Here is a 55645-nt window from a genome sequence, read left to right as displayed (position 1 = left end):
GGTCGTTGAAACCAGCTGCGCTGCGACCTGGCCGCATTGGCAGGTGCCGGCCCACGCAGGTGCAAACAAGCGCCGGCATGCTAAGCTTTCACGCGGCATCGGACGGGAGCCGATCAGACAGGGGAGAAAATCGATGAAGCGACCGCTCGAACCATCCCAGTCCGGGCTCCACCGAGTCGTCGGGCTGACTGACGGCGTCTTCGCCATCGCGCTGACCCTGATCGTTCTGGAGATTCGTGTACCGACGCACGAGGCGATCCATTCCGAAGGCGATCTCATCGACGCCGTCCTGGCGTTGGCGCCGCGCTTCCTGACCTATGCGCTTTCCTTCCTGACCCTGACCATCTTCTGGTTCGGCCAGCAGGCGCAGCATGGGTTGATCACCAGATCCGACAGGCGGCTGGCGACGCTCAATTTGTGCTTTCTCGCCTTTATCGCCCTGTTGCCGTTCTCGACCGATCTCCTGGCCGACTTCCTCGAATTCAGAACCGCGGTCGTCGTCTACTGGCTCAATCTGCTGATGCTCGGCGTCACCCTGATCGCCAGCTGGCGCTATGCGGAGAAAAAGGGCTTTCTGGCGGATGACGTCGACGCCGAAACGAAACGCACGGTCCACTTGCGCATCGTCAAGGCGCAGCTTCTGTGGGCGGTCGGCGCCCTGCTCTGTCTGGTTACCCCGCTGCTCAGCGTCGGCTTCATTCTCGTGGTGCAGCTGATTTATGCCGCGACACCGAGTGCGAAATGGTTGCGCAGGATAATCGGGTAGAGCAATTCCAGGAAAAACGTGGCGGTTTCCCGGCAAAAGCGCACCGCGCTGGAGCGGCTCGGCAGTCTATCGAACGCTAAACCGCTCTAACCGGCGACGAACGCCGCATCGTCTCAGTCGACGAACTCCACCGTCACGCCGGGCGAAACCAGCTTGGCCAGTTCGCGGGCATCCCAATTGGTCAGTCGCACGCAACCATGGCTTTCGGTCTTGCCGATCTTCGAGGGGTCCGGCGTGCCATGGATGCCGTAAGTCGGCTTGTCCAAGGCGATCCACACCGAGCCGACAGGGCCGTTCGGACCGGGCGGAATGGTCAGGACCTTATTGTTCTCGCCCTGTTTGAAATTGATGTTGGGATTGTAGGTGTAGTTCGGATCGAGCGCGACACGGGACACGGCATGAATGCCGGACGGCGACGGCGTGTCGGACGAGCCGATGGTGGCGGGATAGGCCGCGACCAGCTTACCCGCCGCATCATAGGCAAAGACCTCTTTCTTGCCCTTGTCGGCGACGATGCGAGCCACCGGCGTCGACACCAGCCTGCCAAAATTGGCGACCTTGATGATCGTTCCGGGACGGTTGAAATTGGCTTCCGGGTTGAGCGCCTTGAGATAGTTCTCGTCCATGTGGAAGCGCTCGGCAAGCGCTTCGGCGACGGACGTATAGCCCATGCGGTCGAGCTGCGCCTTCTGGCTGTAATCTTCCGGGATCGACGCGACATAGGGGCCGGCCGCATCCTCTGGCGTGATCGTGTAGTTGGCCAAGGCATCGCCGCCCGATTGTGCAAGGGCCGCCTGGATGCCGACCGCGTCGGTCGATCGCAGATTGCTGCCGGTGATCTGGTTGTAGGCCGCCAGCGCCTTGTCGACATTCGAACCGAAGCGCCCGTCGATGACGCCAGGCGAAGCGCCGCCGCGATCAAGCAGCACCTGCAGAGCCGCGACATCCTGGCGTGCTCCCAGCGAAAGCGACGGGTCGACCACGGTCTTGCCTCCCGCCTTCGGCGGCAATGCCGCCTGGTCGGCGGGCCCCGCGGGAGCCGCGGGCTGGACAGGTTCTATCGAGGCTTCGTTCAGCGGCTGGCGCTCGATGGGGCGCGGCGTCGCCGGCTGCGGCGCTTCCGGATAATTGTCGTCGTAGCCACCATCATCCTGCGGCGCTGGCGGATAGGCCTCGACGGAATTGTCGCCATAGGGGTCGTCTTCGCGAACCGGAGGCGCGATGACCCGGCCTTCGTCTTCCATCTGCCTGCGGCGGAAGCGTGCCATGTCTTCCGGATCGTCGAGATAGTAGCGGTCGTCGTCGGCGGGAACGCGGCCGAGTTCGCGCAGCCGTGTCTCGCGGCGCAGCGCGCGCCGGTCGAGTCTGGTCTGCGGCGGCTGGATGGCGATGACCTTACCCGTGTCGGCATCGACGATGACGCGGTTGCCCCTGGCGTCGTAATAGATGTCGAGATTGCCGTCCTGGGCCAGCAGGATGCCGCCGTCATCAGCGGGGCGGACGACCCGCGGCGAAGCGTCCTCGGTCGGCGCGGCGAACGCGCTTGAAAACGCCAGTCCGGCCGCAAGTGCCGAAAGGGTGAAGATCGTCCGCAACATGGTGGGCAAACTCTCCGGTCCGTAATTGCCGTCGCCGGCGGCTTTCGCGCGTAGCGAGTCCTTCGCCAGCGAACCACCGCCCGACCATAAGGTTCCAATATGAACCGGGCATGAAGATGGCGGTTTTCCGGCGCCTCGAGGAATATCAGCTAAATGCACATCGTCCAAAAGCGACCCGGTTTGGGGCGAACGATATGCATGGAACAAAGAGCTAAAGCGCGTCGCCTGGATCCGTCGAACGTGACGCGCTCTAGCCTCAGGCAAGTCCCAGTTCCTTTCGCGCCTGCTTCGTCAACTTCAGGGCGACAAGACGATGGCTCTCGCGCAGATAATCCTTCAGCGCGCCATCATCCATGCTCTGGCTTGTCTGGCGCTGGATCCATTTCATGCCGCGCGAGGCAAGGTAGGGTGCGGGTCGCAAGCCCGGCTGCTCCTTCAGCACATCATAGGCAATATCGGAACATTTGAAGGTGATGAAAGGGTCGCGGCCCTCGCTCCAGCCGCCGATGGCAAAGACCTTGGCGCCGACCTTCCAGACATGGGCGCCGCCCCACTGGACGACATGCGATGTGGCGGGCAGCGAGGCGCAGAAGCCGTTATAGTCGTCCAGCGTCATGCGTGCTCCTGCCGAATGGCATGAAAAGGCCGCGCGCCCAGGCCGGGCGCGCGGCGTTCGATCAGGCTGCCGCTTCGGTCGCGACGACCGTCGGCTTCGAACGGAAGTTCAGCCGGTCGGAGCCGGCTGTCACCTTGACGGTCGAGCCGTCGAGGATCTCGCCGAGCAGGATCTTCTCAGCCAGCGGATCCTGCAAGTCTTTCTGCATCACCCGCTTCAGCGGCCGCGCGCCATAGGCAGGGTCGTAACCCTTGGATGCCAGCCAGTCGATCGCCTCCTGGTCCAGCGACAGCGTGATCTTGCGGTCGACCAGCAGGTTTTCCAGCCGCTTGAGCTGGATTTCGACGATGCGGCCCATATCCTGCCGGCGCAGCCGATGGAACAGGATCACCTCGTCGACGCGGTTGAGGAACTCCGGCCGGAACGACGCCTTGACGACGTTCATCACCTCGTCGCGAACCTGGTCGACATCCTGGTCTTCGCCGAGATTGACCAGGTATTCGGCGCCGAGATTCGACGTCATGATGATCAGCGTGTTGCGGAAGTCGACCGTGCGGCCCTGCCCATCGGTGAGCCGGCCGTCGTCGAGCACCTGCAGGAGCACGTTGAACACGTCGGGATGCGCTTTCTCGATCTCGTCGAACAGCACGACCTGATAGGGCCGGCGCCGCACCGCTTCGGTCAGCGCGCCGCCTTCCTCATAACCGACATAGCCGGGAGGCGCGCCGATCAATCGGGCAACCGAATGCTTCTCCATGAACTCCGACATGTCGATGCGCACCATCGCGCTCTCGTCGTCGAACAGGAAGTTCGCCAGCGCCTTGGTCAGTTCGGTCTTGCCGACGCCGGTCGGGCCGAGGAACATGAACGAGCCGATCGGCCGGTTCGGGTCCTGCAGGCCGGCGCGGGCGCGCCGCACTGCCTTGGAAACCGCTTGCACCGCCTCGCCCTGGCCGACGACGCGCTTGCCGATCTCGTCTTCCATGCGCAACAGCTTGTCGCGCTCGCCTTCCAGCATCTTGTCGACCGGAATTCCGGTCCAGCGCGAGACGATGTGGGCGACATGATCGGGCGTGACCACTTCCTCGACCATGCCGGCCTTGCCGTCCTGAGCCTCGGCTTCCTTCAGCTTCTTCTCCAGTTCCGGGATCTTGCCGTAGGCAAGCTCGCCGGCGCGCTGGAACTCGCCCTTGCGCTGGGCGATGGCCAGTTCGTTGCGCGCCTCGTCAAGCTGCTTCTTGAGATCGGCGGCGAGCCCGAGCTTCTGCTTCTCGGCCTGCCACTTCGAGGTCATCTCGGTCGATTCCTCCTCGAGGCTGGCGAGATCCTTCTCGAGCCGGGCAAGCCTGTCCTTCGAAGCCTCGTCCTTCTCGACCTTCAGCGCTTCGCGCTCGATCTTGAGCTGCATGATGCGGCGGTCGATCTCGTCCAGCGCTTCGGGCTTGGAATCGACCTGCATGCGAAGCCTCGAAGCGGCTTCGTCGACGAGGTCGATCGCCTTGTCCGGCAGGAACCGGTCGGCGATGTAGCGGTTGGACAGCGTCGCCGCCGCGACCAGCGCCGAATCGGAAATGCGCACCTTGTGGTGCTGTTCGTATTTCTCCTTCAGGCCGCGCAGGATCGAGACCGTGTCCTCCACCGTCGGCTCCTCGACGAAGACCGGCTGGAAGCGGCGGGCGAGCGCGGCATCCTTCTCCACATGCTTGCGGTATTCGTCGAGCGTGGTGGCGCCGACGCAGTGCAGCTCGCCGCGCGCCAGCGCCGGCTTCAGAAGATTGGACGCATCCATGGCGCCGTCCGCCTTGCCGGCACCGACCAGGGTGTGCATCTCGTCGATGAACAGGATGATCCCGCCGGCAGCGGCAGTGACCTCGGAAAGCACGGCCTTCAGCCGCTCCTCGAACTCACCGCGATATTTGGCGCCGGCGATCAGCGCGCCCATGTCGAGCGCCATCAGCTGCTTGTCCTTCAGCGATTCCGGCACGTCGCCATTGACGATGCGCAGCGCCAGGCCTTCGGCGATCGCCGTCTTGCCGACGCCCGGCTCGCCGATCAGCACCGGGTTGTTCTTGGTGCGGCGCGACAGCACCTGGATGGTGCGGCGGATCTCGTCGTCGCGGCCGATGACCGGATCGAGCTTGCCGGCGCGGGCATCGGCGGTGAGATCGCGCGCATATTTCTTCAGCGCGTCATAGCCCTGTTCGGCGTTCGCCGAATCGGCGGTGCGACCCTTGCGGACATCGTTGATGACCTGATTGAGTGCCTGCGCGGTGACGCCGGCCTTGGCCAGTATGTCTGATGTCTTGGCTGATTTCTCGACCGCCAGCGCCGTCAGCAGCCTTTCGACCGTAACGAAGCTGTCACCGGCCTTCTTGGCCAGTTCCTCGGCCGTCGAAAACACCTTGGCCAGCGGCTGCGCCAGATAGAGCTGGCCGTTGCCGCCCTCCACCTTGGGCATCGCTTCGAGTGCCGTCTCGATGCCGAGCTTGACGTCGCGGACGCTGCCGCCGGCGCGCTCGATGAGCGACGCAGCCAGACCCTCGTCGTCATCGACGAGCACTTTCAGGATATGTTCGGGGGTAAATTGCTGGTGGTTTCGCGAGAGCGCCATGGTCTGCGCGGATTGGATGAAGCCGCGCACGCGCTCCGAGTATTTCTCGATATTCATACCTGTCTCCTTCCATCACCGGCCCGCTTTGCGGCACCGGATCAGATTGCGGTGACGGACCCGCCCGTTAGAGCCGGGTCCAGTTGAGGCTGATATGGTGCGCAACCCGCGAACCCTCAAGACGTCTCGATGGCTGCGAAAGCATAATATTCCGCAGCCGCGCAAAACGAAAACGGCGGAGATTTCTCTCCGCCGTTCAATGCATGGAAGCGTCGCCGCTCAGTTGTCGATGTCGGCGACCGCGGTGTCGGCGTTGCCATTGTCCGTCGGTGCCGCGGCCACCTCGCCAGCGTCGGCATTGTCGTTGCCGCCGGCGATCTGGTCGGCAGTGCCGCGCGGACGGCGCGGACGCCTCGGACGACGGCTGGGACCAGTCTCCGCGGCCGTCGCATTGAGTTCGGCCTGGGCTGCGAGCCCGGCCGGCGACAGGTTCTCGAACAGCGGCGCCGCCTGCTCGACCGGTGCGACGGATTCGGCGGCCTCGGCCTGTTCGGCCGTCTCGTTGCGCTGCTGCTGGGCACCCTGCTCGGCGGGCGAACCATAATCGCCGCGCTGGCTGTTCTGGCCATAGCCGCCATTGGGGCGGCGGTCGCGGTGGCGCCCGCCATTATTGTCGCGGCCGCCACTGTTGCGACCGCCATTATTATCACGATCGCGATTATCACGATCGCGACCGTTTTCCCGGTTCAGCGCGACTTCGGCCGGCATGCCTTCGATAACCGGCTGCGGACCCGCGCCGTGGTTGATCACCGGAACCGGCGCATCCGCAACGTTGTTGCCGGCCCCGCTGTTACCGGCATTGTCGAACTCGTCGCGATCCTCATCGCCATCATCGTCGAATTCGTCGCGATTCTGCTGGACGTTCTGGATCGGCATCTGCGCCTGCGCGGCGGCAATGATGCGGTTATAGTGCTCGGCGTGCTGGAGATAGTTCTCCGCCATCACCCGGTCGCCGGAGCTTTGCGCATCACGGGCAAGGGTAGCGTATTTTTCAGCGATCTGCTGAGCAGACCCGCGGATCTTCACGTCCGGGCCGTTGCTCTCGTAGTTGCGCGTCAGGGGATTTGGCCCCTTGCGGTTGTTGTTATTGTTGTTGCCGCCGCCATTGTTGTTGCGACCGCGCATGCGCCTGTTCTGCTGTTGTGGCCTCATTCGACTCTCTTCATATTGAAATTTTCGAAAACTCTTCACGAACGGTGGCGCTCATGCAGCCAGCCGTTTCGTTTCTTCACCGGCGTTCGCCCGCATCAATTGCGTTGGCGCCACGTGCCATCCTGTTCCGGTTACATCACTTGCCGGACGATTCCCGCACGAAGCTTGGGCGTCGTTTGCGCAAGAAGGCAGCTATTTCCAAGGAAAACCGAATCGCTAAGAGCACTGCCTGCTTCGTCTCATCCGGTTAAGGCGACCCTAGCCGCATTCCCCGGCATTGCCAAGCGGTTTTTTTCGCACTGCGTCAAGGCTTTCCCCGTTGAAAGACAAGAACCCTGTCGTTTCCGCCGAGGTCGCCGAACGCACCGGCGACCGCATAGCCGAACGAGCGAAATATAGCGGTGACCTCGATGTGCTGTGTGTAGCCGATCTCGACCGCAATCCTGCTTCCGGCTTCCAGAAACTTAGCCGCCTCAGCGGCGATGACCCTGTAAGGGGCCAATCCATCCGCGCCGCCATCCAGGGCCAGGCGCGGGTCGAAATCGCGGACTTCATCCTGCAGATTTCCGATGTCTTCCGACCGTATATAGGGAGGGTTTGCGACAATTACATGGTATCGGCCAGAAACTTTTTCGAACCAGTCGGACAGAAGCGCCGTGAACCGGTCGCCAAGCCCCAATTGCGCGGCATTGCGCGTTGCCGTCCTCAACGCCCCTTCCGAAAGGTCGACCCCGGTGGCAATCGCTGCCGGCACGGCGCTGAGCAGCGCCAGCGCGATGGCCCCGGTGCCGGTTCCCAGATCGAGGATGCGGCACTCGCCCTCGCGCATGACGGTTGCCCCGACGAAGGGCAGTATGGCCTCGACCAGCGTTTCGGTGTCGGGCCGCGGCTCGAGCGTTTCCGGCGACAGCGACAGCCGCAACCCGTAGAACTCCCGGTAACCCAGGATGCGGTGCACGGGCTCGCCCCCCGCGCGGCGCTTCAAGGCGCTGTCGATCTGGACAAGAGCGGCCGCATCGACCGCATGTTCGGGATCGGCAATGGCCTGCGTGCGGGTCGTGCCTGAAAAGTGCTCCACGATCAATCTTGCATCGAGCGCAGGATCATCGACCGCGGCCAGGCGCGCTCGCGCTGCCCGCAGCAGCGGCCCCAGCGCCTGGGGCAAAGGATCAGCCATCAAGACCGACATCGGCGAGCAGCTTCGACTGGTGATCGGCGATCAGCGCGTCGATGACTTCGTCGAGTTCGCCCATCATCACCCGGTCGAGCTTGTAGAGCGTCAGGTTGATGCGATGATCGGTAACGCGGCCTTGCGGAAAATTGTAGGTGCGGATGCGCTCCGAGCGGTCGCCGGAGCCGACCTGCGACTTGCGCGATTCCGAGCGCTCCTCGTCGGCCCTGCTGCGTTCCAGGTCGTAGAGCCGGGCCCGCAGGATCTGCATGGCCTTGGCCCGGTTCTGGTGCTGCGATTTCTCCGCCTGCACCACCATGATGCCGGTCGGCAAATGGGTGATGCGCACCGCCGAATCGGTGGTGTTGACGTGCTGACCACCCGAACCCGACGCGCGCATCGTGTCGATGCGGATGTCTTCGGCCCGGATGTCGATGTCGACGTCCTCCGCCTCCGGCAGCACGGCCACCGTCGCCGCCGAGGTGTGGATGCGTCCGCTGGCCTCGGTCGCGGGCACGCGCTGCACCCGGTGGACCCCGGACTCGAATTTCAGATGCGCGAAAACTCCCTTGCCGGAAACCGTGGCGATGATTTCCTTATAGCCGCCGGCGTCGCCCTCGCTGGCCGACACCGTCTCGAACCGCCAGCCGCGCGAAGCGGCATAGCGCTCATACATGCGAAACAGGTCACCGGCGAACAATGCCGCCTCGTCGCCGCCGGTGCCGGCGCGGATTTCCAGGATGGCGTTCTTGTCGTCGGCCGCATCCCTGGGCAGGAGCAGGATCTGGATGTCCTTCTGCAACGCCTCGATGCGCTCCTCGACCCCTGGCAGATCCGCCTCGGCGAGCGCTCGCATCTCGGCATCGGTGCCCTTGTCGGCGAGCATCGCCTCGAGATCGGCCTGCTCGTGCTCGGCCGAGCGCAAGGCTCTGACCTTGGCAACCATATCCTGGAGCTCGGCATATTCCGATGCCATCTTCACATAGGCATCCGGCGTTGGGCCGGCCGACATCTGCGCTTCGAGCATTTCGAAACGCTTGACGACTTGATCCATGCGATCGCGGGGAAGGGAGATCATTGTAAAGGTGCTATAACGGAATGGAGCGGTCGTCGGCAAAGGCCTGCAGCAGAGCCCGCATCGGCAGCCCCTGGGCCGGCGCCATCAGATTGTCGTCGAAGAACGCTTTCAACGCCTCCAGCGGCAGTTCGGTCAGCATCGCCTTGACCGGACCGATCGAAGCGGGCGACATCGAGATGGAGCGGAAACCAAGGCCGACCAGCGCCATTGCCGAGATCGGCTTGCCGGCGAGTTCGCCGCAGAGTGTGACGGGCGTGTGGTTGCGGGCGCCGGCATCGGCGATGGTCTTGAGCACCCGCAGGAACGGCGCCGACAACGTATCGAAGCGGTCGGAAAGCTGCGTGTTGCCGCGGTCGACCGCCATCACGAACTGGAACAGGTCGTTCGAGCCGACCGAGACGAAGTCGACCGCCTTCATCAGCTCGTCGAGCTGGAACAGGAGGGACGGCACCTCCAGCATCGCCCCGAGCTTGAGGCTGGTCGGCAAATGATGGGCAAAGCGCGACAGATGCCGCACCTCGCGGTCGATGATCTCGCGCGCCTGGGCGATCTCGCCGAGTTCGGTGACCATCGGCAGCATCAGCTTGAGCTCCCGCCCGCCGCAGGCTTTCAGCAGGGCGCGGATCTGGGTGCGCAGCAATCCCGGACGGTCCAGCGTCAGGCGGATCGCCCGCCAGCCGAGGGCCGGGTTCTCCTCCTGGATGGCGCCTTTGAAATAGGGCAGCACCTTGTCGCCGCCAATATCGATGGTGCGGAAGGTGACCGGCTTGCCGCGCGCGGCATCGAGCACGTCGCGGTAGAGCCGCTCCTGCGCCTCGGCACGGGGAAAGGTCGAGGCGACCATGAATTGCAATTCGGTGCGGAACAGGCCGATCCCGGCGGCACCCGACTCGGCCAGTTGCGGCAGGTCGACGGCAAGCCCGGCATTCATCAGAAGGTCGACCGCAACGCCATCCTTGGTCACCGACGGCTTCTTGCGCAGTTCGCGGTAGACTTCCTGCCGGCGCGCCCGGAACCGCACCTTTTCGGCATAAGCGGCTTCGAGATCAGACTGCGGACGAAGATGGATCGCGCCTTCCTCGCCGTCGACGATGATGGCATCGCCGTTTTCCGCCATGGAAACGGCGCCCTTCATCTGCCCGGCGACGGGAATGCCCATGGCGCGCGCGACGATGACGACGTGGCTGGTGGCGGCGCCATCCTCGAGCACCAGCCCGCGCAATTTGTCCCGGGGATAATCGAGCAGTTCGGCGGCGCCCATCGAGCGGGCGACGATGATGGCATCCTTCGGCAGCGAGGCGGCGACATCATCAGGCCCGCGTCCCATCAGCTGGCGCAGAAGCCGGTTGGCGAGGTCGTCGAAATCGCTCATCCGCTCGCGCAGATAAGGATCGGTCATGTGCAGCATGCGCGCGCGCATGTCGCTCTGCACCTTTTCGACCGCAGCTTCCGCCGTCAGGCCGTTGCGGATCGCCTCTTCCAGCCGCCGTACCCAGCCGCGGTCATTTGCGAACATGCGGTAGGCTTCCAGCACCTGGCGATGTTCGCCCTCAAAGGCGACATCGCGGCGTTCAAGCATGTCGTCGATGGAAAGCCTGAGCGATCCGAGCGAGGCCTCAAGCCGGCGGACTTCCTCCTCGCTGTCCTCGTTGAACAGGTTGGTGACGACGATGCGCGGCTCGTGCAGCACGACATGACCGAGCCCGACGCCCTCGTTGAAGGACAGGCCGGTGAAGCTGACCGGGCGGCGCAGATCGAGCTCGAGGCCGGGCCGCGTCAGCCGCGCCAGATCGCCGGTGGCGATCATCTCGGCGATCACCATCGCGGTGGTTTCCAGCGCCTCGACCTCGTCGTCGCGGTAATGGCGCATGGTTTTGTTCTGTACCACCAGCACGCCCAGCGTGCGCCCTGCCCTGAGCACCGGCACGCCGAGGAAGGAATTGTAGATCTCTTCCCCGGTTTCCGGCAGGTAGGCGAAGGCCGGATGTTCCTGAGCATTGGACAGGTTGAGCGGCCGCGCGCTGGCGGCGATCGTGCCGACCAGGCCTTGCCCCAACCTGAGCTGCGCCAGGTGCACCGCGTTCGGGTTCAGGCCTTCGGTGGCGTAGAGTTCGAGCACGGAATCGGCGCGCAGCACATAGAGCGAGCACACTTCGGCGACCATGTTGGAGGCAATGTCGCGCACGATGCGGTCGAGCCGCTCCTGCGGCTCCAGCGGCTCCTGCATGAGCTCGCGGAGCCGTTTCAGCAGAACGCGCGGGCCACTGGCCGGGTCACGCATCGCGGCTTCTTCTCCAATAGGCTTCCTGCCGGCGCAGTTTCGGCCGCCGCCGGCACGCACGCAACAACTGATTCAGTCTGCTACTGCTTATCCAGACCGTAGACGGAATGCAAAGTGCGAACCGCGAGTTCCGTGTAAGGACCGTCGATCAGTATCGAAATCTTGATCTCGGAGGTGGTGATGGCGCGGATGTTGATCGCCTTGTCGGCCAGCGCCTTGAAGGCGGTGGCAGCGACGCCGGCATGACTTCTCATGCCGATACCGATGACCGAGACCTTCGACATGCCGGCTTCCGACTGGACGACGTCGTAGCCGATATCAGCCTTCAGCCGGTCGAGCACGGCCAGCGCCTTGTCCACGTCTCCGGAGGGCACCGTGAAGGTCATGTCGGTAAGCTTGCCGTCCTCTGAAATGTTCTGGACGATCATGTCTACGTTGATGTTGGCCTCGGCCAGCGGCCCGAAGATGCCGGCGGCGACGCCCGGCCGGTCGCCGACACGGCGCAGCGAAATCTGCGCCTCGTCCTTGGCATAGGCAATTCCGGTGACGACCTGCTGTTCCACGATCTCTTCCTCGTCGCAAATAAGCGTTCCGGGCGGATTGAGCAAATCCCCCATTCCGGGCGCGTCGGGATCGTCGAAGGACGACCGCACGAAGGTACGCACCCTGTGCACCATGGCAAGCTCGACCGAACGCACCTGCAGAACCTTGGCGCCGAGCGAGGCCATTTCAAGCATTTCCTCGAACGATATCTTGGCCAGCCGCCGCGCCTTGGGCTCGATGCGCGGATCGGTGGTGTAGACCCCGTCGACGTCGGTATAGATGTCGCAACGGTCGGCTTTGACGGCGGCCGCGATCGCAACCGCGCTGGTGTCGGAGCCGCCGCGGCCAAGCGTTGCGATGCGGTTGTCCGGTCCGATGCCCTGGAAACCGGCGATGACAGCCACCTGGCCCTCGCCGAAGCGCTTGACCAGGAAGGCGCCGTCGATGTCGAGGATACGTGCCGCGCCATGCGCGTTGTCGGTCTTGATCGGGATCTGCCAGCCCTGCCAGGAGCGGGCGTGCACGCCCATGTTCTGCAAGGTGATCGCCAGGAGGCCTGCCGTCACCTGCTCGCCGGACGCGACGACGGCATCATATTCGCGCGCGTCGTGCATCGGCGAGGCTTCGCGCGTCCAGCCGACCAATTCGTTGGTCTTGCCGGCCATCGCCGAGACCACCACCGCCACCTCGTGGCCGGCATCGACCTCCCGTTTGACGTGACGCGCTACATTGCGGATGCGGGCGATGTCGGCGACGGAGGTTCCGCCGAATTTCATCACGATGCGCGCCATGGAAGCGAAATGCCTTTGACTGAAGCCGGCCCGAGGCCGAAAAACCGAGGAAAGCGCCCGACTGGCGCCGGCCGCTGAATGCGCGGCCTCCTTAGCCAAAACATCCAGGCTTCGCAAGCGACGGCTCATAAGAAGAGCGCCGCGCGCGGGCTGGACTGTACTTCATTTTGCGCAGGGCCCAACCGGCAACGCCCACACGGCGACGGGCGTCAGCCCGGGCGGGCGACGCTTTTCCACAAATGTGGATAGTCGAGCACGAAGCCGAGTGGAGAGACCTCCAGAACCGCCTCATAGCCGAACGCCGGCGCGGCATAGGCATAGCGGGCCGCGTCGAGGCGCCTGTAGGTCTGGTCGAGCCGCGTCATTCTGAGCTCGGGAAAGGCCAGATAGGCGGCCGGCGCGGGCGTCGCCTCGCCGACGGCGAGCGCGAACCGGCGGATCGCCAGGAGGTTCGAAGCCGGCGTGAAGCCGAGGTCGACGTCGATCAGGCCGTCCACCTCCGGCTGCCGCTCGCCATCCAGCGCCCAGGAGCCGTCAGTATGGCGCTCGATCCCCAGGGAAAGCTCTTGCGGGCCGAGAAAGCCCTCGATCCGTGCCGAGCGCGTATGCCAGCCGGCATCGCAATCCACCTCATAGGCGATGCAACACGGCTTGTCGTCTTGCAGGAAGATGGCCTGCCCCTTCAGGCCGGGCCCGCCGGGCCGCTGCGAGAGCATGCAGGAATCGTGACCTTCAAGGTCGAGCCTGCGCCAAAGGATCGATGCGGTCTGAATCACGGCCATCTCCTTTTTTCCACACGATTTTCCTTTTTTCGCACGCCGCCGCTTTTTTGTTTCGGCCGAGGTGCCCCCGAGCTGACATGTCCTGACAGAGAGCCGCCGGCAATACAGGGCGCTTGTCTGCGGTGCCGGCCTCGCACTGTCAGCAGGCGAAAATGCAGCCTTGACTTTCCCTCCCCCACGCCCGACTTGCTAGCGTCCGAGGAGACCAATCGATGCCAGAACCCCGACGATCGACGATCGATGCCGGAGAAGTGGAGCGCTTTTCCGCCCTTGCCGCCGAATGGTGGAACCCGAACGGCAAGTTCCGGCCGCTGCACAAGTTCAACCCGGTCCGTCTTGCCTATATACGCGACCAGGTGGCAGCGCGCTTCGGCCGCGATCCGCGCGCGGCACGGCCATTCGAAGGTCTGCGCTTTCTCGACATCGGTTGCGGCGGCGGCCTGCTGTGCGAACCGATGGCGCGGCTTGGCGCCGAAGTGGTCGGCGCCGATGCTTCCGCCACCAATATCGAAGTGGCCAAATTGCACGCCGCCGAAGTCGGCGTGACGATCGACTACCGCGCCACCACGGCCGAGGACCTGGCCGACGCCGGCGAAAAATTCGACGTTATCCTCAATATGGAAGTGGTCGAGCATGTCGCCGACATCGACCTGTTCGTCGCCAAATGCGGCGAGATGGTCAAGCCTGGCGGCATCATGTTCGTGGCCACGATCAACCGCACGCTGAAGGCGCTAGGGCTGGCCATCATCGGCGCCGAATATGTGCTGCGCTGGCTCCCGCGCGGCACTCATCAGTTCGGCAAGCTGGTGCGCCCGGAAGAGCTGGAAAAGGCGCTCGGCGGCGCGGGCCTGACCGTCATCGACCGCACCGGCGTCGTCTACCACCCGCTCGCCGACCGCTGGCAGCGGTCGAAAGACATGGACGTCAACTACATGGTGCTGGCGGAAAAGGGCACGGTCTGAACCGGCTCACGCCGCCTGACTCTGCGCCCTCGCGCTGGTCCGGCTTTGCGCCTTGGTGGTGATGAACACGCCGGCCGTGATGATGACAGCGCCTGCCCAGGTCAGCAGCTGATAGTGCTCGCCGAGGAAGATCGTGCCGGCAAACAGCCCGACGGCCGCCGCCACATAGCCGATCTGGCTGAGATAGACCGGGCCGCCCACCGCCTGGAGCCTGAAGAAGAACGCGAACATTGCCGAAGCCGACGCCATCTGCGCGACGACCACAAGCGGTACCGCGCCCAGCGGAACAAACGCTTGCCAGCCGAAAAGCGTCAGGATGCCGACGAGAAGCAAGGTCGCCGACGCCAGATGGCTGCCCACGGCAAGCTCGATCGGGCCGGTTCCTTCGGGCCAGTCGACGGTGCGGTAGATGTTGCCGGCGGCAAGGCTGACCGGGATCAGCAATCCGATCGTCACCCAGAAATAATCGGCCGGTTGGCCGGCCTCGCCGCGAGTGAGCGCGACCATGACCGCACCGATGAAGCCGACGGCAATGCCGATCACGCCGAGCAGGTTGGGGCGCCGCACGCCAAGCACGATCGAGAATACAAGCGTGATCACCGGCGACAGCGTGAACATGATGCCCGTGTATCCCGCGCCGAGATGCGGGATGGCCGAAAACATCAGGAGGTTTGGAAAGGCATAGGACACTGCCGCCGTGACGAAGAAATAGCGCAGCTTGCGCGCTGTAAGCTTGACGCGCTCGCCACGCAGCAGGAGAGCCAGCAACAGCACGCCGCCGGCGCCGAGCGAAATGACGAAGGCCCAGACCATGGCCGGAACGCCGGCGGCGGTCGCCAGCTTGCCGAACGGCAGCGTCAGGCCAAGCAGGCCGCCTGTCACGACCAGCAGGCCAAGTGCCGAATCCCAGAGAAATTTCATCTGATGGTCCTCGTCATCGTCGCCGGCACTTGGCCGCCACTTCATTTTCCGATAAGATACCGAAAAGATTCTTAACGTCAAGATACATGGCGGAACAGATGGACAGGGCGGCAAAAGCGATCGAGCAATGGAACAGGGAGCGGCCGGACCTTGACGTCTCGCCGATGGGCGTGATCGGGCGGTTGAATGAAGCATCCTCGCTGATTGCCCGCGAGCGCCTCGCGCCGTTGTTTGCGCGCTATGGATTGCAGGCCGGCGAATTCGACGTGCTGGCTACGTTGCGCCGCTCGGGCGCGCCCTACGCGCTGACCCCGACCGCCCTTTACGAGGCGACGATGGTGACTTCGGGCGCCATGACCAACCGGCTCGACCGGCTCGAAACCTCAGGGTTGATCGTGCGCGGTCCGCATCCCAACGACCGGCGCGGCATCGTCGTGCGGCTGACTGAAAAAGGTCTCGCTTTGATCGACGAGGCCGTTACTGCCCATGTCGCCAACGAGCACGAGATTCTTTCCGGCCTTACGCAAGCCGAACGCGAAACGCTTTCGCGCCTGCTTGAAAAATTGATCGGCAGCGTGAGCTGACCGCTCAGTTCCGATCCTCCGGAAACACCGGGATCGGCATGAACTCGACGCCGTCCTCGGCCAGGCTCTTGGCCTCCTCCAGCGTCGCCTCGCCATAGATGCCGCGCGGGTCGGTCTCGCCGAAATGGATCTTGCGCGCTTCCTCGGCGAATTTGTCGCCGACATAATCGGCATTCTCGCGAACCTTCTCGGCCATTGCCTTCAGTTGCGCCAGCGCCTGCTTCTGCGCCTCGCCCATGGCGAGCGCTATCGTTTCCTGCTTGCGCGCCGTCGACACGGCCGGCGCCATCAGGGCTTTCTCCACCTTGTGCGAGCCGCAGCTCGGGCAATCGACAAAGCCACGCTTCTTCTGCGTATCGAAATCGTCATTGCTGCGGAACCAGCCCTCGAACTCGTGCTCGTTTTCGCAGGTCAGGGAGAAGCGGATCAAGAGGCCGCTCCCCTGAGACGCGATGTCTCGGACGAACCGGCGTTGACAGCGAAATCCCGCGCATTTCTCAGATTGGGGATCTTCTTGCGCGCTGCCAGCGACTGCGCCGGGTCGATCTCGGCGACGATCACCGCCGGCTCATTGTGCGCCGCCTCCGCGATGACGCGGCCCCAGGGATCGACGACCAGCGAATGGCCATAGGTTTCGCGACCGTCCTCGTGAAGGCCGCCTTGCGCAGCGGCCACGACATAGGCGCCGTTCTCGATGGCGCGGGCCCTGAGCAGCACGTGCCAATGCGCCTCGCCGGTTTGGCGGGTGAAGGCGGCGGGCACGGAAAGCAGGTCGGCGCCGGCCAGCGCCTCGGCGCGGAACAGTTGCGGAAACCGCAGGTCATAACAGACGGCAAAGCCCAGCTTGGCGCCTCCGAGGGTCGTGACGACCGCCTCGGTGCCGGGCTCGTAGGTCGCGGATTCGCGCCAGCTCTCGCCATTGTCGAGATCGACGTCGAACATGTGGATCTTGTCATAGGACGCGAGTGTGGTGCCGTCCGGACCGAACAGCAGCGCGCGGTTGGCGAGCTTGCCGTCGGCGCGCAGGATGGCGGTCGAGCCGATATGCAGGTGGACGCCAAGTTCGCGCGCCAGTCTGCGCGCGGTCGCGACGATGATGTCCTTGTCCTCTGAGGTGAAAGACGCGGCCTTCTTGTCGCGCACCAGTGCTCCGGTCATTTCCGGTGTCTGGATGTAGCTGGCCCCCTGGCCGGCTGCCTCGCGCACCAGCCGCTCGAGCTCGATTGCGTTGCGCTCCGGCCTCTCGCCCGAACGCATCTGGATCGCGGCCGCCTTGAAAACACCCATCGTCATATCCTCAATTCGTCGAGCCATTGGCGAGCAACTTGTCCAGCCGGCCTTGCGCCTCCAGCTCGTGGAGGTCGTCGCAGCCGCCGACATGCGTGTCGCCGACGAAAATCTGCGGAAAGGTCGTGCGGCCACGGGCGCGCGAAATCATCTCCTGGCGCAGTTCCGGTGAAAACGACGCGTCATGCTCCGTATAGGCGATGCCCTTGCGCTCGAGCAGCCGTTTGGCGGCCGTGCAGTAGCCGCACATCATGCGTGTATAGATGGTGACGTCGACCATGACGAATTTCCACTGTTTGTTGCCGACTTATATAGTCGTGGACTCGTCGGCCCGAAAGTCCCCCGGCAGCACGCGTGCGAAGGTCAGCACGTCGACGGCGCCGGCCCCTGATTTTTTCAGCGCCTTGCTGGCGGCGCGAACAGTGGCGCCCGTGGTGTAGACGTCGTCGATCAAAAGCACGCGGCGGCCGGCGATCTCGATTTCTGCTTCGGCGGGCACGCGAAAGGCGGCCCGCACATTGTCCTCGCGCTGTTGCCGCTCCAGCCCGACCTGCTGGCGGGTGAGTTTCACCCGCCGCATGGCGGAAGGTGCGAAAGACAGGCCGCTCAATTCGCAAACGGCGCGCGCCAGTTCGGCCGACTGGTTAAAGCGCCGCCTGAAAAAACGCCGCCAGTGCAGCGGCACCGGCACCACCACATCCGCCTCGGCAATGAGGTCGGCGCCGGCGCGCAGCATCCAGCGCGCCATCCACGGCGCCAGGTCGGTGCGATCCTGGTATTTCAGCCCCTGCACCATCTGGCGGGCGACACCGGAATAGGCGACGGCCGCCCGCGCCCGCTCGAAGGGCGGCGGATCGGCGATCGCCTCGGCGGACAGGAAGCCCTCTCCCATATGGTGGGCGAAGGGCGTGCCCATCACCGGGCACCAGGGCCGCTCCAGGAGGCGCAGCTTCGGCCAGCAGACCCCGCACAGAACGCCGGGCTGCGAGACATGCCTGCGGCAGCCGGCACAGACCGGCGGGAACAGGATGCGCGCCGGCCAGTTCGCCGCCGACCGTGCAAGGTTCCTGATGTCCAGAGGCTTGATCTTGGGCATGGGATCGGCCACGTGGTGGGTGTTGCGCGCGACTATATCAACTCCATCGGGGAATGGACAAACAAGGATCTTCCCGTTTGCTGCCGATAATGGAAACCTCACTGTGGCTGGCGCACAAGCGGCGCGCGCTCGATCATCCGGTCGGTGGCGCGGATTTCCTGATGCGGCGCAGTGCCGACGATCTTGCTGATCGGCTGGGTGCCGTGGAGCGCAGGTTTAGCAAGGCAGCGGTGCTGTTTTGCCAGACGTCGGCCGCGGCCGACATCCTCGCCGCGAGCGGCAAGGTGGCGGATATCGTCCGGGTCGAGGCGGATGCGGCTTTCCTGGGCGATTCCGCCGGCTTGGTAGCGCCGCTGGAAACCGTGCCCTTCGAGCCGCAAAGCCTCGATCTGGCGGTGTCGCTTCTGTCGCTGCAGGCCATGAACGACATTCCCGGCATGCTGGTGCAGATCCGCCGTGCCCTGCGTCCGGACGGGCTTTTCCTCGGCGCCTTCGCCGGCGCCGGCACGCTCGGCGAATTGCGTGAAAGCCTGCTGGCGGCCGAGACCGAGCTTTACGGCGGCGCCAGCCCGCGCGTCATTCCGTTCACCGACGTTCGCGACGCGGGAGCGCTCCTGCAGCGCGCCGGCCTCGCTCTGCCGGTCGCCGATGTCGAGACGGTGACGGTGCGCTATGACAGCCTTTTCAACCTGATGGCCGATTTGCGCGCCATGGGCGAAACCAGCGCGCTTGCCGATCGCAGCCGGCGGCCGGGCACACGCCAGCTGTTCGCCCGCACCGCGCAAATCTACGCCGAGCGGTTTTCGGATCCCGACGGCCGCATCCGCGCAAGCTTTTCGATGGTCTGGATGTCCGGCTGGGCGCCCGATGCATCGCAGCAAAAGCCGCTCAAGCCGGGTTCGGCCAAGATCTCGCTGAAGACTGTGTTGGAGCAGCCCAAGGGGCAATGACAGTGTCCGCGGACGCAGACAGCCAGATCAGGGTGCGAAAGCGTTGGCAAGCCTGCTGCCATTGTCGCTGAACAGCCAGGTGATCGCGTTGAAGACCTGGCTGATGCCGCCGACGATCGTCAGCGACAGTACGGCGACGATCAAGCCGTATTCGACGGCCGTGGCGCCCTTTTCATCGTTCAGGAAACGCAGCAGCACTGTTTTCATCACGTCGATCCCTCTTGCCGGAACCATACCGCCGACCTGTTAAGAAAGGTTAACGGCACAGGCTTAATAGGCGATGAAACCGCCGCCTCTGAAAATGTCTTGGACCCGATCAGCAGTCGCCGCTGGTCCCGCCGTCGGATCGGATGATGCAGACCGAATCGGGCTGCGGCTGCAGCACGCTGCGGCGCACGGTATAGATTTCGCGACGAGTGATCGAACCAGTGGCTGTCATGTCGAGACCGCCGGCAAAATTCCGAGCCGATTGCGAGCGCGTCTGGCTGTCCAGGAAGGGCGTCGCGATCAGGGCCAGCGCCACCGCGGCCGAACCGAACAGCAGCGTGACGCGCAGCACGCCCATGCCCGCATCCGCGGCGCGAAAGCTGCGGTCGGGCCGGATAGAGTCCCATTCCCTTTCAAGGCTCATGCTGTCGCTCCCCAGAAAATCGCCGGCACGGCCGCGACGAGGCGGCAGCCTTGCATCAATTTTTCATGATGAGATAAATCTTCCATTAATACCGGTCATGCGGCAATGCTGGCTGTTGCGGCCCGCAGCGCCGCTCGGCCGCAGGCGGGGGTCTGTTTCGCCTACAGAAGGTCGATCAGGAACGGGATCAGCGGAGCGTCGGCCGGCGGCATCGGGTAGTCGCGCATCTGCTTGGGCCGCACCCATTTCAGCGCCTGCCCCTCCTTCGGCTGGGCGATACCGCGAAAGCGGCGGCAGATGAACAGCGGCATCAAAAGATGGAAATCGTCGTAGCTATGGCTGGCGAAGGTGAGCGGCGCCAGGCACGGGATCTCGGTCTCGATGCCGATCTCCTCATAGAGTTCGCGGATAAGGCATTGCTCCGGCGTCTCGCCGGGCTCGACCTTGCCGCCGGGAAACTCCCAAAGCCCGGCAAGCTGCTTGCCCTCGGGCCGCTGCGCCAGGAGCACGCGCCCGTCGGCGTCGACCAGGGCGCAGGCGGCGACCAGGAGCAGGCGCTTGCCGGCGATCATCACATCATCCATGCCCGATTTCACCCATGAACAGGCGGCCGGCGGTAATGATAGCGATAGACTTCGTTGAAGCCGAGCGAATGATAGAGCGCCAGCGCCGGCACATTGCCGGCCTCGACCTGCAGCCAGGCTTCCCGCGCGCCGCGCAGCCGCGCCCATTTCAGCGCTGACAGGATCAGATTGCGGCCGTGGCCCTTGTTGCGCGCCGACTTGTCGGTGGCGACCTCGAACAGGCCGGCGAGATCGCCATCATGGACGCAGATCAGCGTCGCCAGTGGTTCCGCTCCAGCCTCGAGCGCGAACAACCCGGCCTCGGGCTGGATGGCGCCGATGATCTCCGACAGGCCAGGCCGCAGCGACGCGTCTGAGCCGCTGACCTTGAGCGACGCGCCGATGAAGCGGCTGATGTCCTTCAACGGGATCTGGTCCATGGCGGCGTCGAGCTGCGCATCCGCCAGCGGCAGCCGCATCACCAGCGATTCGTCGAACCGGCTCCAACCCTCGCGGTCGAGATGGCTGGCCAGATCCGGACCCGATAGCGGCGACATGCGGAAGGTCAGCGGCCTGCCATAGGCATCGAAACGGCGGCTGGCGCGGCCGATGCGGTCAGCGATGTGCTGGGTGTCGCCGGGATCGAGCGGATTGACCGAGTTCAGCCGCTTGGCCGGATGTCCGGCCGTCAGCCGCACCACCCAGGTGCCATCGTAGTGGACTGCCGCCGCGGGCCAGGCGCGGAACCCGGCCGCCTCATAGCGGCGCACTGTCGCCAGCATGCTGGCCGGATGTTTGGAAACCAAGTCCGTCAGCTCCGGTAGTCGCCGTTGATGGCGACGTATTCCTTGGTGAGGTCGCACGTCCACACGGTCGCCTTGCCGCGGCCGATGCCGATATCGGCGCGGATGCGGATGTCGTCGCGCTTCATATAGGCCGAGGTCGCTTCCTCCGAATAGGCCGGATCGCGCTCACCCTCATGCGCCAGCCTGTTATCGCCGAACCAGATCGACAGGCGGTCGCGGTCGGCCGGCTCGCCGGCCTTGCCGACGGCCATGACGACGCGGCCCCAATTGGCGTCCTCGCCGGCGACCGCGGTCTTGACCAGCGGCGAATTGGCGATCGAGAGTGCGATGCGCTTGGCCGAGCGCGCCGATTTCGCGCCGGTGACGGTGACTTCGACCTGCTTGCGGGCGCCCTCACCGTCGCGCACCACTTGCAGCGCCAGCGACTTCAGCACCTTGCCGAGCGCACGGCGGAATGCGCCGAGGCGGGCGTCCTTGGAATCGGTTATCTCCGGCGCGCCGCGTTTGGCGGCCTTTCCGGTGGCGAAGAGCAGCAGCGTGTCGCTGGTCGAGGTGTCGCTGTCGACGGTCACCGCGTTGAAGGTCTTGGCCGTGCCGCGCGACAGCAGATCCTGCAGCACGGGGGCGGTGATCGGCGCATCGGTGGCGACGAAGGACAGCATCGTGGCCATGTCGGGTGCGATCATGCCGGCGCCCTTGGAAATGCCGTTGATGGTGACATCGGTGTCGCCGAGCTTGACGGTCTGCGTCGCCACCTTCGGATAAGTGTCCGTGGTCATGATGGCCTTGGCCGCCTCGGTCCACAGGTCGGGCTTGCCGTTGCTGACCAGACCAGCCAGCAGATGGCTGAACTTGGTTGTGTCGAGCGGCTCGCCGATGACGCCGGTCGAGGCCAGGAACACCTCGCCCGGCGTGCAGCCGGCAGCCTTGGCCGCCGCTTCGCCCGTCAGCGCGGTGGAGTCCTGGCCCTTCTTGCCGGTGAAGGCATTGGCGTTGCCGGAATTGACGACGAGCACCCGGGCCTTGCCCGCGGCAAGGTTCTGCCGGCAGAAATCGACTGGCGCCGAGGGGCATTTCGACTTTGTGAACACGCCGGCGACCGCCGTGCCGGGCTCGAAGACCATGGCCAGGAGATCGGTGCGGTTCTTGTATTTTATCCCCGCTTCGGCGGTGGCGATGCGCACCCCCTCGATCTCAGGCATCTTGGGGTATTTCTTCGGCGCGAGCGGCGAAATCGTCGTGGACATGGGACCTCGGACGGGAAAAGTCGGCGGAGAAACGCCGGTTTGCCCGATACGGCGCGCCCGCGCAAGGCGTTTTGGTGGTCGCGTGAGGACCGGAATTGGCCTTGACCGGTTCGCAGCCGGCTCCGTTGCAGTTCGTTGGCGCCGCCCTGCCCAGGTTGCGATCCCCGCAAGGGCAGCTTCTGACCCTGGCCCTGGTATTCTGGGAGCCGTTGCGGCTCGGCGCGGGCGCGCGGCAGGAGTTGGGCAGCACCGATGACCGCCTGCGCATCGTGCGGGAGACATGGCAGGCAAAATGTCCCTGCGTGAGCCGCCAAGAACGGGCCGTTTCGTTTCATCCTCGGATCACTTATATTGCCGGCCTAACCGACGGCGAGGGCGACAGGATGGCCGAAGAGGCGGATACGGCGCGTAAATCCATTGGTGCGCGGCGCAATCCCGACAGCGCGGAAGCCATTCTCGATGCCGCCGAGGCGGTGTTGGTCGACGCCGGCTATGCTGGCTTCTCGATCGAGGCCGTGGCGCGGCGGGCGCGTGCCGGCAAGCCGACCATCTATCGCTGGTGGCCGAGCAAGGCCTCGCTGCTGCTGGAGGTCTACCAGCGCCAGAAACGCGTCGATATTCCCGATACGGGAAGGCTGGAAGAGGATCTCGTCGGCTTCCTCAAGAACCTGTTCGCGCACTGGCGCGAGACGTCGTCGGGCAGCGTGTTCAGGTCGCTGATCGCCGAGGCGCAGTCGGACGAAACGGCGGCCGCGGCCCTTGCCGGCTATACAGGCGGGCGCCGGGCCTACACCGGCCAGATCATCGAGCGCGCCAAGGCAAGGGGCGAGGTCGCGGCCTATGTGGATCCGGGTGTGGCCGCCGACCTGGTGGCTTCCTATGCCTGGCGGCAGCTCCTGACCAACCGGCTCGACGAGGACGAGGCGACGATCCGCACGGTGGTCGCCTACCTCCTGCGAGGCATAGAAGGGCCCAACGGCTGAACTGACGCAAAAAGGGCGCGGTGCCCTTTGGCAACCGCGCCCCTTTTTTGAAACCGTTCTGGCTTACTTGGCGCTTTCCATCGTATCGACGGCCTTCTTCAAATTGGCGTCGGGAATTTCGACCTTGGCATCGGCGCGCAGCGACTTGACCAGCGCGAAATACTTGTCGCGGATGACCGCCTGCTTGGCCTGGTCCTTGACGTCGTCGAAGGCCGGCGGCTGCTTGGTGCGCTTGTCCTCGAGCTTGATGACATGCCAGCCGAACTGTGACTGCACCGGCTGTTCGGTGTATTTGCCGACCTCAAGCGCGAAAGCGGCCTTGTCGAATTCCGGCACCATCTGGCCAGGTCCGAACCAGCCGAGATCGCCGCCGCTGGTCTTGCCGCTCGGATCCGAGGTGTGCTCGTTGGCGAGCTTCTGGAAATCGGCGCCGCCGTCGAGTTGCTTGATGATCGCCTCGGCCTCTTCCTTCGTCTTCACGAGGATGTGACGGGCATGCACCTCGTTGACCGGCGGCGTGTTGGCGATCTCCTGGTCGTAGCGGGCGCGGATCTCGGCGTCGGTGACCTTGTCGACGACGCCTTTCTCGACCATCTCGCCATGCAGCGCGCGCTGCTGCAGGAAGGCCATGCGGCGCTGGAAATCGGGATCCTTGTCGAGACCGGTCGAGACGGCCTTGGCGGCCATGACGCGGATCTCGATTGCGGCCGAAAGCGCCGCGGCGCGGCGTTGCTCGGCCGGGAGTTGCGCGAACTGCTGCGACAGCTCGCCTTCGGCAAGCACGAGATCTGCTTCGGTGAGGGGTTGGCCGTTGACGGTTGCGACCACGGTATTCGGATCGACCGGTGCCGCCGGTGCGGCCGGTGCCGGCTGGGCCGGTGCGGTTTCCTGCGCCATCAGCGGCGACAGGCAAAGAGCCGACAGGCCGACGGCCAAGCCGAGGCTGGCGAGCGACGCACGGCGGAACAACAAGGACATTAAGATGACTCCGATGAGGATGTGAAGGACGGGAGGCTTCCAGATCAGCCAGATTGTGGCCGAATTTGGCGCGACCGGCAGGGCCGGCGCGGCGTTGACATCAGTTGAGCCCCCTCTTATCTGTCCAACGACTTTGCGTCCAGAACCGTTTTCCGGGCGCTTTTTGCGTTGCCCGTATTCAGGCGGCGCATTCACGTGGATTTGATGGGGCCGGCCGGCGCTCGTCTCAGTTTGAGAATTCTATCGAAAGGACCATTGGATGGTCAGTCTCGGCGGTCTCGCCCGTAAGGTTTTCGGCTCCTCCAACGACCGCAGGGTCAAGTCGACCCGGCCCCGTGTCGAGGCGATCAACGCCATGGAAAACGAGATGCGGGCGCTCTCCGATGCAGAACTCGCCGGCCGCACCGAAAAATTCCGCCAGGACATCGCCAACGGCGCCAGCCTCGACGACCTGCTGGTCCCGGCCTTCGCCACCGCCCGCGAGGCGGCGCGCCGTGTGCTCGGCATGCGCCCCTTCGACGTCCAGCTGATCGGCGGCATGGTGCTGCACAATGGCGGCATCGCCGAGATGCGCACCGGTGAGGGCAAGACGCTGGTCGCGACCTTGCCCGTCTATCTCAATGCACTGGCTGGCAATGGCGTTCACGTCGTCACCGTCAACGACTATCTCGCCACCCGCGACTCCGAATGGATGGGCCGCGTCTATAAGTTCCTCGGCCTCTCGGTCGGCGTCATCGTCCATGGCCTGTCCGACGAGGAGCGCCGCGTCGCCTACGCCGCCGACGTCACCTATGCCACCAATAACGAACTCGGCTTCGACTATCTGCGCGACAACATGAAATACGAGCGCGCCCAGATGGTGCAGCGTGGTCACAACTACGCGATCGTCGACGAAGTCGATTCCATCCTGGTCGACGAGGCGCGCACGCCGCTGATCATTTCCGGTCCGCTCGAGGACCGTTCGGAAATGTACAACACCATCGACACTTTCATCATCCAGCTGCAGCCGCAGGATTATGAGATCGACGAGAAGCAGAAGACCTCCATCTTCACCGAGGAAGGCACCGAGAAGCTCGAGAACCTGCTGCGCGACGCCGGCCTGCTAAAGGGCGAGTCGCTCTACGACGTCGAGAACGTCGCCATCGTCCATCACGTCAACAATGCGCTGAAGGCGCACCGCCTGTTCCAGCGCGACAAGGACTATATCGTGCGCAACGGCGAGATCGTCATCATCGACGAGTTCACCGGCCGCATGATGCCCGGCCGCCGCTATTCGGAAGGCCTGCACCAGGCGCTCGAAGCCAAGGAGCATGTGGCGATCCAGCCGGAGAACCAGACGCTCGCCTCCGTTACCTTCCAGAACTATTTCCGCCTCTACAAGAAGCTTTCCGGCATGACCGGCACGGCGCTGACCGAGGCCGAGGAATTCGGCAACATCTACGGCCTCGAAGTCACCGAGATCCCGACCAACCTGCCGGTCATCCGCAAGGACGAGGACGACGAGGTCTACCGGACGGTCGAGGAAAAATACAAGGCGATCGTCAAGGAGATCCGCGAAGCCAGCGCCAAGGGCCAGCCGACGCTGGTCGGCACCACCTCGATCGAGAAGTCCGAGCAACTGGCCGAGCGGCTGCGCAAGGAAGGTTTTAAGGATTTCGAGGTGCTCAACGCCCGCCATCACGAGCGCGAGGCGGCGATCGTCGCCCAGGCGGGCAAGCCCGGCGCCATCACCATCGCCACCAACATGGCCGGCCGCGGCACCGACATCAAGCTCGGCGGCAATGCCGAGATGCGCATCGCCGAGGAACTGGGCGACATGCCTGAAGGGCCCGAGCGCGAGGCGCGGGAAAAGGAAATCTATGCCGACGTCGAGCGCCTGAAGGAAAAGGCGCTGGCCGCCGGCGGCCTCTACGTGCTCGCCACCGAACGCCATGAATCACGCCGCATCGACAACCAGTTGCGCGGCCGCTCCGGTCGCCAGGGCGATCCCGGCCGCTCGAAATTCTTCCTGTCGCTGCAGGACGATCTGATGCGCATCTTCGGCTCCGAGCGCATGGACGGCATGTTGCAGAAGCTCGGCCTCAAGGAAGACGAGGCCATCATCCATCCCTGGATCAACAAGGCCCTGGAAAAGGCGCAGAAGAAGGTCGAGGCGCGCAACTTCGACATCCGCAAGAATCTTCTGAAATATGACGACGTTTCCAACGACCAGCGCAAGGTTGTGTTCGAACAGCGCATCGAGCTGATGGACGGCGAAGGCCTGTCGGAGACCATTGCCGAGATGCGCGAAGGCGTCATTGACGAGATCGTCGCCAAGGCCATTCCCGAGAACGCCTATGCCGAGCAGTGGGATGTCGCCGGCCTGAAGGCCGAGGTCGCCGAGTTCCTCAATCTCGACCTGCCGATCGAGGAGTGGGTCAAGGAAGAAGGCATCGCCGAGGACGACATTCGCGAGCGCATCACGCAAGCCGCCGACGCCGCCGCCAAGGAGCGCGCCGAGCGCTTCGGGCCTGAGGTGATGACCTATGTCGAGCGTTCGGTGGTGCTGCAGACGCTCGACCATCTGTGGCGCGAGCACATCGTCAACCTCGACCATCTGCGTTCGGTCGTCGGCTTCCGCGGCTACGCCCAGCGCGATCCCTTGCAGGAATACAAGAGCGAGGCGTTCGAGCTGTTCCAGGCGATGCTTGGCAATCTGCGCCAGGCCGTCACCGCGCAGCTGATGCGCGTCGAGCTGGTCCGCCAGGCTGCCGAGGCCCCGCCGCCGGAAGCCCCCGACATGTTCGGCACGCATATTGATGGCACCACCGGCGAGAACGATTTCGAAGGCGGCGAAACCGCCCTTCTGGTGCGCCAGGAAAGCAACGCCATCGTCGCCCCCGAAGACCGCGACCCCAACAACCCCGCCACCTGGGGCAAGGTCGGCCGCAACGAAGCGTGCCCCTGCGGCTCCGGCAAGAAATACAAGCACTGCCACGGCGCTTTCGCGTAAGGAAAACCTGGGGGGCACGTTCCCGGATTTCTGACCCGGGCGCGATTCCTACCTACCTGCTCAGATCAGCCCGGAATCGCGCGCGGCGGCGGTCGCCTCGCCACGCGAAATGGCGTCCAGCTTGCCCAGCACCGCCGAGACATGATGATCGACGGTCTTCGGTGAGATGGTCAGGTGCTCGGCTATCCTCTTGTTGGAGAAACCGCGTTCGATCAATTGCAGAACCTGCATCTGGCGCAGCGTCAGGCCAGCTTGATTGGCGCGCGTGCTCTGCCGCGGTCCCCTTGCGATGTTATTGACGCCATTCTGCCGCATGACGGCGCGGACGTGCTGGGCGACCGGCCGGGCACCGAGGCCTTCGAATATGTCCAGGGCCAAGCGTAGGGCCGGCTCGTCGCCGTGCAGCAGGGCGAGCGCCTGCTCGAACGGAGCGCCCAGCCGGGCCCACAGCGTTGCGGCACCGTTCCAGTCGCCGGCGAGCAGCAGGCGATAAGGCTCCGCCATGCCGGTCGTATCGCCAGGGTCGCTTTCAGGCGACAAGAGCAGCCGCCAGACGGCCAGCTCGGCGAACATCGCCCTCGTCGGCGACAGGCTTTCTGCCAGATCGATCAGGCGAAGCGCCTCAGTGGCGTCGCCTTGCCCAAGCCATGCCAGTTCGGCCATCGACGCCGTGTAAGGTGCCAGCCGCTGCAGCTCCATTCCCCTATCCAGGAATCGCTTCATTTCCTCCAGCACCGGCCCAGCCGGATCGCCTCGCCTTATGCGCAGTTTCGCCAGCGCGACCAAGGAGGGGTAACGCACCAGAGCCGTCGTTGCGCCATCGTCGATGACGTCGAGAGCCATGGCGGCCGCATCGTCCCAAAGGCCGCGTCGCAAAAGCAGCTGCGCCTGCACGCCCCGCATATAGTCGCGCCAGGTCGCGAGGTCATTCTCAACGCAATAGGCGATGCCGCGATCGAGAAAGGATTGCGCCCGCACAAGATCGAGCTGGTTCATTTCGGCGCAGGCGCAATTGGTGAAGCCGCGTGCCGCGTGCTCCTGGAAATTCTGCACGAGCGCGATTTCAAGACTGCGGGCGAGATGCAGCCGACCTCTGGCCAGGTCAAGCCACTGCTCGGCCGAGCCAAGATTGTTGAGCGCGTGACAGATTATCTCCGGCTTGTTCAACCGTTCGGCCAGAGCGACTGCCTTGCCGCCGAGCAGCAGTGTTTCGTCGAGCTTCTCGGCCAGCATCGCCAGCTGCGAGAGATTGGAATAGGCCATGGCAAGCTCCGGACTGGCAGGCGCCTGTTCCAGCAGTTCCACGGCCTGCGCCCCGAACAGGTCCGCTTGTTCGCGGTCACCCACCAGATAGGCGAAGCGCGACAGGCATCTGAGGCTGTCGCCCTCCCTGAGCGTGTCGCCGAGCGCCTGCTGCAATCGCCGTGCCTGGCCCTGCGCCTCGATGGCCGCATCGATGCGGCCGATCAGATGGCATTCAAACGCATATCCTTCGTAAAGCCTCGCCCGCTCGCTCATCGGCAGGCTGTCGGCGTGCCGCAAGGCGACTTCGTAATAGCCGGCGGCATCGCGATGCGCGCCGACGCGGGAGGCCTCGCGCGCTGCGAGCGGGGCAAGCTCGCGCACCGCTTCCAGATTCTGGGCCTCCACCGCATGGTGCACAAGCCTCGCGGTCGCCACCTCGGCGTTTTCCTGCAGTGCGGAAAGCGCGCGTTGGTTGAATTCGCGCCGATGGCTCGGGGTCAGCGCCATCTCGATGGCGCGACGGGCGATCTCGTGCCGGAAGGCGTAGCCATCGCCGAGATCGTCGAGCAAGCCATTCGAGACACATTCCGCCAGTTGGCCGGCGCTGGCGACCCCACAGAGACCGCGCAGCGCCCAGGCATCGGCGCGGCGTGGAAACACCGACACGGCGTCGAGCATCGAGCGCGCGCCCGGCGACAGGCGCTCGGCACGCGCCAGCACGGCGTCGCGGACGCTGGCCGGCAGCACCATCTCGCTTTCGGCAGCCAGCAATTCGGTGACGAAGAAGGCGTTGCCCGCGGTGGCGCGATAGATTGCGTTGCCGTCGCGGTTGGCTGCTTTGGCAAGCGACAACACCGCCGCTTCGCTGAGCAGTGGCACTTCGATGCGCTGGACATTGCCGGCTGGAATTTCGCCGAGCACCCGGCGCGCGCGCATCTGCCCTTCGCTGCGGTCGGTGCGCGCAGTGAACAGCACCAGCATGTGCGTGTTGGTGATGCGCCGGCCCAGGAAACGGACGAAATCCAGGGTCGCGTCGTCGGCCCAGTGCATATCCTCGATGACCAGCAAACCCGGCCGAGACCTCGCCTCGAAAACCTCGAGAGCGTCTGAAAACAGGGGCAGCCGCTGACCTTGGCGGTCATCGATTGCCCGGGGGAGTGCCCACTGCGCGTCCCGGGCCAGATCATAGAGGGGTCCCAGCGGATCGGGAATCGACAGGTCCTCGCAAGCGCTGCGGAATATGGAAACGTGCTGCCCGGCACCGGTCACGAACGCCTCGACGAGTGCCGTCTTTCCGGCCCCGGCCTCGCCCAGCAATGCCGCCACGCGGCCGCGACCGCTCGCGGCCTCCGCGAGCAGTTCCTCCAATTGATCGAGTTGTGCCTGCCGCTCCAGAAGCATGATCACCGGCCCGTAAGTTTCGTCGTCGCTCGACCCTTCTCCAAAATTACCCCCGCTTCGGTATCCGCAGTGTGGCTCCCAGACCAAACGTCGAAAACATAGGGAATCGTCCCGCGCAATATGGGGAAAGGCTCCGATGTGCGCTTTCAACGATCGTGATTTTTCTCCAACCGCGCTCATTTCGAGCGTGAATCAGTCACAAAAGGAAGCCACTCCATGCCTCGCTATCTGATCGAACGGACATTCCCCGACGGGCTCAACGTGCCGACGAACGACGTCGGCGCAACGGCGCTCGGCGGCATCATCATGCGCAACGCCGAGAAGGGGGTCACCTGGCTACACTCCTTCGTATCGCCCGACAAGAACAAGAGTTTCTGCATCTACGACGCCCCCTCGCCGGAGGCGATCCGCAGCACGGCGCAGAAGAATTCGCTACCGGTGGACAAGATCACGGAGGTGAGGGTCCTGGACCCTTACTTTTATCGCTGACCCTATGGACCAAGGATGGAACAATGAGCGTGAGATCGTCCTGGGCAACGATGGGTGTCGGCATTCCGTGCTGTTTCCTCCCGAAACGGCAGCCACCATCGTGGCGTTCGACCATGCACCCTCCCGGCGTGGTCTCGCATCGCGGATTGTGTCCGCGCTGCTCACGCCGTTGCGAAGCCGGCGCAGGCGCCTGCCACCGCAAGACGATTATTTAAGGCGGGACGTCGGTCTGCCGGAGCACGAGATGCGGCGGGACTACTGGGAATACTGGTGGTGGCATCAATGAGACCGCCGCCCTGTTAGAGAGGGACGGATCGGACCCCGTCCCGCAATTGCCAATCCAACGCGCAGGCATGGCAGCAGGGCCTTGCTGGCCGGTCCTGCCGCCTGCGCGTCACCAACAACAATGGAGGATAAAATGAACGCCAATTTCTGGCGCTTTGCCGCGCTGTCCACTATGGCGATCGCCGCCTCTGCCGCATCTGCGGAGAGTGGCAATCGGCTGGCCGCCGAGGTGCGGGCGGCCAACGGCCGCTTCGTGAATGTCGCGGCGGCCACCGCCGAGGGCTATGCACCGATTCCCTGCGCCAGCGGCATCACCGGCGGCGCGATGGGCATTCACTACGTCAACAGCGCCTACCTTAAGGACGATGCCGTCGACCTCGCCAAGCCGGAAGCCGTGATGTACGAGCCGATGGCCGATGGCACACTGAAGCTGGTGGCCGTCGAATATATCACCGCGAAGGGTCCGGCGTCGCTCGAAGGCCAGCTGTTCAACTTCGACAGCGCCCCCAACCGCTATGGCCTCGGCCCCTTCTACGAACTTCATGTCTGGGCCTGGAAGCAGAACCCGACCGGCGCCTTCGCCGACATGAACCCGAATGTCTCATGCGACGCCATGAAAAAGGCCGACTGACGGCACCGCCTGCCGGAACAGTGCCGGCAGGCCTTTCACGTGTCGCGAGGGGAGGTCATGACCGAGATCGCTATCTTCCTGGCAAGGCTGCGCACCCCACCATGGCGGCTGATGGCCATCCTCGCTTGGCTGGCGCGCGGACGGCGCCTCCGACATGAGCGGCGTCACTTGGAGGCCATGCCCGATTTCATGCTGAAAGACATCGGCATCAGCCGTTCCGAGATCGACTATGTCGCAACTCACGGCAAAGCCCGCCGCTCTTAGGCTTGGCTGGAAGTTGGAGCGACAGATCGCCTGTCTCCTGCTTGCGGCATGGAACCCACACCGGTCGTCCTTGCTCGCCCCGCTGCCATTGTGCATGCCTCTCCCAACCACCCTTTCTTAAGGTGTCTCCGCTACACCAAAGCCTGAAAAGAAGCGGAAAACGGAGAACAATCGGGGTGCGCTTTTCCGCGGCCACGACAGCCGGGCGGTTCTTGCCGCAGCGTTTGGCGCTGCGCGTGGAGCCGTTGCTTGGCCGCGTCGACGCCGTGCTGTTCACCGCCGACGAGCGCGGCGAGGCCGGCCGCATGTCGGTCATCGCCTTCTCCATCCGCATCGTCAGCGCTGTCATCGCCTTCGTCAGCCAGGTGCTGATGGCACGCTGGATGGGCTCGTTCGAATACGGCATCTTCGTCCTTGTCTGGGTGACGATGGTCATCGTCGGCAATCTCGCCTGCCTCGGCTTCCACACCTCGGTCATCCGCTTCATTCCCGAATACCGCGAGCGCGGCCTGATCGACGAGTTGCGCGGCATCGTCGTGGCCAGCCGCCTGTTCGTGCTGATCGCTTCGACCGTCATCGCCGGGGTCGGCGCGCTCGGCGTGTGGCTCGCCTCGTCATGGACCGAAAACTACTATGTCGTGCCGTTCATCCTCGGCGTCATCTGCCTGCCGATGATAGCGCTGTCGGATCTGCTGCAAGGCCAAGCCAGGGCGAACAGCTGGGCGCTGTTCGCCCTGGCGCCGACCTATCTGATACGGCCTGTGCTGATCCTGCTGTTCATGGCGCTGATGCTTTTCGCCGGCTACGCGCCCGACGCGAAGACCGCGATCTTCGCCTCGATCGCCGCCACTTATGTCACCACGCTCGCCCAGCTTATCGGCGTCACCCGGCGCATGGAAAGGCAGATTCCGGCCGGGCCGATGAAGGTGCATTTCGCACAATGGTTCATCGTCTCGCTGCCGATCTTCCTGGTCGAAAGCTTCTTTTTCCTGCTCACCAATGCCGACGTGCTGATGGTCGGCGCCTATATGGACCCCAACGACGTCGCCGTCTATTTCGCCACGGTCAAGACACTGGCGCTGGTGCATTTCGTCTACTTCGCCGTCAAGGCAGGCGTCGCACAACGCTATGCCCAGTTCACCCATGGCGAGCCGGCAAAGCTTGCCGCCTTTGCCCGCGAGACGGTGTCGTGGACCTTCTGGCCATCGCTCGCCATGGCGCTGCTGGTGCTGGCGCTTGGCAAACCGATGCTGATGCTGTTCGGCCCCGAATTCACATCGGGTTATCCGCTTCTGTTCCTGCTCGTCTTCGGCGTCGTGGCGCGCGCCGCCGTCGGCCCGTGCGAAAGCCTGCTCACCATGAGCGGCAACCAGAATGTCTGCGCCGCCGTCTATGCCATGACGCTGGCCTTCAACATTGGCCTCAACGTGGTGCTGATCCCGCTTTTCGGCCTGTGGGGCGCCGCCATGGCCACCGCCTTCGCCATGATTTTCGAGGCCGGTGCGCTGTCTTTCACGGTCTGGCGCAAGCTCGGCATCGTCATGGCGATCTTCGTGCCAGCCAAAGGAGCCGCGTGATGGCCGCCATCCCCTTGCTCGAGGAAACCAGCGGCGGCCCCGCCGGCGCCATGGTGTCCGGCCTTGCCGGACTGGGGCGCGACACCGACCCGGCCCATATCGAGATCCTCGCCAACAACCGGCCCGAGCGGAAACTGGCCATCTATCCGGCGTCGGCCGGGTTCGACCTCGTCGAGGAGCTGGATTATCTGTGCGCCCGCACCATCGAGCCCAACATCTTCTTCAACCCGCGTTTCCTGGCGCCCGCAATGCCCCGGCTGGAAGACCGCGAGGTGCGGCTGGCCGTCATTCGTGACGGCGATGAATACCGCAACCGGCTACGCCTTCTGGTGCCGTTCTCGGTCGAGCGGCCGGTGGTGCCGCTCGGGGTTCCGGTCATGCGCACATGGTCGAGCCCGTTCGGCCCGCTCGGCACTCCGCTGGTCGACCGCGACGATCCGGTCGGCGTCGTCGAGGATTTCTTCTCGATGCTGTCGCGCCCGCATCTGAAGCTGCCGAAAGTGTTCGTCCTGCCCGACATCAGGCTCGACGGCGCGGTGGCGAGCCTGGTTGCCACGGTGGCCGAGACGCGTGGCCTGATGCTGGTCACCACCGGTCACGCCCAGCGTCCGCTGCTCGAGAGCGAACGCGACGCCGAGGACTATCTGAAGGCTTCGCTGCGCGCGCACCATTACCGCGAGTTCCGCCGCCTCAAGCGGCGGCTGGGCGACCTCGGCAAGCTTGAACATGTCGTGGCGCGCGGCCCCGACGAGATCCGTCACGCCATCGAGAGCTTCCTGACGCTGGAGGCGGCCGGCTGGAAGGGCCGCGAGCGCACGGCCATGGCGATCGACCGCTACCGCGCCGCCTTCGCCCGCGAGGCCGTGCACAGGCTGGCCGAACAGGACCTGTGCCGCATCCATTCGCTGACGCTCGACGGCCGCACCATTGCGTGCCTGATCGTCTTCGTCGAAGCCGGCGTCGCTTACACCTGGAAGACGGCCTACGACGAAACGCTGGCCGGCTATTCGCCAGGCACGCTGCTGATGATCGAGGTGACCAGGCAGCATCTCGACGACCCCAACATCATGATGACCGATTCCTGTGCCGTGCCCGACCATCCGGTGATGAGCAGGCTGTGGACCGAGCGCAAGCCGATGGGCACGCTGGTGATCGGCCTGACGCCGGACGCCGACCGCCTCGCCCGCCAGGCGGCCTCGCAACTGCATCTCTATCGGGAGACCCGCAACATGGCCCGCCTGTTGCGCAACCGGATGAAGAGCCTGCTCAAGAGACGATAGACGCGCTCGCATCTTCCGGATGCGTGGATGCTTGCTTCAAACCTGAGTGTTTGGTTGCTTCATGGGACAAACAGTCACTGTATTGATAGCGTTTATTCACCAGCGGCTACTTGAGCAACAGTCGCAATTTTTCAACAAAGCGTTACAAAGGTGATGCGATTTTGGGTATAATTCCTGTCGCTTGCCGACGGCACATCCATTTTTCTTCAGTGCTTTTCCGCGTGGCGGACATCAGAATTAGCTAATTCATTCGAACATATAAAGGACATTCACGGAACTTAAGTGGTAACATAAGACCTTTGGGACAGAAGTCTGGGACTTTGGTCCATCTCACGAAATCCGGCAGCGAGTGTGAGGTTAATCTTCATTGCTCTTCAGGAACTTGAAACGGCTGGCCGGGCCCGACTTGAGTGGCTTGTCCTCTTCCTTCCCCGACGCTTTCGGCGGTGGCGCGCGGATCGCGAGGAACAGGCGCTGAATGCAAGAAATCCGCTTGCCGGAACCAGCGGGCACTCAACGGGAAGCCGCCAATAAGAAAGCGGCCGCGCCAGAATCCTGGCCCCATAAAAGCCCGCCACGGAGCCTACGGGGACGGCCTTGGGCGAGCCTGGGCCATGTCGAAAGTGTCCGGCAGGTGAGGATGCGCGGCGGCCCGCCTTACCGAAGCCGTGGTCATCGCGTCGACCGGGAGAATAATGGACATACGAGCATAGTGGTCCGGCCACAGCGGCTTTCCAAACAGGAAGAACACGATCGCGAGAAAACAAATCAGCAGCAGGACGGCGAAGGTGTTCGCGATGATCTCGCCAAGCTGCATGTTTTCTCCCCCGGGTCGGACACCCGCCGCTCGCAGCAACGGCGGGCGTCCACGGACCGTCGATGAAGGGACTTTACTCGACGGCTTCCACGCCAATGAGGAACGGCAGCTTATGTTCAGGGTTTAGGACCAATGCGTCGATGCTTCGGACTTCAGTCCCAATTGCGGGTCCGAGGAGAAGGAGACAGTCTGCCTTCGCACCGGCTAAGCCCTCCACCAAGGTACCTGACGGCCGGAGCATAGCCCGGCCTGCTCGCCAAGTGCCGAACCTACCGCCAAAAGCAGGCCGGGCTCCTTCTGTCGATAGTCAAGATCGTCGCCCAAAGGGGAAAATGACCAGCTACAAGGTGGAGGAAATCCTCGGCGAGAGAATTATCGGCACGCACGAGGTGGCGGCTTCAAGTCCCGCGGGGGCTGCCAGACGGGCAACCGGGCATCCGATGCAACCCCGCATTCCAGGTGCGCTGTTTGTTCGGGTCACCAGATCGGAGGACGGCACGATCGCCGAATTCAGCTTCGCGGGATTTCCCTGTTGAAGCCGGATGAATTCCGAAGCTCGTCGATGAATCGTTTCGACGCGACTTGCACCAGAATTGCGCTAGCGTCCCAGCGGCTGTTTGGATGCCGAAACCAATTCGTCCTCATCCCTGATCCCGGCCATGTAATTCGCAATTATGCGGGATGAAATCGCTTCACGTTCCTGGGCCGATCGGGCGTCAGGCTTCAACCTGTCGAACACGCGGCCAAGCAGGGCCACTTCGGAGGAATCGAAGACGCCAGCTTCCTGCGCTTTCTGACGAATCGGCATGAGTTCCTCCCTTTCCGGGTAGATAAGCGACAACTGATGCAAGGGGCAATCTCAACGCCGGAATATATCCACACGAGGAACGGTCAGGGGGCTCAACGTAGGTCCTGAAGCGCGAAAGCGGCTACCGCATTCGACAGGCCGAAGATGCAGTCCTGCACCCGGCCGAGCCGCTCCCGGATGTCGCTCTTGCGATATCGGCCTGAGGCCGCTCACGACGAACTCCAACACCATAACCGCATTGCCGAAGCGCCGATCGGGAAAGCAGCGACAGACGCATCGAAGTGGCGACTGAAATGGTGCCCCTAGCCGGGATCGAACCAGCACTCCTTGCGGAACTCGATTTTGAGTCGAGCGCGTCTACCAATTCCGCCATAGGGGCTCAGGCCAGGCGGCCTGGATGGCGCGGACTATACGGTTGGAGGCCTGTTCGTCAACTGGCCTGTTGCCGATAGCGTGCGGAGCCGCGACCAAACCGCACCTTTCGGTTTCCTGCGGGCACTGCCATTGTGCGGCGCGGAAAATCTTTCTAGACAGGCGTCGTGTCGAAGCGCTTGGCGTCCGGAAGAAGGAACGCGGCGCGCTTCGGGTCTTGGTGTCACGCATGCCCCTGTTTTCATCCATGCCCTGGTTTCATGCCTGCCCTTATGCCCACGCCGTGCATGTGGGCGACGTGCGGTAGTCATCTACGACATTAGGAGAGCCGATGCTTCGCGGACTGTACGACTGGACCTTGTCGCTGGCGGCGCGCAAATCCGCCGAATGGTGGCTGGCCTTCATCGCCTTCGTCGAAAGCTCCGTGTTCCTGGTGCCGGCCGATGTGCTTTATCTGCCGATGGCGCTGTCGCGGCCGGACCGCGCCTATCGCTATGCACTGATCGCCACCGCCGCCTCCGTGCTGGGCGGCATCGCCGGCTGGTTCATCGGCCACTACGCCTATGACGCGCTGGCCAAGCCGATCCTGGAATTTTACGGCAAGTATGACGAGTTCGAGGCGCTGCGCGTCTCTTCGGGCATCGGCTTCATCATCCTGATGCTGATCACCTCGGGCGCCGCCCATCTGCCGCCGATCAAGGTGGTGACGATCCTGTCGGGGGTCATCGGCGTCAATCTTTTTCTGTTCATCGCGCTGGCAATCGTGGCGCGCGGCGGGCGCTTTCTGCTTCTGGCCTGGCTGCTGCGCCGCTATGGCGAGCCGATCCGCGAGTTCATCGAAAAGCGCCTCGGCCTGATCGCAGGTGCAGCGGCGGCCGCCCTGATTTTGCTCTATATCCTGGTCAAATACGCCTTCTGATTCATGTCGCCCAAGCCGCGTAGCGGCGCGGCAATATGGACCAAAGACTGAGCCGGCGGCGAACACAACGGACGAGTACCCCATGACTGCGAGCATGACTGCCAACACCGGACGCCAGCGGGCCATGACGGCCCTGTTCCTTGCCGTAGCCATGGCCGCCACTGTCGGCTCCGCGCTCGCCTTCCAGTATATTGGGGGCTATATCCCTTGCCATCTCTGCCTGGAACAGCGCACGCCCTACTATATCGGCGTGCCGCTGATGCTGCTGGCGCTGCTTGCATCGGCGCTGCACGCGCCGGCATGGGCTGTGCGCGGCTTGCTGGCCATCGGAGGCCTGCTGATGCTCTATGGCCTTTATCTCGGCATCTATCATGCCGGCGTGGAGTGGGCCTGGTGGCAGGGCCCGGCCGATTGCACCGCGGGCGCAGGCCAGGTCGACACCGGCGGCAAAGGCGTGCTCGACGCGCTCGACAAATTCGTGCCCCCCTCCTGCGACAAGGCCGCGCTTCGCATCCTCGGCCTGTCGCTCGCCGGCTGGAACGCCATCGCCAGCCTTGTCCTCGCGGCCGTCGCCTTCCGCAGCGCTTTCACGCGACTGAGGTAGCGCGAAAGCGCCGACGCGAGATCATTCAAGAATTCGGCAGGCTGAGTCGTATGGAGTGATTGTCGAGAACCGAAGCGGAGCGGACATTTGGTCCGTGAGCATCGGAAGCGCAGACAATCGCTTCAGACGGCCAGCCTCCCGAATTGTCGGACGATCTCAGGGTTCGAGTTCGACATCCCAGTACAGATAATCCATCCAGCTTTCATGCAGATGGTTGGGCGGGAACAGACGGCCATTATTGTGCAGGTCGTGCACCGTCGGCTGGTAGGGCTTCTGCAACGGCCACATCTTGGCATGCGCCGGCATCATGCCACCTTTCCTGAGGTTGCAGGGGGAACAGGCGGCGACGACATTCTCCCACGTCGTAGCACCCCCTCGGTGGCGGGGGATGACGTGATCGAAGGTCAGGTCGTCGGGCGTGCCGCAATATTGGCACTGGAAGCGGTCGCGCAGGAAGACGTTGAAGCGCGTGAAGGCGGGGTGCCGCGACGGCTTCACATAGGCCTTCAGGCTGACGACGCTCGGCAGCTTCATCGAGAAGGTCGGCGAGGACACCGCGTGCTCGTATTCGGCGACGATGTTCACCCGTTCGAGGAACACCGCCTTGATGGCGTCCTGCCACGACCAGAGCGACAGGGGATAATAGCTGAGCGGACGGTAATCCGCATTCAGCACCAGCGCTGGAAGCCCATCCGGAGATACGGCAACCGTCACGTCGTTGGCCTCCTTGGTTCTCTAACCTGAATGGCGCGGATACTGTAAGCCCGACATGACAGGGATGTGAAGCGGATTGTCACGCGTCCGAAGGCACAAAAAAACGAGATTTTGATGCTTTTTCGCGCTTTCAGGCCGGGGGTGCGGCATCCCTGCCCTTCAATTCGCGATAATAGGACCAGAAAAGCCGCGATGCGACACCTCTCCATGGGCTCCATGATTCGGCGAGGTGGATCAGTGTTTTCTCCGGCGGACGCGGGTCGATGCCGAGCGCATGGCCGACGGCGGTCTGGAGCGCGACATCGCGCGCCGGGAAGATATCGGGATGGCCTGCGGCAAACAGCAGATACACCTGCGCCGTCCACGGACCGATGCCGGGCACGGCCGTCATGGTCGTGATTGCCTCGCCGGCGTCAAGCGAACACAAATGATGAAGGTCGAGGCCGTCCGCCACCGCCTTGGCGGCGGCGAGGAGACCGCGTTGCTTGGGTCGAGACAGGCCCGCCTCGCGAAACATGTCCTCGCCGGCGGCAAGGATCGCCAGCGGCGTCAAAGGGTCGACCAGTTTCGTCAGCCGGCCGAAGATCGCATCGGCGCTGGCGCGCGACACCTGCTGCGAGACGATGATCGAGGCAAGGCTCGAGAATCCCGGTTGGGAAAGCCGTAGCGGCACCTCGCCCGCCATGCCGCGGATCTTTTCCAGCCTCGGGTCGATTGCGCAAAGCGCGTCGAGCCCCCGGGCGATGTCGTCCAATGTGGCGATACGTTGCATGTTTCTTGTTCCTGAACCGGCCGCACGGTAGCAATTGGCAAAACCGCCGCACAACCCGATTGCCGCTCAAGAGATGACGCTCCTGACATTCCGTTTCGCGCCCAGTCCCAATGGCGACCTGCATCTCGGCCATGCCTTTTCGGCGCTGCTCAACCAGAAACTGGCGCGAGCGGTCGGCGGCCGCCTGCTGCTGCGCATCGAGGATATCGACACTACGCGCTGCTCGCCGGAATTCGAGGCGGGGATTTTTACCGATCTGAAATGGCTCGGACTTGCCTGGGAACAGCCGGTGCGACGGCAATCCGAGCACTTCGCCTGTTATGAGACGGTGCTTGACCGGCTGATCCGGGAGGATCTCGTCTATCCCGCCTTCATGAGCAGAAGCGAAATCCGGGCTTTCATCGCCGACAGCGAAAAGCGCGACTGGCCGCGCGATCCCGATGGCGTGCCGGTCTATCCCGCCGTCGACAAGGCGCTGCCGGCGAAGGAACGCCGGCGCCGCGTTGCCGAGGGCGCTCCCTTCGCCTGGCGGCTGGATGTCGATACGGCGATGGCACGCGTCGGTAAGGATTTGTCATGGAACGAATTTTCAGACGAATCGCTCTCCGCGACGCGCGTCGTCGAGGCCCGCCCGCGCGATTGGGGCGACGTCATCGTGGCGCGCCGCGAAATCCCGACCAGCTACCATCTTGCCGTCGTCGTCGACGATGCGCTGCAGGGCGTGAGCCATGTCGTGCGCGGCCAGGATCTCTATTCCGCCACCGGGATACAGCGGCTGCTTCAGGAACTGCTTGGCCTGCCGCAGCCAGCCTATTTCCATCACCGGCTGATCCTGGGACCCGACGGACGCAAGCTGTCGAAAAGCCTGAAGGACACCGGCCTTGCCGTCTTGCGCGAAGCGGGCGTGTCGGCTCACGATGTCAGGCGGATGGTCGGTCTCTGACGCAGACGAAGGCCGAAGGGGCAGCTTGCAGAAAACACGGCCGGTTGAATTCCGGTGATGCATGGATCAATCGTTTCGTTTTGCGCGCCGGCTTGAACCGGACTAGAGCTTCGCCACGGCTCAATTCTCATCAAGCGCGGTTCCCGGAAAATGCACAGCGTCAAGCGGCTCATCCCCGCCACTTTCGTCGTCTTGTGGGCAACCGGCTTCATCGGCGCCCGCTATGCCATGCCGTGGGCGGAACCTTTCACGTTCCTGGCCGCGCGCTTCGTCCTGGCAGCCGTGTTGTTCGCCGGCCTGGTGGTCGTGCTCGGCTCCAAGAGAGCCTCCCGCGAAGAGGCATTGCACGCCACCGGGGCCGGCATTCTGATGCATGGCGTCTATCTCGGCGCGGTCTTCTGGGCTATCCACAGGGGCATGCCCGCCGGGCTGTCGGCGCTGATTGTCGGCCTGCAGCCGCTGATCACGGCGGTACTCGCCGGCAAATTTCTCGGCGAGGCGATCCTGCCACGCCATTGGGCCGGCCTCGCGGTCGGCCTGGCCGGCGTTGTCATCGTGCTCTGGCCAAAGCTCGGTGCGCTCGGCGGCGGCGTGACGTCAGCCACGCTGACAGCCTCGCTCGTCTCGGTGCTCGGCATGAGCGCCGGCACCATATGGCAGAAGCGTTTTGCTTCCGGCGGCGACCTTGTCGCCGCGACCATGTGGCAATATGTCGGCGGCGCTTCGGTGATGATCCTGGCTTCACTGGCCTTCGAGACCCGCACGGTCGTCATCAACGGCGAATTGATCTTCGCCATGGCCTGGCTGGTGCTGGTGCTGTCGATCGGCGCCATCTTCCTTCTGATGGTGATGATCCGCGACGGCGAGATGTCGAAGGTCGCTTCGCTGTTCTATCTGGTGCCGGCGGTGACGGCCGTCATCGCCTGGGCCTTGTTCGACGAGCAGCTCAACGCGCTTCAGATTGCCGGCATGGCGATTGCCACGTTGGGCGTTGGTCTGGCTACTGCCCGGCCGGGCAAGGGAGGAATTGAAGAACTGAGGAATTGAGGGAAAAGCGGACATATCTGGCGCTGTGTGCTCCTTCTTCTTCAATTCTCCAGTTCTTCAATTCCTCAGTTCTTCGATCCGGCCGGTCTCGACTCAGCCGACACGCGCGCGCGCCTCGAGATAGCGGCTGATCGCTGCATTGAGTTCGCCGCCGAGAATGAAAATCGCGGACACGATGTAAAGAAAGACCACCGCGATCATGATCGAGGCAAGCCCGGCATAGGTCGTCACATAGGACGAGAAATGGTCGAGATAGGTGGCGAAAATGGTCGAGCCGATCAGCCATGCGGCGAGCGTGAAGACGATGCCGGGGATCAGCGAGACGAAACGGCGCTTGCCGGCCGGCAGCCAGTAATGCACTGAAAACAGACCGCCGACTATGACGGTCGAGGCGATGACGTAGCGCCACAGCGTGATGGTGCCCGTATAGGGTTTTATCCACTCGAAATGCGCCTCGGCCAGCCGCGCCAGCAACGGTGCGAAGACCAGGAGCACGCTGATCGCCAGGAAGCCTGCCGTGGCGATCAGCACGAAGAAGATGCTCTGCACACGGCGATAGATGATGCCGCGCGTCTCGGTGACGCGATAGGCCCGGTTGAGCGAGGTGCGCAGCGCCTCGATGCCGTTCGAGGCGAAATAAGCGGCCAGCAGCACGCCGTAGGTGAGCAGATCCGATCGTCGCACGGTGAGCACGTTCAGCACCTCGCGCGCGATCGGTTTGGCGATTTGCTCCGGCCAGGTGTCGAAGACCAGATGCACGGCCGTGTCGGCGAAGGCTTGCGCGCCGAGGAAGCTCGCCAGCGTGGTGGCGAAGATCAGGAACGGAAACAGCGCCATCAGCGAGGTGATTGCCAAATGGCTGGCCATCGCCCAGCCGTCATCGGTGTTGAAATGACCGATCGCGTCGTAAAGTACGCGGCGCAGGGCGACGATATTCCGCAACAAGAACCGCGCTCCCCTTCGATTGTCTCGACGCCGCGAATATGGGAAGGGAATGCGGCAAATGGCAACCCTTGGTCATAAGACGAATCCGCCGGCGCGCGCGTTGCGCGTCATCATCGTCACCGGCGCGTCGTCGGGCATAGGCGCTTATTGCGCGCGGGCGCTCAAGGCGGAAGGCTGGCAGGTGTTCGCCACGGCGCGCAAGCCCGAGGACATCGCGGCCCTGGAAAAGGATGGCATCGAGGCGTTCTATCTCGACTATCGCGAACCTGCCTCCATCGAAGCGCTGGCGGCTTCAGTGCTGGAGCGGACCGGCGGCAGGATCGATGCGTTGTTCAACAACGGCGCCTATGCGCAAGCGGGCGCGGTCGAGGATCTGCCGGTGGCCGCCTTGCGGGAGCAGTTCGAGGCCAATTTCTTCGGCTGGCACGACCTGACCCGCCGGCTCGTGCCTGTGATGCGCCGCCAGGGCGGTGGCCGCATCGTCCATTGCTCGTCGATCCTTGGCCTGGTGCCGGTACGCTTTCGCGGCGCCTATTCGGCATCCAAACATGCTTTGGAGGCGTTGATGCTCTGTCAGCGCCAGGAGTTGGCCGGCAGCGGCGTGCATGTCTCGCTGATCGAGCCGGGGCCGGTGAAGTCGAAGATCGCCAGCAATGGCCTCGCCTGGTTCCTCAGGAATATCGACCATGAGAATTCCGTGCATCGCGCCGACTATGAGGCGCAGTTGGAACGGATGCGCACCGGCGGCAGCAAATCGGCGCTGAAGCCCGGCCCGGAAGTGGTCCACAAGGCGCTTCGCCATGCACTTCTGTCGCGGCGCCCGCGCCCGCACTATGTGGTAACAGTGCCGGCAAGGTTCGGCGCCATGCTCAAACGCATCCTTCCGGCATCGATGCTTCACCGCCTGCTCGCCAAACGCGCCTGAACAAGAAAAGGACTGGAAACGCAAAATGGCATCCGTCTTCAACATCCTTGCCATCCTGGTCATGGTCGCCGTGGTGATCGTGCTGGTCCGAGGTCTGATCAACATGATGCGCGGCGGTTCCGGCATCACCTCCAACAAGCTGATGCAGACGCGCGTCGTGCTGCAGGCCGTGGCGCTGGCGCTGATCCTGCTGGCCGTGTATTTCACCCGCAAATGAGGACACCGGCCGTTCGGGAGGCGACGTGGTCAAGCTCAACAAGATCTACACCCGCACGGGCGACAACGGCACCACCGGGCTCGGCACGGGTGAGCGGCGGCTGAAGTCCGATCTCAGGGTAGACGCCTACGGCACCGTCGACGAAGCCAACGCCTGCATTGGCATGGCTCGTGTTCACACCGCGCCGGGCCACCCGGCGATTGACGCCATGCTTGCCCGCATCCAGAATGATCTCTTCGACCTCGGCGCCGATCTGGCTGTGCCCGACGACGGCAAGCCGCTCGGCTACGAGCCGCTGCGCATCGTTGCCGCGCAGACCGAGCGCGTCGAACACGACATCGATCTCCTCAACAACGACCTCCAGCCACTCAAATCCTTCGTGCTGAACGGCGGCACGCCGGCCGCCGCTGCGCTCCATCTCGCCCGCACGGTGGCACGGCGGGCCGAGCGGCTGATGGTGGCGCTCGCACAGCATCCTGATGAGCACGTCAACCGCGACGGGCTGAAATATATCAACCGCGTCTCCGATTTCCTGTTCGTCGCCGCCAGGGCGGTCAATGACAATGGAAATGCCGACGTGTTATGGGTTCCCGGCAAGAACCGCTGAACTATGCCAAGGCGGGAGAGGCCAGGCACGTATGTTTATCCCGCTCTACGATACCAACAGGCTGCGGCACATCAGGCTGCAATATGTGACGATCGCCCTGATCCTGGCCAACGCGCTGGTCTATTGCGCCACCGCGCTCGGGGGCGAGAATTTCACCAATGCCGCCGTGCTCGGCCTCGGCTTTATCCCCTCCGTGGTGCATGACACGGCAGAGCTCGACCCGCGCTTTATCGTCATTCCCGAAAGCCTGAGCTATCTCACCTACTCATTCCTGCATGCCGACATTTTCCACCTTGGCGGCAACATGCTGTTCCTGTGGGTGTTCGGCGACAACGTCGAGGACGCGCTCGGCCATATCCGCTATCTCATCTTCTACCTCCTGTGCGCCATCGCCGGAGCCGCCTTCCAGGGCCTCATCGCGTGGGACTCGCAGGTGCCGCTGATCGGCGCCTCCGGCGCCATCGCCGGCGTGGTCGTCGCCTACCTGATCCTCTATCCCAGGGTGAAGGTCTGGGTGCTGGCCTTTGCTCGCATTCCGCTGCGCATCCCGGCCTTCATCCCCCTTCTCCTGTGGGTGCTGTTCCAGATCGTCATGTTCGCCGCCGGTGGTGAAGACCAGATTTCCTGGGCCTGCCACATAGGCGGCATCATCGCCGGCGCCGTGTTGGTGCTTGTGCTGCGCAGCCGCGGCGTGCCGCTTTTTGCGGGGGCGGATGAAGAGGTCGCACCGGCCGACCAGCCCGCCATCGCCGTCGATCCGGCCGTGCGCGAACCGATTGCGGCGCAGCCTGCGCCACGCTGGGGTCGGCGAAGTGTCCCCGGCCCCGACTGAACCGATTGAGTGAATTGCCCGATGCCCTGGCATATTGACGTGCGGGTTTGCCGCAACTACGGAAGCGTTTCCGCCCGCCTTAGGCGGTTGAAGAGCAGAATTTCCATCCGGAATGTCGGCTTTCGACAACTCTGACGGGGTTCACGCTGGTATAGCGCGCCCCAACTATCTCAAGAGAGGTGACAGGAAAATGAAGATCCTTGTGCCCGTGAAGCGGGTTGTGGATGCGAATGTGAAGGTTCGCGTCAAGGCTGACGGTTCGGCGGTGGAATTGGCCAACGTCAAGATGGCGATGAACCCGTTTGACGAGATCGCGGTTGAAGAGGCGATCCGACTCAAGGAAGCCGGCAAGGCCGAAGAGATCATCGTCGTGTCGATCGGCCCGCAGCAGGCGCAGGAGACGCTTCGCACCGCGCTCGCCATGGGCGCCGACCGCGCGATCCTGGTCAAGACCGACGAGCAGACCGAGCCGCTGGGCGTCGCCAAGGTGCTGAAGGGCGTGGTCGAGGCCGAGCAGCCCGGCCTGGTCATCCTCGGCAAGCAGGCGATCGACGATGATTCCAACCAGACCGGCCAGATGCTTGCGGCCCTTCTCGGCTGGGCGCAGGGCACATTTGCTTCCAAGGTGGTGCTCGAGGGCGACAAGGCCAGGGTGACCCGCGAGGTCGACGGCGGCCTGCAGACGGTTGAGCTGAAGATGCCGGCGATCGTCACCGCCGACCTTCGCCTCAACCAGCCGCGCTACGCTTCGCTGCCCAACATCATGAAGGCCAAGAAGAAGCCGCTCGACGAGAAGAGCCCGGCCGACTACGGCGCCGACGTCAAGCCGCGGCTGAAGGTCATCAAGACCGAGGAGCCGGGCGGCCGCAAGGCGGGCGTCAAGGTCAAGAGCGTCGCCGAGTTGGTCGACAAGCTGAAGAACGAAGCCGGCGTGCTCTGAGATCGGAAGGAACAGGTAAAATGACCATTCTCCTCATCGCCGAACACGACAACGCAACCCTTTCGGACCAAACCGCCAAGGCGCTGTCGGCCGCGCTGCAGATCGGCTCGGACGTGCATGTGCTGGTGGCCGGCAAGGGCGCCAAGGGCGCAGCCGACGCCGCCGCCAAGCTGAAGGGCGTGAGCAAGGTGCTGCTCGCCGAAGCCGACGAGCTTGCCGAGCGTCTCGCCGAGCCGACCGCGGCGCTCGTCGTGTCGCTGGCCGGCTCCTATGACACCATCGTCGCGCCGGCGACCTCGTCGGGCAAGAACGTCGCGCCGCGCGTGGCCGCTTTGCTCGACGTGGCGCAGGTCTCCGAGATCATCGAAGTGGTCTCGCCGGATACCTTCAAGCGGCCGATCTATGCCGGCAACGCCATCCAGACGGTACAGTCGACCGATGCCAAAAAGGTCATCACCGTGCGCACCGCCTCCTTCCAGGCGGCGCCCGAGGGCGGTTCGGCCGCTGTCGAAACCGTCGGCGCTGCGGCCAATCCGGGCCTCTCCTCCTTCGTCGAGAACAAGCTGTCGGAGACCGATCGTCCGGAACTGACCTCGGCCAAGATCATCATCTCGGGCGGCCGCGCGCTCGGCTCCTCGGAGAAGTTCCAGGAGGTCATCCTGCCGGTCGCCGACAAGCTCGGCGCTGCCGTCGGCGCATCCCGTGCTGCCGTCGATGCCGGTTACGCACCGAACGACTGGCAGGTCGGCCAGACCGGCAAGGTCGTCGCCCCCGACCTCTACATCGCCGTCGGCATCTCCGGCGCCATCCAGCATCTTGCCGGCATGAAAGATTCCAAGGTCATTGTCGCCATCAACAAGGACGAGGAAGCGCCGATCTTCCAGGTCGCCGACTATGGCCTCGTCGGCGACCTCTTCGTCGTCCTGCCGGAGTTGCAGAAGGCGCTTTGACGCCCTGCCGCAAAGCGTATTAAATTGTGAGGGGTGGGGTAGACGAAGTCGCCCCGCCCTTTTAGTTTGCACCGCACAAAAAGCAGGCCGCAAAGGCCTTTTTCGACGGGATCGGTGTAATGAGCAAGATCGGAACGATCGGCATCATCGGCGCGGGCCAGATGGGCGGCGGCATCGCCCATGTCTCCGCGCTTTCGGGCTACAAGGTGCTGATCTACGATATATCGCCCGACCGCATCGAGAAGGGCATCGCCACTGTCAGCGGCAACATGGCCCGCCAGGTGGGGTCCGGCAAGCTCGACGAGAAGCTCCGCAACCAGGCGATGGCGCGCATCGCGGCGGCACCGTCCATGGCCGATCTCGCCGGTGCCGACCTGGTCATCGAGGCGGCGACCGAGGACGAGACGGTCAAGCGCAAGATCTACGCCCAGCTTTGTCCGCAGCTCAATCCCGAGGCCATACTGGCGACCAATACCTCGTCGATCTCGATCACGCGGTTAGCCGCGCAGACCGACCGCCCCGAGCGCTTCATCGGCATCCATTTCATGAACCCGGTTCCCCTGATGAAACTGGTCGAACTGGTGCGCGGCATCGCCACCGAGGACCAGACCTTCGAGGCGGCGAAGACCTATGTGAAGCAGCTCGACAAGACGATCACGGTCTCGGAGGATTTTCCGGCCTTCATCGTCAACCGCATCCTTTTGCCGATGATCAACGAAGCGATTTACACGCTTTATGAAGGCGTCGGGACGGTCGATGCGATCGACACCGCCATGCGGCTCGGCGCCAACCATCCGATGGGGCCGCTGCAGTTGGCCGATTTCATCGGCCTGGACACCTGCCTATCGATCATGCAGGTGCTGCATGACGGCCTGTCGGACTCGAAGTACCGCCCCTGCCCGTTGCTGGTCAAATATGTCGAGGCCGGCTGGCTCGGCCGCAAGACCGGTCGCGGCTTCTACGATTATCGCGGCGAGCATCCGGTTCCGACACGCTGACCCGCCAGACTGATCACGGCCTGGCCGCGCGGGTTTACGACGCGGCGGCCAGGGGCTTGGGCGTCTCGATTTCGACCCTGTCGTCCTTCGCATCGTTCTCCGGCGCCATGGACACGCATCCGCGACCCGCAGCCTTGGCCACGTAGCAGGCGGCGTCTGCCCTGGCGATGATCTCGTCGACCGCACCACAATCGGGATTGATAGGAGCCAGTCCGATGCTGGCGCCGATCGAATGAGAGCGGCCTTCCCAGGTGAAGTCGAGGCCCTGTATCGCATCGATGATGGATCGCGCCGCGATCCTGGCCCCGGCGGCCGAGCCCGACTTCAAAATGACCGCGAATTCGTCGCCGCCCAGACGCGCGACCATGTCCTGCGGACCAAGCACGCCACGCACGGCCTCGGCAACGCGCTTGAGCAATGCGTCTCCCGCCGCGTGGCCGCCTGTGTCGTTGACCAGTTTGAAATGATCTAGATCGATGAACATGAACTGATGTCCGATCCCATCCTTGCGGGCCTGATCGACCAGGTCTTCCATGGCGCGGATGAAACTCGCGCGATTGGCAAGGCCGGTCAGCGCATCATGCGCGGCGGCGTGGGCAAGCTGGCGCTGCAGCGCGCGCGCATCGGTGAAGTCCTGGAAGACGATGACCAGTCCGCAGAATTCGTTGCGCTCGTTCATGATCGGCGACACGACCTGCCGGATGCTGCAGCGCGTCTCGTCGCGCCGGACGAGGACCGCGCGGCTGTTCTGGTCGTCAGCTGCCTCGCCGCCGATCGCAGGCCGCGCCACGCCGATCCTGTGGCCGGTCTCCTCGTCGACTGCCCAATAGACGTGGCCAAGCGTCTTGCCGAGGGCATCATTGCAGGAGACGCCGGTCAGCTTTTCGGCGACAGGATTCATGAAGGTGATGCGGTTCGCGGCATCGGTGCAGATGACGGCATCGCCGATCGACTGCAGCGTCACTTTGAGGCGCTCCTTTTCGTCGGCCAGCATCGCCGACGAAACCGTAAGGCGTTCTTCGGCCTGTTTGCGCCGAGTGATGTCGGTCAGGCTGCCGATCGCCCTGATCAGCCGCCCCTCTTCGTCACGCTCGATGGCCTTGCCGCGGTCGAGGATCCATATCCAGTGGCCGTCCTTGTGGCGCATCCTGAATTCGGCCTCGAAGAACGGTGTGCGGCCTTCGAGATGGATACGGTCCGCCTCGGCCACGGCCTCGCGGTCGTCGGGATGAATCATCGCCAGCCAACGATCGGGGTCGCCGTCAAGTTCGCCATCGTCGTAACCCAGCATCTTGACCCAGGTCGCCGAATAGGTGGTGCCGCCCTTGCGCATATCGAAGTCCCAGACGCCCTGGCCGGCGCTGGCCAGCGCGAAGTTCCAGCGCGTTTCGGCCTCTGCGATGCGCGCCTCTGCCTGCCTGCGCGCGTCGATGTCCTCTATCTGCGAGACAAGATACAGCGGCTGGCCGCTATTCCCGTCGCGAATGACAGAACCGGCCAGCCGGGCCCAGACAGGCGTGCCGTCCTTCTTGAGATAGCGCTTCTCGAAATGAAAGGAATCGATCTTGCCGGCCTTCAGGCTCTCCATCGTCTCCCGCCCGATCTGATGATCGTCGGGATGCGTGATCTGAATGAACGTCAGCGCCTCAATCTCTTCGCGGCTGTAGTCGAGCATGGCGGCGAAGACAGGGTTGGCCTCGAGAATGCGCCCGTCGAGGCCGACGATCGCGACGCCGATCGAGGAATCCTCCATGGCACGGCGGAAGCGCTGCTCGCTCTCGGCGATCTGACGGCGGCTTTCGCGGATGACGCGCGCGAACAGGCCGGCCAGGAGAAGTGCGCCGGCCGCCACACCGACCGACGCCTGCACACATAATTCGAGCGTCTCGACGCCGGGGTTGAGTCGCGACAGCAGGACCGATACTGCAATTGCCGCTGTCCCGCCCACGAGCAAAGCCAACCCCGCATGTCTGTGCGGCGCCGGCCCGATGATCCTTCGTATTGCCACGATTTGTACCACCCCGTGGGCAATCGCATTTCCCGTGAAAATCCTGACGGATCGGTTTTAAGGAAAGGTTGCGTCGCGGGTATCGGGGATGTCGCCGGCCGGCAAACATTTGCCGGCATGATTAAGGATCGGTATGCGCGGGATGCAGGAGCGGGCGTCGCGCTACCAGCGCACGAAAAACCGGCCGCCGAGTGCGCCTAGCAGCGCCAGCGCAGCGATCGCGATCGTGTACCAGGTGGCGACGAAAAGCGGCGAATCATCAAAGCAATGCGCGGCATAGAAGGTCGCCGCCAGCCCACCGGCGAGCAGGCCCGCGGCCGTGCCGGCCAGCACCGGCCGTGTCGGAGCGCCATAGCGCAGCATCCACAGGAAGATGGCCAGCGGGCCGATGCCGATCAGCGGGATGAGCCCCATGCAGACCATCATGTTGGAACCGACGAGCCGCCTGCCCCAGTCGGCCTCGGGCACGGCGTAGAGCTCCAGCACCACGGCCGCCGCGACGAGCACGGGCGCAGCCGCCATCCAGGCCGCCGCCTTGCCTGTCGATGCTCCCGGTGTCGACAATGCCCTGACGAAGGCGAAGGCGCTGGCGGCGAGCACGATGGTGAACAGGAACTTCGAAAGAAAGCGCATCGTATGCGCGGCAGCCATGAAGTCGGGGCGCGGACCGATCGTCATCATGAAAACCGCGCCCGCGATCACGGCGGCCCCGCCGGCAGCCAGCCACCAGGCCGAGCGCAGCGGCATCGCCTTGCTGCGGGCGTCGGCATCAAGCGCCTTGATGAGATCTTCGGTCCTCATGTCATTCCCGCCCAAACCGCCCCTGCCCGAACCGCTTGGCAATGGCTGCAAGTCCGCGATGCAAGGAAACCCGCACCGCTGTTTCGCTGATGCCGAACTTGGCTGCCGTGTCGCCGATCGAGCGCCCCTCCACCGACACGGACGACACCACGGAGCGCTGTGCCGGCGGCAGGCCGTCGAGTGCCCGATTGATGTCGCGTTCGCTGACGGTTTCCGTTTCCGGCTCGGCGAAGGTTTCGGCAATATCGTCTACATCGATCTCGATGCGCCGTCCGCGCCGCCGGAACGCATCGATCAGCTTGAAGCGCGCGATGGCATAGACCCAGGGCAGCACAGGTGCGTCCTGGCGCCAGGTGTGCCGTTTCACATGAATGGCCAGCAAGGTTTCCTGCACGACATCCTCGGGATCGACCCCGCCTTTGACGATCTTGCGCCTGGCAAAACCGCGAACCAGAGCGGCCGTCCGGTGCAGAAAGTCGGCATAGGCCCTTTCATCTCCCGCGATCGCGGCTCGCATCAGCCGGGAAAGCTCGGCCTCGTCCTTGCCGCTCACAAGAGTTCACTCCCCGATCTTCGCGCCTCGGCGCTGATTTGTTACGTGGCCGGCGAAATAATGTCCAAGGCAAACTACCGGCAAGTCACGAAAGATTGCGGACGAATGCGGGCTGGGCGCGCGGACCGTTGACGGCGGCCCCGGACCGTCGATCCCGCGATCCCGCGCGGCCATCACGCGGAATTGTCCGCCTGGCATAGGGCCTATGCCGTCAGCGGCCGATTGAAGCAGGCCAAAAATGTTGACTACACCTGTCATGTATCGGTAGGTGCTGCGTGCCAGTTCAACGAGATCGAGGACGATGCCCATGAAATACGCTCTTTCCACCCTTGCCGGCGCCGCGGCCGTGGCGGTCAGCCTGATCGCTGGCCAGGCGATGGCCGAGGATACAGGCATCATCGTCTATAATGCCCAGCACGAGAGCCTCGCCAAGGAATGGGCCGACGGCTTCACCAAGGAAACCGGCATCAAGGTCACGTTGCGCAATGGCGGCGATAGCGATTTCTCCAACCAGATCGTCGCGGAGGGCACCGCCTCGCCCGCCGACGTGTTCCTGACCGAGAATTCGCCGGCCATGGTGCTGGTCGAGAATGCCGGCCTGTTCGCGCCGGTCGATGCGGACACGCTGGCGCAGGTTCCGCAGGATTATCAGGCAGCGAGCGGCAAATGGGTTGGCGTTGCCGCGCGCAGCACCGTCTTTGCCTACAATACCACCAAGCTCAAGGCCGACCAGTTACCCAAGTCGCTGCTCGACCTTGCCGATCCGAGCTGGAAAGGCCGCTGGGCCGCCTCGCCGTCGGGCGCCGATTTCCAGGCGATCGTCAGCGCGCTGCTGCAGCTCAAGGGCGAAGCCGCGACGGCGGACTGGCTGAAGGCGATGAAGGAGAATTTCACCGCCTACAAGGGCAACAGCACCGTGATGAAGGCGGTCAATGCCGGCGAAATCGAAGGCGGCGTGATCTATCACTACTACTACTTCGGCGATCAGGCCAAGACCGGCGAAAACAGCAAGAACGTTGCGCTGCATTATTTCAAGAACCAGGATCCGGGCGCCTTCGTCTCGACCTCTGGCGGCGGCGTGCTGGCTTCGAGCAAGCATCCGAAGGAAGCCCAGGCTTTCCTGAAGTGGGTGACCGGCAAGGGCGGCCAGGACGTGCTGAAGAACGGAACGTCCTTCGAATACGCGGTCGGCAAGGGCGCAGAGTCCAATCCGAAGCTGGTGCCGTTGGCCGACCTGCAGGCGCCGAAGATCGATGCCGCGACGCTGAACTCCAAGAAGGCCACCGACCTGATGACGGCGGCCGGCTTGCTTTAGTTGCCGTTCGTCCTAATAAGGACACCGGCCGTGCTCCCGCGGGAATTCCGCGGGAGCGTTTTGTTTTTTCGAGATGGCATTCGTCGATGACGACACGCTGTATTCCCGACCATGATCATGGTCTTTCGATTGCCGCCGCCAGACGGCAAGGGCGCGAAGTCTGAGCCGATGCAGTTCGCGGCCGACATCGCAAGCCCGAGCCTGCCGTCGAGGACGCGCCGCAGGGCGCGCCGGCGCGCTGCGTCATGGATCGTTGCCGCCGCTATCTTCGTTTCGCTGTTGGCGCTGCTGCCGCTTGCATTCATCGTCTGGGTCGCCGTGCAGACCGGCTGGGAGACCGTCTCGGCGCTGGTTTTCCGGCCGCGTGTCGGCGAGCTTCTGGCCAACACCGTCCTGCTTGTCGCGCTCGCCGTGCCGATCGCCATCATCCTGTCTGTGACGCTGGCCTGGCTGACCGAACGCAGCGACCTGCCCGGCGCACGGTTGTGGGCCTGGCTATGCGTGGCGCCGCTCGCCATTCCCGCCTTCGTGCACAGCTATGCCTGGATCACCATGGTACCCGGGCTGCACGGCTTGTGGGCCGGCGTGCTTGTCTCTGTCATAGCGTATTTCCCGTTCCTTTACCTGCCGGTATCGGCGGCCCTGCGCCGGCTCGATCCCGCGCTCGAAGACGCCGCCGCCGCACTCGGCCTTGGTCCCTGGCGCGTGTTCTGGCGTGTCGTGCTGCCGCAGCTCAGGCTTGCCATCTGTGGCGGCGCATTGCTGGTCGGCCTGCACCTGTTGGCCGAATACGGCCTTTACGTCTTCATCCGCTTCGACACCTTCACCACGGCGATCGTCGACCAGTTCCAGTCGACCTTCAACGGGCCGGCCGCGAACATGCTTGCCGGCGTGCTGGTGAGCTGCTGCTTCGTGCTGCTCGGGCTGGAGGTGCTGGTGCGCGGCGAGGAGCGCTATGCCCGCGTCGGTTCGGGCGCGGCGCGCCACCAGCAGCGCGCGCCGCTCGGCCGGGCGACCGTGCCTTGCCTGCTGCTGCTTGCCGCCACCACGCTTTTGGCGCTCGGCGTGCCGTTCGTCACCATAGGCCGCTGGCTTGCCGCCGGCGGCGCCGAGGTCTGGCGGCTCGACGAGATCGGCCTGGCGCTCGGCCAGACGCTGTTCCTGGCGCTCGCCGGCGCGCTGCTCGCCACCGTTGCCGCCATGCCGATGGCCTGGATCTCGATCCGCGCGCCGGGGCCTCTGCAGCGCTTGCTGGAGGGTTGCAACTACATCGTCGGATCGCTGCCCGGGGTCGTGATCGCGTTGGCGCTGGTCACCATCACCGTGCGCATCGCGCTGCCGCTCTATCAGACCCTGTTCACCATCCTGATTGCCTATGCCTTGATGTTCCTGCCCCGCGCCCTGATCAGCCTGCGGGCGTCGATCGCCCAGGCTCCGGTGGAGCTCGAGCGCGCCGCATCCAGCCTCGGGCGGCCGCCGCTCCATGCATTGTGGTCGACGACGATCCGCCTGTCGGCGCCGGGTGCCGCCGCCGGCATGGCGCTGGTGGCGCTCGGCATCATGAACGAGCTGACCGCGACCCAGATGCTGGCGCCGAACGGCACCCGCACGCTGGCGATGGCGTTCTGGTCCTACAGCGGCGAGATCGACTACGCTTCGGCAGCACCTTACGCCTTCATCATGGTGGCGATGTCGCTGCCCCTGACCTGGCTGCTCTATGTCCAGTCAAAACGGATGGCTGGACGATGAGCTTTCTCGAACTCAGGGGCTTGCACAAGCATTACGGCCCGGTCGCGGCGCTTGCCGGCATCGATCTCGACGTTGCCAGCGGCAGCCGCACGGCCATCGTCGGGCCGTCCGGCTGCGGCAAGACCACCTTGCTGCGGCTGATCGCCGGTTTCGAGGCGCCCGACCAGGGCAGCATTGTGCTTGACGGAAAGGTGTTGGCCGACAGCGGCGGCGCCGTTCCGGCGCACCGCCGCGGTATCGGCCTGGTTGCACAGGACGGCGCCCTGTTTCCGCACCTGACGATTGGCGACAATATCGGTTTCGGGATGGACCGCAGGCTGGACAAACGCTCCGAACGCATCGTCGAACTGGCCTATATCGTTGGGCTGGACAAGGCGATCCTGAAGCGCCGGCCACACGAACTCTCCGGCGGTCAGCAGCAACGCGTGGCGCTCGCCCGCGCCATGGCGATGAAGCCGCGGCTGATGTTGCTCGACGAACCGTTCTCGGCGCTCGACACCGGCCTGCGCGCCTCCATGCGCAAGGCCGTGGCGGAACTGCTCGAAGCCGCCGGCATCACCACCATCCTGGTGACGCACGACCAGGCCGAGGCGCTGTCCTTCGCCAGTCAGGTCGCCGTGATGCGCGACGGCCGGTTCTCGCAGGTCGGCACGCCGCGCGAACTTTATCTCAAGCCGAAGGACAGGATGATCGCCGAGTTCCTCGGCGAGGCCATCATCCTGCCGGCGAAGATAGCGGGCGGCTTCGCCACGTCGCCGCTTGGCCGCATCGCCGTCGACACATCGGACAGCCGCGATGTGGCCCGCATCATGTTGCGGCCGGAGCAGATCGGGCTGAAGCGAACGTCGCGCGAGGGCATGTCGGGCACGCCGGGCATGCTGTTTGGCGAGGTAACGGAATCCGAATTCGCCGGCTCGACCTGCACGGTCGCGGTGCGATTGCTCAACAGCCCCGACCCGCCGGACGCCGCCGCCATCGGCAGCACGCCGCTGATCCTGCGCAAGTCCGGCATGGACGCGCCTACGGTCGGTGAGATCGTCCGGCTGACCGTGTCGGGACAGGCGCATGTGTTCGCCTGACCGGCCGACGGTCCGCAGTCCGTTAGATGTTTGATCAGGCTTTGATGGGGCATCCTTATCCTCCGAATCGAAGGAGGCACTATGGGCCAGGTTCTCCATGGGAGCGCCACGA

At 64.2% G+C, this 55645-nt stretch carries 56 protein-coding genes and 1 tRNA gene; 26 read left to right on the top strand and 31 right to left on the bottom strand.

Features of this window, described 5'->3' with window-relative positions; genetic code table 11:
* The first annotated feature begins 133 nt into the window (after nt 1-133).
* The gene (locus LB566_RS29095) at nt 134-766 is read left to right on the top strand and encodes a TMEM175 family protein (protein ID WP_224629460.1); all 633 of its coding nucleotides are present in this window, start codon (nt 134-136) and stop codon (nt 764-766) included.
* Nucleotides 767-879: 113 nt separating this feature from the next.
* Here LB566_RS29095 and LB566_RS29090 read toward each other — a convergent pair whose 3' ends face one another.
* The 9 genes from LB566_RS29090 to LB566_RS29050 all read right to left on the bottom strand — a co-directional run bounded on the left by LB566_RS29090 (nt 880) and on the right by LB566_RS29050 (nt 13446).
* Nucleotides 880-2364 (bottom strand): L,D-transpeptidase family protein, encoded by a 1485-nt coding sequence (locus LB566_RS29090; RefSeq protein ID WP_224629452.1) that lies wholly within the window; start codon nt 2362-2364, stop codon nt 880-882.
* A gap of 256 nt (nt 2365-2620) precedes the next feature.
* Nucleotides 2621-2980, bottom strand: coding sequence for an MmcQ/YjbR family DNA-binding protein (locus LB566_RS29085; RefSeq protein WP_140500941.1), 360 nt, complete (start codon nt 2978-2980; stop codon nt 2621-2623).
* Nucleotides 2981-3041: 61 nt separating this feature from the next.
* Nucleotides 3042-5648 carry an ATP-dependent chaperone ClpB gene (gene clpB, locus LB566_RS29080; protein ID WP_224629449.1) on the bottom strand — a complete coding sequence of 869 codons (2607 nt, stop codon included), beginning with the start codon at nt 5646-5648 and terminating at the stop codon, nt 3042-3044.
* A 219-nt stretch (nt 5649-5867) separates the two neighbouring features.
* Nucleotides 5868-6800 (bottom strand): DUF4167 domain-containing protein, encoded by a 933-nt coding sequence (locus LB566_RS29075; protein WP_224629448.1) that lies wholly within the window; start codon nt 6798-6800, stop codon nt 5868-5870.
* A gap of 304 nt (nt 6801-7104) precedes the next feature.
* Nucleotides 7105-7977 (bottom strand): peptide chain release factor N(5)-glutamine methyltransferase, encoded by an 873-nt coding sequence (prmC, locus tag LB566_RS29070; RefSeq protein WP_224629447.1) that lies wholly within the window; start codon nt 7975-7977, stop codon nt 7105-7107.
* Entirely contained in the window at nt 7970-9049 is a 1080-nt protein-coding gene (gene prfA / locus LB566_RS29065; RefSeq protein ID WP_224629446.1) for a peptide chain release factor 1, read from the bottom strand. The genes prmC and prfA overlap by 8 nt, the downstream gene beginning before the upstream one ends.
* A gap of 10 nt (nt 9050-9059) precedes the next feature.
* Nucleotides 9060-11330, bottom strand: coding sequence for a phosphoenolpyruvate--protein phosphotransferase (ptsP, locus tag LB566_RS29060; RefSeq protein ID WP_140553186.1), 2271 nt, complete (start codon nt 11328-11330; stop codon nt 9060-9062).
* An 80-nt stretch (nt 11331-11410) separates the two neighbouring features.
* Nucleotides 11411-12664 carry an aspartate kinase gene (locus tag LB566_RS29055; RefSeq protein WP_140553188.1) on the bottom strand — a complete coding sequence of 418 codons (1254 nt, stop codon included), beginning with the start codon at nt 12662-12664 and terminating at the stop codon, nt 11411-11413.
* Nucleotides 12665-12873: 209 nt separating this feature from the next.
* Entirely contained in the window at nt 12874-13446 is a 573-nt protein-coding gene (locus LB566_RS29050) for a putative glycolipid-binding domain-containing protein (RefSeq protein WP_224629445.1), read from the bottom strand.
* Nucleotides 13447-13658: 212 nt separating this feature from the next.
* On the opposite strand from LB566_RS29050, the gene ubiG reads away from it, so the two are divergent.
* Nucleotides 13659-14408, top strand: a complete 750-nt coding sequence (gene ubiG / locus LB566_RS29045) for a bifunctional 2-polyprenyl-6-hydroxyphenol methylase/3-demethylubiquinol 3-O-methyltransferase UbiG (RefSeq protein WP_224629442.1) — start codon at nt 13659-13661, stop codon at nt 14406-14408.
* 6 nt (nt 14409-14414) lie between these two features.
* Here the strand turns inward: ubiG and LB566_RS29040 are convergent, their stop codons facing one another.
* Nucleotides 14415-15329, bottom strand: coding sequence for a DMT family transporter (locus LB566_RS29040; protein ID WP_224629432.1), 915 nt, complete (start codon nt 15327-15329; stop codon nt 14415-14417).
* Between the two features lie 98 nt (nt 15330-15427).
* On the opposite strand from LB566_RS29040, the gene LB566_RS29035 reads away from it, so the two are divergent.
* A complete protein-coding gene (locus LB566_RS29035) occupies nt 15428-15913 on the top strand; it encodes a MarR family winged helix-turn-helix transcriptional regulator (RefSeq protein WP_140558165.1) in 486 nt (161 codons plus the stop codon).
* Between the two features lie 4 nt (nt 15914-15917).
* On the opposite strand, the gene LB566_RS29030 is transcribed toward LB566_RS29035, so the two are convergent.
* The 4 genes from LB566_RS29030 to LB566_RS29015 are packed head-to-tail and all read right to left on the bottom strand — an operon-like array spanning nt 15918 to nt 18308.
* On the bottom strand, nt 15918-16343 hold the full coding sequence (locus tag LB566_RS29030; protein WP_140553196.1) for a DUF1178 family protein: 426 nt from the start codon (nt 16341-16343) through the stop codon (nt 15918-15920).
* The gene (locus LB566_RS29025; protein ID WP_224629430.1) at nt 16340-17200 is read right to left on the bottom strand and encodes a carbon-nitrogen hydrolase family protein; all 861 of its coding nucleotides are present in this window, start codon (nt 17198-17200) and stop codon (nt 16340-16342) included. Before LB566_RS29025 ends, LB566_RS29030 begins: the two co-directional genes overlap by 4 nt.
* A 10-nt stretch (nt 17201-17210) precedes the next feature.
* Nucleotides 17211-17480 (bottom strand): glutaredoxin 3, encoded by a 270-nt coding sequence (gene grxC / locus LB566_RS29020; protein ID WP_224629427.1) that lies wholly within the window; start codon nt 17478-17480, stop codon nt 17211-17213.
* A gap of 27 nt (nt 17481-17507) precedes the next feature.
* Entirely contained in the window at nt 17508-18308 is an 801-nt protein-coding gene (locus LB566_RS29015; protein WP_224629426.1) for a ComF family protein, read from the bottom strand.
* A 65-nt stretch (nt 18309-18373) separates the two neighbouring features.
* Here LB566_RS29015 and LB566_RS29010 point away from each other — a divergent pair, with 65 nt between their 5' ends.
* Nucleotides 18374-19246, top strand: a complete 873-nt coding sequence (locus LB566_RS29010; protein WP_224629424.1) for a methyltransferase domain-containing protein — start codon at nt 18374-18376, stop codon at nt 19244-19246.
* A 27-nt stretch (nt 19247-19273) separates the two neighbouring features.
* Here the strand turns inward: LB566_RS29010 and LB566_RS29005 are convergent, their stop codons facing one another.
* From LB566_RS29005 to argJ, 5 genes are all read right to left on the bottom strand, one after another.
* A complete protein-coding gene (locus tag LB566_RS29005; protein ID WP_140500916.1) occupies nt 19274-19453 on the bottom strand; it encodes a Flp family type IVb pilin in 180 nt (59 codons plus the stop codon).
* Nucleotides 19454-19562: 109 nt separating this feature from the next.
* A complete protein-coding gene (locus LB566_RS29000) occupies nt 19563-19877 on the bottom strand; it encodes a hypothetical protein (RefSeq protein WP_224629422.1) in 315 nt (104 codons plus the stop codon).
* A gap of 161 nt (nt 19878-20038) precedes the next feature.
* Nucleotides 20039-20461 (bottom strand): (deoxy)nucleoside triphosphate pyrophosphohydrolase, encoded by a 423-nt coding sequence (locus LB566_RS28995; protein WP_140553205.1) that lies wholly within the window; start codon nt 20459-20461, stop codon nt 20039-20041.
* An 8-nt stretch (nt 20462-20469) separates the two neighbouring features.
* Nucleotides 20470-21222: a GNAT family N-acetyltransferase gene (locus tag LB566_RS28990; RefSeq protein ID WP_140553350.1), complete on the bottom strand. Its 753-nt coding sequence runs from the start codon at nt 21220-21222 to the stop codon at nt 20470-20472.
* Between the two features lie 29 nt (nt 21223-21251).
* Complete coding sequence (argJ, locus tag LB566_RS28985; protein ID WP_224629420.1) at nt 21252-22493, bottom strand: bifunctional glutamate N-acetyltransferase/amino-acid acetyltransferase ArgJ; 1242 nt, start codon at nt 22491-22493, stop codon at nt 21252-21254.
* Nucleotides 22494-22876: 383 nt separating this feature from the next.
* On the opposite strand from argJ, the gene LB566_RS28980 reads away from it, so the two are divergent.
* Nucleotides 22877-23476, top strand: a complete 600-nt coding sequence (locus tag LB566_RS28980) for a TetR/AcrR family transcriptional regulator (protein ID WP_224629469.1) — start codon at nt 22877-22879, stop codon at nt 23474-23476.
* Between the two features lie 63 nt (nt 23477-23539).
* Here LB566_RS28980 and LB566_RS28975 read toward each other — a convergent pair whose 3' ends face one another.
* Nucleotides 23540-24454 (bottom strand): peptidylprolyl isomerase, encoded by a 915-nt coding sequence (locus LB566_RS28975; protein ID WP_224629418.1) that lies wholly within the window; start codon nt 24452-24454, stop codon nt 23540-23542.
* Nucleotides 24455-24713: 259 nt separating this feature from the next.
* Between LB566_RS28975 and secA the strand changes: the two genes are divergently transcribed.
* Nucleotides 24714-27446, top strand: a complete 2733-nt coding sequence (gene secA / locus LB566_RS28970) for a preprotein translocase subunit SecA (protein WP_140553212.1) — start codon at nt 24714-24716, stop codon at nt 27444-27446.
* Between the two features lie 60 nt (nt 27447-27506).
* Here secA and LB566_RS28965 read toward each other — a convergent pair whose 3' ends face one another.
* On the bottom strand, nt 27507-30092 hold the full coding sequence (locus tag LB566_RS28965; RefSeq protein WP_224629468.1) for a helix-turn-helix transcriptional regulator: 2586 nt from the start codon (nt 30090-30092) through the stop codon (nt 27507-27509).
* Nucleotides 30093-30308: 216 nt separating this feature from the next.
* Between LB566_RS28965 and LB566_RS28960 the strand changes: the two genes are divergently transcribed.
* The 5 genes from LB566_RS28960 (at nt 30309) to LB566_RS28940 (ending at nt 34618) form a co-directional block, all read left to right on the top strand.
* Nucleotides 30309-30581 carry a DUF4242 domain-containing protein gene (locus LB566_RS28960; RefSeq protein ID WP_140553214.1) on the top strand — a complete coding sequence of 91 codons (273 nt, stop codon included), beginning with the start codon at nt 30309-30311 and terminating at the stop codon, nt 30579-30581.
* Nucleotides 30582-30999: 418 nt separating this feature from the next.
* Complete coding sequence (locus LB566_RS28955; protein WP_224629467.1) at nt 31000-31497, top strand: hypothetical protein; 498 nt, start codon at nt 31000-31002, stop codon at nt 31495-31497.
* A gap of 57 nt (nt 31498-31554) precedes the next feature.
* Nucleotides 31555-31761, top strand: coding sequence for a DUF1127 domain-containing protein (locus LB566_RS28950; protein WP_224629417.1), 207 nt, complete (start codon nt 31555-31557; stop codon nt 31759-31761).
* 176 nt (nt 31762-31937) lie between these two features.
* Nucleotides 31938-33338, top strand: a complete 1401-nt coding sequence (locus LB566_RS28945) for a lipopolysaccharide biosynthesis protein (RefSeq protein WP_224629416.1) — start codon at nt 31938-31940, stop codon at nt 33336-33338.
* Nucleotides 33338-34618 (top strand): GNAT family N-acetyltransferase, encoded by a 1281-nt coding sequence (locus tag LB566_RS28940; RefSeq protein ID WP_140553222.1) that lies wholly within the window; start codon nt 33338-33340, stop codon nt 34616-34618. Before LB566_RS28945 ends, LB566_RS28940 begins: the two co-directional genes overlap by 1 nt.
* A 583-nt stretch (nt 34619-35201) precedes the next feature.
* Here the strand turns inward: LB566_RS28940 and LB566_RS28935 are convergent.
* Nucleotides 35202-35435, bottom strand: coding sequence for a polymerase (locus LB566_RS28935; RefSeq protein ID WP_224629415.1), 234 nt, complete (start codon nt 35433-35435; stop codon nt 35202-35204).
* A 332-nt stretch (nt 35436-35767) separates the two neighbouring features.
* Here LB566_RS28935 and LB566_RS28930 point away from each other — a divergent pair, with 332 nt between their 5' ends.
* Nucleotides 35768-35971 (top strand): hypothetical protein, encoded by a 204-nt coding sequence (locus tag LB566_RS28930; protein WP_224629414.1) that lies wholly within the window; start codon nt 35768-35770, stop codon nt 35969-35971.
* 62 nt (nt 35972-36033) lie between these two features.
* Here LB566_RS28930 and LB566_RS28925 read toward each other — a convergent pair whose 3' ends face one another.
* The gene (locus tag LB566_RS28925) at nt 36034-36243 is read right to left on the bottom strand and encodes a hypothetical protein (protein WP_140553353.1); all 210 of its coding nucleotides are present in this window, start codon (nt 36241-36243) and stop codon (nt 36034-36036) included.
* 294 nt (nt 36244-36537) lie between these two features.
* Nucleotides 36538-36622 (bottom strand) — tRNA-Leu (locus tag LB566_RS28920).
* A gap of 324 nt (nt 36623-36946) precedes the next feature.
* Between LB566_RS28920 and LB566_RS28915 the strand changes: the two genes are divergently transcribed.
* Together LB566_RS28915 and LB566_RS28910 are read left to right on the top strand one after the other, a co-directional pair.
* Complete coding sequence (locus LB566_RS28915; protein ID WP_224629413.1) at nt 36947-37534, top strand: YqaA family protein; 588 nt, start codon at nt 36947-36949, stop codon at nt 37532-37534.
* An 82-nt stretch (nt 37535-37616) separates the two neighbouring features.
* Nucleotides 37617-38138 carry a disulfide bond formation protein B gene (locus LB566_RS28910; RefSeq protein ID WP_224629412.1) on the top strand — a complete coding sequence of 174 codons (522 nt, stop codon included), beginning with the start codon at nt 37617-37619 and terminating at the stop codon, nt 38136-38138.
* A 156-nt stretch (nt 38139-38294) separates the two neighbouring features.
* On the opposite strand, the gene LB566_RS28905 is transcribed toward LB566_RS28910, so the two are convergent.
* Both LB566_RS28905 and LB566_RS28900 read right to left on the bottom strand, forming a co-directional pair.
* The gene (locus LB566_RS28905) at nt 38295-38852 is read right to left on the bottom strand and encodes an HNH endonuclease (protein WP_023677956.1); all 558 of its coding nucleotides are present in this window, start codon (nt 38850-38852) and stop codon (nt 38295-38297) included.
* 130 nt (nt 38853-38982) lie between these two features.
* Nucleotides 38983-39624 carry a DNA-3-methyladenine glycosylase family protein gene (locus tag LB566_RS28900; RefSeq protein WP_224629411.1) on the bottom strand — a complete coding sequence of 214 codons (642 nt, stop codon included), beginning with the start codon at nt 39622-39624 and terminating at the stop codon, nt 38983-38985.
* A gap of 73 nt (nt 39625-39697) precedes the next feature.
* Here LB566_RS28900 and gluQRS point away from each other — a divergent pair, with 73 nt between their 5' ends.
* Together gluQRS and LB566_RS28890 are read left to right on the top strand one after the other, a co-directional pair.
* Nucleotides 39698-40567, top strand: a complete 870-nt coding sequence (gluQRS, locus tag LB566_RS28895) for a tRNA glutamyl-Q(34) synthetase GluQRS (RefSeq protein WP_224629407.1) — start codon at nt 39698-39700, stop codon at nt 40565-40567.
* A 150-nt stretch (nt 40568-40717) separates the two neighbouring features.
* On the top strand, nt 40718-41614 hold the full coding sequence (locus tag LB566_RS28890) for a DMT family transporter (RefSeq protein ID WP_224629404.1): 897 nt from the start codon (nt 40718-40720) through the stop codon (nt 41612-41614).
* A 93-nt stretch (nt 41615-41707) separates the two neighbouring features.
* On the opposite strand, the gene LB566_RS28885 is transcribed toward LB566_RS28890, so the two are convergent.
* Complete coding sequence (locus tag LB566_RS28885; protein WP_140500876.1) at nt 41708-42559, bottom strand: YihY/virulence factor BrkB family protein; 852 nt, start codon at nt 42557-42559, stop codon at nt 41708-41710.
* A 58-nt stretch (nt 42560-42617) separates the two neighbouring features.
* Between LB566_RS28885 and LB566_RS28880 the strand changes: the two genes are divergently transcribed.
* The 7 genes from LB566_RS28880 (at nt 42618) to LB566_RS28850 (ending at nt 48028) form a co-directional block, all read left to right on the top strand.
* Nucleotides 42618-43484, top strand: coding sequence for an SDR family oxidoreductase (locus LB566_RS28880; protein WP_224629402.1), 867 nt, complete (start codon nt 42618-42620; stop codon nt 43482-43484).
* A gap of 25 nt (nt 43485-43509) precedes the next feature.
* On the top strand, nt 43510-43701 hold the full coding sequence (locus LB566_RS28875) for a twin transmembrane helix small protein (protein WP_140553239.1): 192 nt from the start codon (nt 43510-43512) through the stop codon (nt 43699-43701).
* Between the two features lie 25 nt (nt 43702-43726).
* Nucleotides 43727-44308, top strand: a complete 582-nt coding sequence (locus LB566_RS28870) for a cob(I)yrinic acid a,c-diamide adenosyltransferase (RefSeq protein ID WP_224629400.1) — start codon at nt 43727-43729, stop codon at nt 44306-44308.
* Nucleotides 44309-44339: 31 nt separating this feature from the next.
* The gene (locus tag LB566_RS28865) at nt 44340-45140 is read left to right on the top strand and encodes a rhomboid family intramembrane serine protease (RefSeq protein WP_224629399.1); all 801 of its coding nucleotides are present in this window, start codon (nt 44340-44342) and stop codon (nt 45138-45140) included.
* A gap of 190 nt (nt 45141-45330) precedes the next feature.
* The gene (locus LB566_RS28860; RefSeq protein WP_140640286.1) at nt 45331-46080 is read left to right on the top strand and encodes an electron transfer flavoprotein subunit beta/FixA family protein; all 750 of its coding nucleotides are present in this window, start codon (nt 45331-45333) and stop codon (nt 46078-46080) included.
* A 20-nt stretch (nt 46081-46100) separates the two neighbouring features.
* Nucleotides 46101-47030, top strand: a complete 930-nt coding sequence (locus LB566_RS28855; RefSeq protein WP_224629398.1) for an electron transfer flavoprotein subunit alpha/FixB family protein — start codon at nt 46101-46103, stop codon at nt 47028-47030.
* Nucleotides 47031-47149: 119 nt separating this feature from the next.
* Complete coding sequence (locus LB566_RS28850; protein ID WP_224629397.1) at nt 47150-48028, top strand: 3-hydroxybutyryl-CoA dehydrogenase; 879 nt, start codon at nt 47150-47152, stop codon at nt 48026-48028.
* A 34-nt stretch (nt 48029-48062) separates the two neighbouring features.
* Here LB566_RS28850 and LB566_RS28845 read toward each other — a convergent pair whose 3' ends face one another.
* From LB566_RS28845 to LB566_RS28830, 4 genes are all read right to left on the bottom strand, one after another.
* The gene (locus LB566_RS28845) at nt 48063-49988 is read right to left on the bottom strand and encodes a PAS domain S-box protein (RefSeq protein ID WP_224629396.1); all 1926 of its coding nucleotides are present in this window, start codon (nt 49986-49988) and stop codon (nt 48063-48065) included.
* A gap of 210 nt (nt 49989-50198) precedes the next feature.
* A complete protein-coding gene (locus tag LB566_RS28840; protein ID WP_140553249.1) occupies nt 50199-50837 on the bottom strand; it encodes an NrsF family protein in 639 nt (212 codons plus the stop codon).
* Nucleotide 50838: 1 nt separating this feature from the next.
* On the bottom strand, nt 50839-51390 hold the full coding sequence (locus LB566_RS28835) for a sigma-70 family RNA polymerase sigma factor (RefSeq protein ID WP_140513867.1): 552 nt from the start codon (nt 51388-51390) through the stop codon (nt 50839-50841).
* 6 nt (nt 51391-51396) lie between these two features.
* Nucleotides 51397-51699, bottom strand: a complete 303-nt coding sequence (locus tag LB566_RS28830) for a hypothetical protein (protein WP_224629394.1) — start codon at nt 51697-51699, stop codon at nt 51397-51399.
* On the opposite strand from LB566_RS28830, the gene LB566_RS28825 reads away from it, so the two are divergent.
* The 3 genes from LB566_RS28825 (at nt 51698) to LB566_RS28815 (ending at nt 55533) form a co-directional block, all read left to right on the top strand.
* Nucleotides 51698-52705 carry an iron ABC transporter substrate-binding protein gene (locus LB566_RS28825; RefSeq protein WP_140553251.1) on the top strand — a complete coding sequence of 336 codons (1008 nt, stop codon included), beginning with the start codon at nt 51698-51700 and terminating at the stop codon, nt 52703-52705. The genes LB566_RS28830 and LB566_RS28825 overlap by 2 nt on opposite strands.
* A gap of 117 nt (nt 52706-52822) precedes the next feature.
* Nucleotides 52823-54454, top strand: coding sequence for an ABC transporter permease (locus tag LB566_RS28820; RefSeq protein ID WP_224629392.1), 1632 nt, complete (start codon nt 52823-52825; stop codon nt 54452-54454).
* The gene (locus LB566_RS28815) at nt 54451-55533 is read left to right on the top strand and encodes an ABC transporter ATP-binding protein (protein WP_224629390.1); all 1083 of its coding nucleotides are present in this window, start codon (nt 54451-54453) and stop codon (nt 55531-55533) included. The genes LB566_RS28820 and LB566_RS28815 overlap by 4 nt, the downstream gene beginning before the upstream one ends.
* The last annotated feature ends 112 nt before the right edge of the window (nt 55534-55645 follow it).

The organism is Mesorhizobium sp. CA13, assembly GCF_020165235.1.
GTDB lineage: Bacteria > Pseudomonadota > Alphaproteobacteria > Rhizobiales > Rhizobiaceae > Mesorhizobium.
This window is presented reverse-complemented; position numbering and strand designations above follow the sequence as displayed.

Bases quoted from the DNA above. Each gene is read 5' to 3' on its own strand.
- LB566_RS29095 (WP_224629460.1), top strand. From the start codon at position 134: ATGAAGCGACCGCTCGAACCATCCCAGTCCGGGCTCCACCGAGTCGTC.
- LB566_RS29090 (WP_224629452.1), bottom strand. From the start codon at position 2,364: ATGTTGCGGACGATCTTCACCCTTTCGGCACTTGCGGCCGGACTGGCG.
- LB566_RS29085 (WP_140500941.1), bottom strand. From the start codon at position 2,980: ATGACGCTGGACGACTATAACGGCTTCTGCGCCTCGCTGCCCGCCACA.
- clpB (WP_224629449.1), bottom strand. From the start codon at position 5,648: ATGAATATCGAGAAATACTCGGAGCGCGTGCGCGGCTTCATCCAATCC.
- LB566_RS29075 (WP_224629448.1), bottom strand. From the start codon at position 6,800: ATGAGGCCACAACAGCAGAACAGGCGCATGCGCGGTCGCAACAACAAT.
- prmC (WP_224629447.1), bottom strand. From the start codon at position 7,977: ATGGCTGATCCTTTGCCCCAGGCGCTGGGGCCGCTGCTGCGGGCAGCG.
- prfA (WP_224629446.1), bottom strand. From the start codon at position 9,049: ATGATCTCCCTTCCCCGCGATCGCATGGATCAAGTCGTCAAGCGTTTC.
- ptsP (WP_140553186.1), bottom strand. From the start codon at position 11,330: ATGCGTGACCCGGCCAGTGGCCCGCGCGTTCTGCTGAAACGGCTCCGC.
- LB566_RS29055 (WP_140553188.1), bottom strand. From the start codon at position 12,664: ATGGCGCGCATCGTGATGAAATTCGGCGGAACCTCCGTCGCCGACATC.
- LB566_RS29050 (WP_224629445.1), bottom strand. From the start codon at position 13,446: ATGGCCGTGATTCAGACCGCATCGATCCTTTGGCGCAGGCTCGACCTT.
- ubiG (WP_224629442.1), top strand. From the start codon at position 13,659: ATGCCAGAACCCCGACGATCGACGATCGATGCCGGAGAAGTGGAGCGC.
- LB566_RS29040 (WP_224629432.1), bottom strand. From the start codon at position 15,329: ATGAAATTTCTCTGGGATTCGGCACTTGGCCTGCTGGTCGTGACAGGC.
- LB566_RS29035 (WP_140558165.1), top strand. From the start codon at position 15,428: ATGGACAGGGCGGCAAAAGCGATCGAGCAATGGAACAGGGAGCGGCCG.
- LB566_RS29025 (WP_224629430.1), bottom strand. From the start codon at position 17,200: ATGGGTGTTTTCAAGGCGGCCGCGATCCAGATGCGTTCGGGCGAGAGG.
- grxC (WP_224629427.1), bottom strand. From the start codon at position 17,480: ATGGTCGACGTCACCATCTATACACGCATGATGTGCGGCTACTGCACG.
- LB566_RS29005 (WP_140500916.1), bottom strand. From the start codon at position 19,453: ATGAAAACAGTGCTGCTGCGTTTCCTGAACGATGAAAAGGGCGCCACG.
- LB566_RS29000 (WP_224629422.1), bottom strand. From the start codon at position 19,877: ATGAGCCTTGAAAGGGAATGGGACTCTATCCGGCCCGACCGCAGCTTT.
- LB566_RS28995 (WP_140553205.1), bottom strand. From the start codon at position 20,461: ATGGATGATGTGATGATCGCCGGCAAGCGCCTGCTCCTGGTCGCCGCC.
- LB566_RS28990 (WP_140553350.1), bottom strand. From the start codon at position 21,222: ATGCTGGCGACAGTGCGCCGCTATGAGGCGGCCGGGTTCCGCGCCTGG.
- argJ (WP_224629420.1), bottom strand. From the start codon at position 22,493: ATGTCCACGACGATTTCGCCGCTCGCGCCGAAGAAATACCCCAAGATG.
- LB566_RS28980 (WP_224629469.1), top strand. From the start codon at position 22,877: ATGGCCGAAGAGGCGGATACGGCGCGTAAATCCATTGGTGCGCGGCGC.
- LB566_RS28975 (WP_224629418.1), bottom strand. From the start codon at position 24,454: ATGTCCTTGTTGTTCCGCCGTGCGTCGCTCGCCAGCCTCGGCTTGGCC.
- secA (WP_140553212.1), top strand. From the start codon at position 24,714: ATGGTCAGTCTCGGCGGTCTCGCCCGTAAGGTTTTCGGCTCCTCCAAC.
- LB566_RS28965 (WP_224629468.1), bottom strand. From the start codon at position 30,092: ATGCTTCTGGAGCGGCAGGCACAACTCGATCAATTGGAGGAACTGCTC.
- LB566_RS28960 (WP_140553214.1), top strand. From the start codon at position 30,309: ATGCCTCGCTATCTGATCGAACGGACATTCCCCGACGGGCTCAACGTG.
- LB566_RS28955 (WP_224629467.1), top strand. From the start codon at position 31,000: ATGAACGCCAATTTCTGGCGCTTTGCCGCGCTGTCCACTATGGCGATC.
- LB566_RS28950 (WP_224629417.1), top strand. From the start codon at position 31,555: ATGACCGAGATCGCTATCTTCCTGGCAAGGCTGCGCACCCCACCATGG.
- LB566_RS28940 (WP_140553222.1), top strand. From the start codon at position 33,338: ATGGCCGCCATCCCCTTGCTCGAGGAAACCAGCGGCGGCCCCGCCGGC.
- LB566_RS28935 (WP_224629415.1), bottom strand. From the start codon at position 35,435: ATGCAGCTTGGCGAGATCATCGCGAACACCTTCGCCGTCCTGCTGCTG.
- LB566_RS28930 (WP_224629414.1), top strand. From the start codon at position 35,768: ATGACCAGCTACAAGGTGGAGGAAATCCTCGGCGAGAGAATTATCGGC.
- LB566_RS28925 (WP_140553353.1), bottom strand. From the start codon at position 36,243: ATGCCGATTCGTCAGAAAGCGCAGGAAGCTGGCGTCTTCGATTCCTCC.
- LB566_RS28915 (WP_224629413.1), top strand. From the start codon at position 36,947: ATGCTTCGCGGACTGTACGACTGGACCTTGTCGCTGGCGGCGCGCAAA.
- LB566_RS28910 (WP_224629412.1), top strand. From the start codon at position 37,617: ATGACTGCGAGCATGACTGCCAACACCGGACGCCAGCGGGCCATGACG.
- LB566_RS28900 (WP_224629411.1), bottom strand. From the start codon at position 39,624: ATGCAACGTATCGCCACATTGGACGACATCGCCCGGGGGCTCGACGCG.
- gluQRS (WP_224629407.1), top strand. From the start codon at position 39,698: ATGACGCTCCTGACATTCCGTTTCGCGCCCAGTCCCAATGGCGACCTG.
- LB566_RS28890 (WP_224629404.1), top strand. From the start codon at position 40,718: ATGCACAGCGTCAAGCGGCTCATCCCCGCCACTTTCGTCGTCTTGTGG.
- LB566_RS28880 (WP_224629402.1), top strand. From the start codon at position 42,618: ATGGCAACCCTTGGTCATAAGACGAATCCGCCGGCGCGCGCGTTGCGC.
- LB566_RS28875 (WP_140553239.1), top strand. From the start codon at position 43,510: ATGGCATCCGTCTTCAACATCCTTGCCATCCTGGTCATGGTCGCCGTG.
- LB566_RS28865 (WP_224629399.1), top strand. From the start codon at position 44,340: ATGTTTATCCCGCTCTACGATACCAACAGGCTGCGGCACATCAGGCTG.
- LB566_RS28860 (WP_140640286.1), top strand. From the start codon at position 45,331: ATGAAGATCCTTGTGCCCGTGAAGCGGGTTGTGGATGCGAATGTGAAG.
- LB566_RS28855 (WP_224629398.1), top strand. From the start codon at position 46,101: ATGACCATTCTCCTCATCGCCGAACACGACAACGCAACCCTTTCGGAC.
- LB566_RS28850 (WP_224629397.1), top strand. From the start codon at position 47,150: ATGAGCAAGATCGGAACGATCGGCATCATCGGCGCGGGCCAGATGGGC.
- LB566_RS28840 (WP_140553249.1), bottom strand. From the start codon at position 50,837: ATGAGGACCGAAGATCTCATCAAGGCGCTTGATGCCGACGCCCGCAGC.
- LB566_RS28825 (WP_140553251.1), top strand. From the start codon at position 51,698: ATGAAATACGCTCTTTCCACCCTTGCCGGCGCCGCGGCCGTGGCGGTC.
- LB566_RS28830 (WP_224629394.1), bottom strand. From the start codon at position 51,699: ATGGGCATCGTCCTCGATCTCGTTGAACTGGCACGCAGCACCTACCGA.
- LB566_RS28820 (WP_224629392.1), top strand. From the start codon at position 52,823: ATGGTCTTTCGATTGCCGCCGCCAGACGGCAAGGGCGCGAAGTCTGAG.
- LB566_RS28815 (WP_224629390.1), top strand. From the start codon at position 54,451: ATGAGCTTTCTCGAACTCAGGGGCTTGCACAAGCATTACGGCCCGGTC.